Genomic DNA, 56,128 nt, shown 5'->3' on the forward strand with positions numbered 1-56,128 from the left:
CGCGGACGCCGGCGAGGGAGGAGGTCGCCGCGTTGACCAGGCGGGCGCCGGTGCCGACGACGGCCGCGCCGACGGCGGAGATCAGCGCGATGCGGAAGAAGCCGCGGCGCTCGAGGGCGCCCGGACGGGCCTCGGAGGATGTTCCCCTGGCCTCCGAGGCCCGGGCCGCACGCCAGCCGCGCAGGCGCGTGAAGAGGAGGTGCATGACGACGACGGCGACGACGAGTCCGACCAGCGTGGGCACCGCGGCGAGCGGCGACGCTCCGGTGCGGGTCACGATGGCGGCGATCGAGAGGCCGCCGGCGATCACGAGCAGCACCTGGCCGAGCGGCGGGCGGACCAGCTGGAGCACTCCGGCGATCGCGGCGGCGACGACGACCGCGGCGCCCACGCTGCCGAGCAGGAAGGTCTTGTCGTTCTCGCCGAACGTCTCGATCGCGAACTCCTTGAGCGGGCGCGGGACGATGTCGACGATGAAGGCGCCGAGCGCGAGCACGGGGCTCGCGGTGCGGGCGACCGCGAGGGCGATGAGCTCGGCGACGGCGAGGAGGACTCCGCCCGTGACGATGCCCGCGAGGGCGGCGAGCAGGAAGTAGAGAGCTCGATGCTCGCGCACGGGTGCCGCTGTCTGGTTCATGGAGGAGAGTTTTCTCCCGCGACCTGCCGTTTCCCAGGGTGTCCCTGGTTTGGTCGTGTAGGCGCCTTTTTCATAACGAACAGGTAACGCACAGCGGCGGCATCTCGACGGGATCACCTCTCGCTCGGCCCGCTGCCGGGCCTCACCGCGCGCGACGCCCCCGCCGGAGGACCGCCGCGTTCGCGGTGACGATGAGGGCGATGCCGATCCATCCGGCCGCGCCGACGTCCTGCCCGAGCACGACCGCGCCGATGAGGGCGGCCAGGACGGGGTTGGCGCTCATGAGCGTCCCGAACACGCTCGCCGGGAGCCTCCGGAGCGCGATCACGTCGGCCACGAACGGGACGGCCGTCGCCAGGACGCCGGCGCCGACCGCCAGGAGCACGGTGCCCGCGTCGGGGCGCGTCGAGACGAGCGTCCAGACGGCGACGGGCAGGAAGACGGCGGCGGAGATCCCGGTCGCCGTGGCGGTCCCCTGCGCTCCGGGCAGACGGAGTCCGATGATCCGGTTGAGCAGGATGTACGCGGCCCAGCAGCACGCGGCCGCGAGACCGAGCGCGATCCCCACCTGGTCGGACGATGGCCTCGGCCCGGCGATCGCGACGACGCCTGCTCCGGCGACGAGGGCGCAGAGCGCGCTGGTCCTGCTCCGGGAGCCGAGGAGCGCGACCGCCAGCGGCCCGCAGAACTCCAGGGTCACCGCCAGCCCCAGCCCGATGCGGTCGATGGCCGCGTAGAGCGTGAGGTTCATCGCTCCGAACACCACGGCGAGGAGCAGGACGGGCCACCACTGCGCGCGGGTCAGGTCGCGGATCCGCGGCCGGACGACCGGGAGGAGGATCAGCGCGGCGACGATCTGCCGGACGGCGACCACTCCGACGGATCCCAGGACCGGGAAGGCCAGAGTACCGGAGGCCGCCCCGAGCTGATTCGAGAGGGCGCTCGCGAGGGCGGTCGCGACGCCGACGGTCCGGCCGTCGCCGGGGAGCTGCTTCGTCATGCCGGAAGTCTGCGAGCCGTCCGGCCCCGGCTCACAATGCGTCATCGGCCCGATCGATGCGGGAACCGCATGAATAGGATTCGGTCATGGAACTGGAACTGCGCCACCTCCGGTCGTTCGTCGGCGTCGTGGATGCCGGGACCTTCACCGACGCGGGGATCGACCTCGGCATCTCCCAGACGGCGGTCTCTCGCAACGTCGCGGCGCTCGAGTCCGTCCTCGGACGAAGGCTCCTCCACCGGACGACCCGCAGCGTCGAGCTCGCGCCGGCGGGCGAGCGGGTGCTGCGGCACGCCCGCCGCGTCCTGGCCGTCGTCGACGACCTTCGCGAGGAGGCGGCGGCCGGGACGGACACGATCCGGATCGGGTACGCCTGGTCGGCTCTCGGCGAGCACACCCAGGAGTTCCAGCGCCGCTGGGCCGCGGCGCTCCCCCGCCACGAGCTGCAGCTGATCCGCTCCAACACCCCCACCGCGGGGCTCGCCGAGGGCTTCAGCGATCTGGCGATCCTCCGGCGCGGATCCCCGGCTGCGGACGTCGAGTCGGCTCTGATCGGCACCGAGAAGCGCTACTGCGCGCTGTCCGTCGACGACCCGCTCGCCGCGAAGCGTACGGTCACCCTCGCCCAGGTGGCGACCGCTCCGCTGGCGCTCGACGACCGGACCGGGAGCACCCGGCTCGACCTCTGGCCCGAGCACGACCGGCCGCGGATCACCGTCCCGACGACCGACGTCGACGACTGGCTCACGGTGATCAGCAGCGGCTCCGCCCGCGGAGTGACCGCGGAATCGACGGTGAGCCAGTACCGACGGCAGGGCCTCGCCTACCGGGTCGTCCGCGACGCCCCGCCGGTCCCCGTGCACGCCGCGTGGATCCGGAGCGACCCGCCGCCCGTCCTGGGCGACGTCATCGGGCTGCTCCAGGGCCTCTACCGCACCTCCGACTGACGACGACGGCCGCCGGGGGCGATCCCCGGCGGCCGTCGTCGTCACGTCACTTGCAGGTGAGAGCGGAGTACGCGGCCTGCTTCGTGGTGGTCACCGATGCTCCGTCCACGGTCGCCGTCGCGGTCACCGTCGCCGAGCCCGCGGCCACCGAGGCGGCGCGGGTGGTGAAGGCGTGCGAGGCGCTCGACCCGGGAGCGATCCCGGTGAACGCCTTCGAGCCCCAGGCGGAGCCGAGGGTGATCGCCGCCGGGACCTTCGCGTCGTTCCGAGCGGAGACCGTCACCACGACCTTGCCCGCCACGCAGCGGCTGGTGGCCGTCACGGTGGTCGGCACCGTCGCCGCGGAGGCGCGGACGATGGAGAGGCGGTAGGTCGCTGTCGTCGTGTGGTCCTGCGCCGACGACTCGACGACCACGCTCGTCGTCCCCGAGGCCGCGAGCGGCACGGTGCGGCGGACGGTGTCGTCGATCAGCACGCCGTCGACCTTCACCAGGCCGCTGGGCACGGCCGGGTCCAGGTCGAGCGAGACGCTCGTCGTACCGGCCGGCACCGTGAGCGTGTGGTCCCTGACCCCGGCGGCGAGAGCCGGCGAGAGCGTCCCGACGTCGGAGGAGAGCTTCGTCAGCTCCGGGTCCGCAGCGTAGGTGGTCGACTCGGTCGTGTAGACCCCGAAGACACCGCCGACGTAGCTGGATCCGGTGCCCTGGAAGCGCACCGTGACGACGGGGATCTTCTGCCCCTTCGCGTCGAGCACGTACTTCCCGCTCTGGTCGCGCTTGTAGCTGTCCTTCGCGGCGAGACCGCTGAGGATCGACGCCGGGATCCGGTCGTACTGGACGTACCAGCTCGTCGCTCCGGCCGCTCCCGAGACCACCTCGGTCTTGAGCTTCACGTCGTTGAGGTAGACGTCGAAGGTGCGTCCCGCGTCGCCGCCGTAGTAGCGGACCCCGAGGTAGTTCGCCGGCAGAGCCGGGTCGACGATCATGTCGTACTGGAAGTACGCCTCCGCCGAGCGCTCGCCGTCGCGGTACCCCTCGCCGCGCCAGGTCCCCACCGAGGACCGCGCGGTCTTGTAGTTCTTGTCGGCCTCGCTGTTGTTGTTGTCGAAGGAGGTGAGGGAGTCGATCGTCGTCTCGTCGACGCGCAGCTGCTCCTTCTGCGTCCGGATCAGCTCCTGGGCCGCGGCCGAGTCGGGCTCGATCAGGGTCATGTAGGTCGCGTAGCGGGCGTTGTAGAGGCTGTAGTACGGAGTGAACACCCGGGCGGCGGACGCGGCGTCGACGTTCTTCATGCCGAAGCGCATCGTCGTGCGGCCGTTGCCGTCCGCGCCGTCGGGCAGGCGGACCAGGTTGCCGCGGACCGCGGACTTCCAGGCCGCGGAGTCCGCGACGACGACGTTCGAGTTCACGGACTTGTCGGCCGTGCCCATGCGCACCAGGACGCCGGCGACGTAGGACGCCTCGACGTTCGAGCGGTTGAGCTCGGTCGCCAGCAGCACCGGTCCGTAGCGGAACGCGGTCCAGTCGGGGTTCTCCGTGTCCGCGACCGCGCTGACCGCGGCGGGCAGCTTCCAGGTCAGCACGTCACCGGCGGCGACGGCGACCGAGACGTATCCGGCCTGGGCCGTGACGGCACGGACGGCACCGTTCACGGTGAGCGTCGGCGCTCCGTCGATCCAGGACGGCACGCGCAGCTTGAGGGTCGTGTCCGCGGCCACGGCTCCTCCGGCCAGCGCTTCGACCCTCAGGGTCGCCGTGTCCGTGCTCGGGATGTCCGCCGTCTGGGTCAGCCGGAGGTTGTTCGCGGAGGAGCGGAGGACCGAGGAGCGGAACTGGTTCACGAAGACGGTCTTCGGCTTCTCGAAGTAGATCGAGTCGCCGAGCTTGGTGAAGCTCTCGATACCCGAGCCGTGGTCGCACCAGAACTCGTCGAGCTCGTGCCCGAAGACCTTGGCGTAGCCCGCGGTCTGCGGCTGGAAGTAGGTCACCATGCCGGTGTCCGGGTTCTGCACCGAGAGGACGCCGTTGATGAACGTCTCCTCGTAGAAGTCGGCGTACTTCACGTCCTCGGTCACCTGGAACAGCGCCCGGGTGAGCTTGAGCATGTTGTAGATGTTGCAGCCCTCGGAGGTCGAGTTCTCGCCGTAGCCGGTGGTCTGGCCGTTCGTGGCGTACTCGTACAGGGTGCCGGGGGCGTGGAAGTGCTCGGACTGGCTGTTGCCGCCGTTGGCGTAGGTGTGGGTCTCGTCGACCATGCGCCAGAAGTTCTCGGCGGCACGGCGGTACATGTCGAGATCCGACTTCTCCGCGGCGGTGAGCGTGGCGTAGAGCGCCGGGTCGTCGGTGAAGACGCGGTAGCGCTTCAGCGCGCCGATCAGCTTCGGGACGGTCGTGTTCGCGTGCAGCCCGTTGAGGACGTCCTCGTTGTTCGCGAGCTTCTGGAACAGCGCGGTCTCGTCGAAGTACTCGGCCGCGCGCTTGTGGGCCGGGTCGTGCGTGGTCTCGTACAGGCGGTAGAGCGCCTCGTTCATTCCGCCGTACTCCGTGTTCAGGAGCTGCCCGGGGTTGGCCTGGCGGCCCGCCCAGGCGGTGATCCAGCTGCCGAAGCCGCCGGCGACGGTGAGCGCCTTCTGCGAGACGGCGTCGGGCGCCTGGTCGTGGGCGTCGAGGAGGCCTGCGAGCACCTTGTGCAGGTTGTAGAAGGGGACGAGCAGGCCGTCGCCGCCCGAGGGGAGGTAGCGGGTCGGGAACGGCGAGACGTAGCCGGCGTTCGCGGGGTCCTTCAGCGCGTAGGCGTCCTGGACCTTCTTCAGACCGTCGACGGAAGCGGTGAGCTTCGCGAGCAGAGCCGCCTTGGTGGCCGCGTCCTCCTCGGTCGCGTAGGCCTGCGAGAGCGCCGAGAGGTAATGGCCGAAGAAGTGGCCCTGGAACCGGGTGCCGTTCTCGCGCTCCCAACCCCCGTATCCGCCGCTGGTGGTCGGCGTGAGCCCGGCCTCGCGGTAGAAGGAGTAGAGGAACATCTCGGGGTCGAGGCTCAGCAGGTACTCGACGGTCTGCTGCTCCCCGTTCTCGAGGTAGGGGTCCTGCACGGAGACGTCGGAAAGGCCGGCCTCCAGAAGGTAGTTCGACGTCTTCACTCCCCGGGGCTGCACCTGGAGAGTGTAGGTCTTCGTGACCGCGGTGCTGCCCCCGTAGGTGGCGGAGCCGGTGAGGACGACCTGCGTCGCGGAGCCGGTGGGCGGCGTGACCGCGGCCGTGCCTCCGCTGATCGCGACGGTCGCCGGGTCGGAGGAGGTCCAGCTGAGGGCGGACCCCTTCGCGCCGACGGTGGGCAGGGTGAAGCCGGTGCTGGTGCTCGCGGGCGGGGCGACCAGCTCGAGGTCGGCCCGGGCGATGCTCGCGGGGTCGAAGGAGGGGTTGCCGGCCTTCGTCAGGGCGACGACGTCGGTGGTGGTCGCGACGCCGTTGTAGAGCGCGTAGTCGTCGAGCAGGCCGCGCAGGTGCGCGCCGTTGTACTGGGGGCCGTTGAAGCCGAGGGTCTTCGTCGAGGTGCTCTCGGAGCCGAGGACGCCGGATGCGGAGGAGGACGGCGCGGTCTTGACGACGGCGGTCTGCTTCACCCCGTTGCGGTAGAAGGCGGCGGCCTTGGTGCTCTTGTCGTACGTGGCGACCACGTGCGTCCACTCCCCCGCGGGGAAGAAGCCGGAGCGGGCGGTCTCGACGGCGACCTTGTACGGCTGACCGCCGGACGGGCCGATCGAGAGGGCGAGCGGAGTGCCGTCGCCCTCGGAGGTGAGGTACCAGCCGTCGGAGTTGTAGGCGGTCTTGTTCCAGGTGAAGACCTGCTCACCGGTCATCGCGCTGGTCGGCTTGTACCAGAACGAGACGGTGAGGTCGGCGGGCTGCAGCGCCGCCGCAGTGCCGAGCGAGATCGCGTTCGATCCGGTGAACTCGAACGCCCGGCCGTTCAGGCCGGTGCTGTAGGAGGCGGTGCCCTTCTGCATCCCGAGGGCGGTACCACGACCGCTGGTGTCGGCGAGCGACCCGTCGAACGGGAGCTCGAGCACCTTCGCGGCGTCGAGCGAGGTGGTGGGGGCGGCCTGAGCCGTGGGGCCGACCGACAGGAGACCCGCCGTCAGCGCCATCACCGCCACGGTGGCCAGGGGGAGTCGTCGTCGCATTCGTGAGGCCTCTCGTCGTTGAGAAATCCGGCCCAGGGGGGCGGGCCGCCTCGAATGTTACCGTTAACAACTGTTTTCGGTGAGGTTTCGGTGAGAGGACTGACAGGGTCCTCGGGTGCTCAGCGGCGCCGGTCCAGAGCCGCCCGGAGGTACGGAGCGGTGCGGCTGCCTGCGGCCTCGGCGACCTCCTCCGGAGTGCCCGTCGCGACCACCGAGCCGCCGGCCCGGCCCGCTCCCGGGCCGAGGTCCACGACCCAGTCCGCGTCGGCGACGACGCGCATGTCGTGCTCGACGACGATCACCGTGTTGCCCGCGTCGACCAGGTGCTGCAGGTGCTCGAGCAGGCGGTCGGCGTCGGCGGGGTGCAGGCCCGACGTCGGCTCGTCGAGCAGGTAGAGCGTGTCCCCGCGCTGGGCGCGACGCAGCTCCGAGGCGAGCTTCACCCGCTGCGCCTCTCCCCCGGACAGCTCGGGCGCCGGCTGGCCGAGCGAGACGTAGCCGAGCCCCACGTCCACCAGCGCGTCGAGGTGGCGGGCGACCTCGCGGTCCTCGGCGAAGGCCTCGCGCGCATCGGCGACGCTCAGCGCGAGGACGTCGGCGATCGTCCGGCCGCCCAGGGTGACCTCGAGGGTCTCGTCGTTGTACCGGGTGCCGCCGCACGCCGTGCAGGGCGCCTCGACGGTCGGGAGGAACAGCAGCTCCACCTCCACGGAGCCCTCGCCCTTGCAGACGGGGCAGCGCCCGCTGGGCAGGTTGAAGGAGAAGCGGCTCGCCGAGAAGCGGCGGCGCTTCGCCTCCGGTGTGGCCGCGAAGAGCGTCCGCACCCGGTCGAACAGGCCCGTGTAGGTCGCGACGTTCGAGCGCGAGGTCCGGCCGATCGGGGTCTGGGTCACCTGCACCACCCGGCGCAGGCGGTCCGCGGGCCCGGAGGCGGTGCCGCGGGTCGCCGCCGCAGCCGCGTCGAGCAGCGGGTCCGCCTCCCCGCCCTCCTCGGCCGGCGCGTCCTCGGCGACGTCGGCGCGGAGCGAGGCGCCCAGCAGATCGGGCAGCGCCTGGTTCACGAGCGTCGACTTGCCCGATCCGGAGACGCCGGTGACCGCGGTGAGCACCCCGACCGGGAACGCGACGGAGAGGTCGTCGAGGGTGTGCCGCGAGACGCCGGCGAGCTCGATCCACTGCTCCGCGGTGCGGCGGGAGCGCAGCGGCGCCGGGTCGCCCTCGGGGAAGAGGTAGCGGCGGGTGACGGAGTCGCGGGCGCCCGGCAGGCCGTCGAGCGGGCCGGAGTAGACGACGGTGCCGCCCCCCGACCCCGCGCCCGGGCCGATGTCGACGATCCAGTCGGCCTCGCGGATGACGTCGAGGGAGTGCTCGACGAAGAAGACGGTGTTGCCGGTCGCCCGCAGGGTCCGCAGGATGCCGAGCAGCGCCTCCGTGTCGGCGGGGTGCAGGCCCGTGGACGGCTCGTCGAGCACGAAGACGACGCCGAAGAGGCGCGAGAGCACCTGCGTCGCGAGGCGCATCCGCTGGAGCTCCCCCGAGGAGAGTGTCGGCGTGGAGCGGTCGAGCGAGAGGTGGCCGAGGCCCAGGTCGACGATCGGCGCGAGGCGGGCGACGAGGTCCTCGACCAGCCGCTGCGCGGCCAGGCGGGTCTGCGGAGCGTCGTCGGCCGGGGTCCAGCCGGGCTCCAGCACGCGCCGCGCGACGACGACCAGCTCCTCGAGCGGGAGCGCCGACAGCTCGGTGATGTCGAGCCCCTCGAAGGTGACGGCGAGCGCGTCGGGCTTCAGCCTCAGGCCGCCGCACACCGGGCAGGCGACGCTGACGACGAACGAGGCCGCGCGCTCGCGCATCCGGGCGCTCTTCGAGCCGGCGAAGGTGTCGAGCACGTAGCGGCGCACCCCGAGGAACGTGCTCATGTAGCGCGGCTCGTCCCCGGCGGCCACGGAGGCGCGCACCTCCGCGGGCGAGCGGTCGGTCCACACGGGAACCTGCGGGGAGTCAGGAGTGTGCAGGATCCAGTCGCGGTCCTCCGCGGGCAGGTCGCGCCACGGAGCGTCGATGTCGTGTCCGAGCGAGATCAGGCTGTCGCGCAGCTGCTTGCCGTGCCAGGCGGTCGGCCAGGCGGCGAGCGCCCCGTCGCGGATCGAGAGGGAGTCGTCCGGCACCATCAGCTCGTCGGGGACGTCGTAGACCCGGCCGATGCCGTGGCAGCTGGGGCACGCGCCCTGCACGGTGTTGGCCGAGAAGTCCTCTGCGAGCAGCATCGGCGCGCCCTCGGGGTAGGCGCCGATGCGCGAGAACACCATCCGCACCACGCTCGAGAGCGTCGTCGCACTGCCGACCGTGGAGCGGGCCGAGCCTCCGGAGCGCCGCTGCGGGAGGGCGACGGCCGGCGGCAGGCCCTCGATCGAGTCGACGTCCGGCACGCCGACCTGGTCGATCAGCCGCCGCGCGTAGGGGGCGACCGACTCGAAGTAGCGGCGCTGCGCCTCCGCGTAGAGCGTGCCGAAGGCGAGCGAGCTCTTGCCCGATCCCGAGACCCCCGTGAAGGCGACGAGGGCGTCGCGCGGCACGTCGACGTCGATGCTCCGGAGGTTGTTCTCGCGGGCGCCGCGCACGCGGACGTGGTCGAGGGGGTCGGTGGTTCCAGGCGCGCTCATCCGTACAGCCTGCCGTGCCGGGATGTGGGGCGGCCGCCGCGGAGCTCCGAGGCGCTCGACGCCGAGACGGCCCGCTCCCGGCCGAGGCACCGCGGTGGGGCGGTGTCTCGGCGGGGGCGGGCCGTCTCGGCGTCAGCGGCGCGCGTGCGTCAGCAGGTGCGCGCCGGGTAGGCCGCGGTCAGGGCGCCCGCGGTGAGCGAGGCGGCCGGGACCGAGGCCTGACGGGTGGTGAAGGCGGCCGAGGCGCTGGCGCCGGGGGCGGCGGTCAGCGTCTGCGAGGCGCCGAACGGCGAGCGGATGACGACCGAGAGGGGCGTCGTGCCCGTGTTCTTCACCACTCCGGTGAGGACGACCTTGCCCGCGACGCAGCGGGTGGACGCGGTGAGCGTCGAGGTCGGTGCCGTCACCACCACGGTCGCGGTGACCGTGATGGCCGTGGAGCTCGAGAGCCGACGGTCGGCGGCGTCGTAGGCCGTCGATCCGTTCGCGCCCACCCACTGGTTGTCGTTCGCACCGATCGTGCGGACGACTCCGGTGACGGAGTAGCGGCCGGGCGCCGTCGCCACCGCGGAGGTGTTCCAGGTGACCGGCTGCGAGGCGGTGCCCCGGTTGTAGGCGAGCACGACGTCGGCGCGGGCGGGCAGAGCCGCCGCGGCGTCGGTGCCGGAGGCGACCGTCACCTCGCCGAGGTCCGAGCGGACCGCGGAGGCGGCGTCGGCCGAGCGGACCTCGGCGTACTGCCCCGCGGTCAGCGAGACGATGCCGCCGTGCTTGGTCGACGAGGCGAGCGAGAAGCCCGGGTCGGTGAGCTGGGTCCAGCCCGTGTCGAGGTCGTTCGTCACCATCGGCTTGTAGCCGGTCGCGGGGATCACGTCGACGTACAGGTACCAGGTGTCCTCGCCGTGGTCCTTGAACACCGCGGGGCCCTCGACCCCACCGGGGTTGCCGCCGGACCACACCGCGCCGATGCGCGACTGGATCTGCGTCCACGAGGTCGTCGGCAGCCACCAGGTCGCCGAGGTGGTCGACTCCATGTAGATGCCCTTGCCGGTGCCGTTGTCCTTCGAGATCCGGTAGGTCGTGCCGGAGTCCTGGATCAGCGTGGTGTCGATCGTGTCGGCCCCGGTGTCGATGAAGGTGCCGCCGTACGAGTAGGTGGCCTGCGTGAAGTCCGTGGTCGCTCCCCAGAGCACGCGGGAGGATCCGGTGCCCGGCGTGTGCGCCGCGGTCGGGTAGACCGTCGAGGACCAGTAGACGACGAACGCGCCCTTGCCGGGTCCCGCGTAGTCCGGCACCCACGTGGCCTCGGGAGCCCACATCATGCCGGCCTCGAGCTTCTTCGTCCCCGCGGCGTCGAGCGCCACGTCGAACTGGCGGACGTCGCTCCACGACACGAGGTCGCTCGACTCCCAGACGTTCATCTTCGTGCTGCCCTTGGTGGTCCAGTAGCACCAGGTGTCGCAGGTGCTGGGGCCCCGGTCGCCGCCGAAGACGCGGAGGTCCGTGGCGATGATGTAGTACTTCTTCGTGTCGGGGTTGTATGTCAGGTACGGGTCGCGGACACCGGTGGTGCCGAGGTCGGAGGCCAGGATCGGCTTCGCGCCGTTGAGCGGGTCCCACTTCTCCGGGTCGTCGCCGCGGGAGACGTCGAGGTAGATCTTCTCGGCGTAGCCCTGGGAGTCCTCGACGAAGTGGACCATCAGGTAGCCGTAGGGGGTGTCGACGCCGACCTGCGGCTCGACCGTCACGGCGATCGAGCGGGTCTGCACGATTCCGCGGATCGACGCCGTCGCGGTGAGCGACGAGGTGCGCGCGGCCTGGCCCACGGCGGGGCGGTCGGCGCTGAGGGTGCGGCCGTCGGCCGAGACGCGCAGGGTCGGGTCGCTGGAGGACCAGGTCACCGCTCCCCCGTAGTCGGGCAGGTTCGTGGTCGAGTCGTCGACGGTGAGCGGGGCGACCCCGGCCAGCACGGCGGCGGCGATCGGGGAGAACGTGGAGGCGTGAGGCTTCGCGTCGACGCTCGACACGGCCACCACCTCCGCCCCGGTGAGCGCGCGGTCGTAGACGCGGAACGCCGAGACCTCGCCCGTGTAGAACGGGTCTGGGTACGGTGCTCGGCCGATCGTGTTCAGCGACTGGTCCGCCACCGACGAGGGGCGCAGAGCGGTGGGCGCCGAGGCGACCTGGACGCCGTCGACGAAGAACGAGATCGTGCCGGCGCTGCCGTCGATCACCGAGGTGAGGCTGTACCAGCGGTCGGCGGTCAGGGCGGAGGCGCTGCGGGCGTTGTTCTCGCCGTTCCCTCCGCTGGTCGTGATCGCGGTGCGCACCCGGTCGCGGACGGACGCGAACCAGTACTGGTTCGTGCTGTCGCTGCCGATGTTCCACAGGAAGTGGAAGTTCGAGAGCATCGACGCGTCGGCGCGGGTCTCGATCGTGACGGTGGCCGACGAGCGACCGGTCAGCAGGTTCGCGGGCAGCTGCACCCAGGGGGCGGTGGTGCTGCTCTTGGGGCCGCCGGTGAGGCGGAGCGACGTGCCGGTCCAGAGCGCGTCGGTCGCATTGCGGACGGTGGCGGCTCCCACGCCTCCGCTCACGGTGTTCGGGACCGTGCTGCCGGTGGTCTGCGTGAACCGGTAGTCGGCGAGGAGGCCCTGCTGCGGGATCACGGCATCGGCCGCCTGCGCGGCCGGAGCCGGGGCGACGAGGCCCGCGAGCAGCACTGCTCCGAGGCCGAGCGCGGCGAGCGCTGCGCGCAGCGGCGCTCGCCGCGCGGGTGTGGTGGTGGGGGGCATGGTGCTCCTTCAGTGGAGTGGTGCGGTTCAGGGAGGGGGAGAGGATCTCGGGGTGCCGAGCCCTGCTGGGTCGAGCAGCGCCGTCAGGGGCGTGTCGGAGCCTGTGTGCGGAGCACGAAGGGCTCGATACGCCGCCGGGCGGCTGCTCGACCGGCAGGGAGGGGCAGCTGCTCGACCGGCACGAGGGATCAGCCGCCGGGGTTCGTGTCGGTGTACCCGGTGGTCGGGGCGGTGGTGCCGAGTGCCGCGAGGGTGGGCGCCTTCCGCATCACGACGGGGTTGCCCGGGCTGTCGCGACCATGGAGCAGTCGCCGTCGTGGAACTCGATCGCGGGGTCGGCGGTGTCCGGCGCGATCGGGTCGGTGGAGGTCGGCTTGTCGAGGGCGACGGCCGGGGAGGCGGCGGTGAAGGGCAGCGGAGCCACCGCGGCGAGGAGGATCAGCAGCCCGGCCGTGTGGCGGCGCCGGAGCCCCGCGGATCGGGGGAGCTCGGCGTCGACGGGCGTCGATGCGGTCGTCATCGTGACTCCATCGTCAGGGGCGGCGTGGGGCCCGGAGGCGCACCGTGAGCGGCGCGCCCCCGGGGGCGGGGGGGGCTGCGGAGAGGCGCCGGAGGGCGCCAACAGGAGAGGCCCGGTGGACCTCGGAGAAGAACTCGCCGTGACTCGCAGGATCCGGCGCGACCTCCACCTCGAGGCCTCCGACGCCGCCAGCTGCACGGTTTGTTCACGGTAACAGGGCGTCTGCGCAAACTCAACGGCCCCCGTGAGCGGGGGTGGCATCACTTCACGGCGCCTGCGGTCCGCGCGGTCGCTCTCGTCACGGAGGAAGGATCCGCGGCGCCCCGTGGAACGGCGCAGGCGACGTGGGCCGGATCGGACGTTCGTCGTGAGTCGTGATCAGCACCGCCGTCCCGAGCCGCCGTCCTCTTTCTTCCACCGCCGCTCGCGCCTCCGCCGCCGCTGTCAAGAGGGGAGAGACGGTCCGCGCCCCTCGCCTAGGGTGCCGGGATGCCCCGCACCCGGACGTCCCGCGCCGCCCTCGCCTGGCGGGAGGCGGTCACCGGCTCGCGCCTCATGCTCGCTCTCAAGACGGCGCTGGCGGTCGGCATCGCCTGGGCCGTCGCGCCGCTCGCTCCCGGAGTCGCGGAGCAGTACCCGTACTACGCGCCGCTCGGCGCCCTCGTCAGCATGTACCCGACCTTGATGGGCTCGGTCCGCACCGGACTGCAGACCCTGCTCGGGCTCGCGGCGGGGATCGGCCTCGCCGCCCTCGTGGTCGTCACCGTCGGACCGACCTGGTGGACGATCCCGCTCGTCGTCGGGATCGGCGTGGTCCTCTCGGGGACGGGGTGGTTCGGCGCGGGCCGCGAGTACGTGCCGATGGCGGCCCTCTTCGTGCTCATCATCGGCGGGGCCGACGCCGAGGACTACTCCCTCGGCTACCTCGTGCAGATGGCGGTGGGCGTGGTGGTGGGGCTGCTGGTGAACGTGGTCGTCGCCCCCGGGCTCACCGTCGAGGCGGCGTCCGCCCGGGTCGACGCGTTCCAGCGCGAGCTCGCGGAGCACCTGCGCCAGCTGGCCGCCGCGCTCGAGGAGACGTGGCCGCCCGAGCACGAGGCGTGGGCGCGCAACGGCGAGGAGCTGGCCCGGACGGCGGAGGAGGTCCGCGCGGCCCTCGCGGACGCGGACGAGAGCCGCAAGGGCAACCCGCGCGCACTGCTGCACCGGCGCGACTCCCGACCCGACCACCTCCGCCTCGAGACGCTCGACGCGATCCTCTTCCACGTCCGCGATCTGAGCGGCGCCCTCGCGGACACCATCTGGGAGCGGCCGGGCGCGCTCCCGTTCGATCCGGCGCTCGGCCCGCCGCTGAGCGAGGCCTGCCGGGCGGTCGCTGACGCGATCGACCGCGACGACCGGGGCTCTCCCGCGACCCACCGGGCGATCGGAGGCGCGGCCCGTGCGATCCGGCACCTCGTGCAGGTCGTCGACGAGCGGACCGCCGCGACCTCCCGGACCCTCGGTCCCGGTGTCCTCGCGGCCATGCACCTCCGCCGCGTCCTGGTGCGCCTGCAGCACGACGGCGCGGAGCCGCAGGAGGAGTGAGGTCTGGCGCCTCCCGCCCCATACTGATATGGTGATGGGACATCAGGAGGACGGGGACGACGTGGAGCGGACGGTGACGACGACGAGCCTCCGTGGTCGCACGCCTGAGCGGGTGACCACGGAGGCTCGTCTGGCCTTCGGGCAGGCGCTACTCGCAGACGAAGAAGGCGACCTCCACGTAGCCCATCGTCTGCGAACGGGTGTCGACGTCGGAGTTCTCGACGGTCACGCCGGACGCGGCGAAGCTGCTGCCTCCTGCGCCCGTCGACGCGTTGGCCGCGTAGGAGCCGCCACCCCGCACCCACAGGGAGGTGCCGCCGCCGGCACCGCCGAAGTAGCCGCCGCCGCCACCACCGGACGCATAGGTCACCTGGCGGCTCGCGTTCGTCCTCGCTGCGCCGGCACCGCCGTCGCGCCCGGAGCCCGGGCTGCCGAGAACCGTCTCGGTCACGTTGACCGTCGTCACACCGGGCTGCCCCGGCCCGGTCTGGCTTCCGCCGGTGCTCGGGGCCTGCTCCGTGGAGCCGGTGCTGCTGTCCGCGCGCGAGACGGCGCTGTCGTAGCCGGAGCCGCCGACGGGACCGCCGGACCCCGCGTTCGGCCCGACGCGGGCGGACCGGGTGAAGTCGTTCGAGGTGAAGCCGGCTGCGCTACCGCCGCCGCCGCCCGCGATGACGAGCAGGGAGCCCGCGGCGGTGATCCCGCTGGCCCCGCCCCCTCCTCCGGAGCCGATGTAGCCCGGAGTGCCCGGAGCCCCGCCGTTGCCGAGCCCCCGGCCGCCGGCCTGGTTGCTGCCGCCCGAGCCCGCGGTGATGACGATCTCGGACGCTCCGCCGAGCGCGTCGACGGGGATGGTGCCCGTCACCCGCGCACCGGCGCTGGTGACGTCCGACCCGGTGCGGACGCCGCCGCCGTCTCCGCCGACCGCCGTGAAGCGGACCCACTGGGTTCCCGCGGGCACGGGGATCGTCCGGGCCGCGAGCGCGGTGGTCGAGGTGGCGTCGATGCGCTGCGCGTCCTGCAGGGCGCACTGGGGGGCGGTCGAGGCCGACGCCATCGGAGCGGCGATCGAGGCGGCCACAACAGGAATCGCCCATGCGGCGCCCTTCACCACGGTTCGGCGCTGGGTCAGACGATCGGGGGCGCCGCTCGGCGTGCTGGTGTCTTCGTTCTGCATCGGAGTCCTTCTGTCATCGTGCACCCCTGGGTATCGGGGGCAGAGTCGGGTGAGAGGCGCGGGAGGATGCCCGTGCCGCTCCGACAGAGTCGCCTGCTCCGCGACGGGGCACGCCGCTCGAGGCCGCTCTGGCGCGAACCTGCCCTGAGGCGGCGCGCCGCGCCTCCCGCGCCTCATCCTCAGCAGCTTCTCCGCACCGCCGACCAGTCGTGCACGACGTCGCAGATGCCCCGTCGGACTCGCCGATACGGACCCTCCGAGCGGGCGGCCCGACTCGCGAGCACCCTGGACCGAGCGGCCCGGAGAGCCCGCGACGGGCGAGCGCAGCACCCGACGTCAGTCCGGCGCCGGCCCGCGACGGCCGAACGGGCAGCCCGGCGTCAACCCGGCGTCACGCCCCGACGGCCGAACGGCCAGCCCGGCATCAGCCCGGCGTCAGCCCGGCGTCAGCCCGCGTCGGCGAGCAGCGCCTCGCGGTCGAGCCGCTTCGCGTAGCAGCGCTCGGCTCGTCGCCCCAGTAGCCGTAGCCCGCGATCGGGTCGTAGCCGGCGCTCGCGTAGAGCGCCATCGCCTCCGGCTGCTCCGTGCCGGTGACCAGTCGGAGCAGCTCCACGCCCTCGCGGGCCGCCAGCCGCTCGACGCCGGCGAGCAGCACGCGGCTGAGCCCGCGGCCCCGCGCGGCGCTCACCACGAACATCCGCTTGATCTCGCCGATGCCGTCCTCGACCGCGAGCGCCACGCAGCCGACGAGCCCGCCGTCGACCTCGAGCAGCAGGGTCGGAGCGTCGGCGGGCGGACGCGGACCGGTGTCGTCGCCGCCGTAGCGGGCGAGGAGGTCGGCCTCCTGCAGGGCGAAGAGGTCCGTGGCTGCCGGGTCTCCGGCCGTGGTCTCGATCAGGCGGTGCACGGCACGATGCTACGGCGCGGCGGCGAGCCCCGCGGCGATCCCGGTCAGCTGCTCGAGCACGACCCGCACGGCCGAGCGCTCCAGCGTCTCGGGCCGGGCGAGGCAGTCGATGTGGCGGCCGAGCCCCGGGATCCCGAGCGGCCGCAGCACCACCTCCGGCGTGCGCCGCAGGTCGGTCGTGTACCGCGGCAGCAGCGCCACGCCGTCGCCCGCCGACACGACCGCCGCCGCGACCAGGAAGTCGTTGATCCGGTGCGGGATGCGCGCGTCGCCGCCCGCGAGGACCGCGATGGCGTCGATCGCCCGCTCCAGGGGGAAGCCCTCGTGCACCGCGACCCACTCCTCGTCGCGGAGGTCGGCGGGACGGACGACGTCCTTCGCGGCGAGCGGATGGTCGCGCCGCAGCGCGAGGTCGAGCGGCTCGAAGAGGAGGGGCGTGGAGCGCACGGTCCCGGGCCACTCGGCGCTGCCGGCGAGCCGGTGCGCGACGACCAGGTCGTGATCCGCGGTCAGCCCGGCGAAGGCGCTCTGCGCCACGTCGAAGTCGGCGAGCGCGACGCCCGGCCGACCCGGTGCGCGCAGCGCCTCCAGCAGCGGGCCGAACATCGCCAGCCCCGCGCTGTGGAACGCGGCGACCGAGACGGTGCCGCTCGGCTCACCCTCGAAGTCCGCGACCGCCCGGGCCGCGCGCTCGAGCGCCACCTCCACCTCGACCACGGCGGCCGCGAGAGCGCGGCCGGCGGGGGTCAGCGCGGTCCGGCGCCCGTCGCGGAAGGTCAGCGCCGTCGGCGTGCGGCGCTGCAGCGCGCTGATCTGCTGCGAGACGGAGGAGGGGGACACCCGCATCGCGGCGGCGACGGCGGCGATGCTCCCGCGCTCGCCGAGCTCCCGCAGAGCCCTGAGCTGTCCGAGTTCCATGAGTTCCAACTTACGCGTCGGCGAAGAAGATGCAGTCTTGTCCTTCGGGTCTCCGTGCCGCCACGATGAGCCGTGCGCGCTCTCCTCTCCCGCTTCCGGGTCGACCTCCTCCTGCTCGTGGTCGCCGCCTCCTGGGGCTCCACCTACTTCGCGGCGAAGGAGCTCGTCACCGACTCGAGCGTGATGGCGCTGCTCGGCTCGCGGATGACCCTCGCCGCCCTGTGCCTGGCCGTGATCGTCGCGGCGCGGCGGCACCGGATCACCGCGGCGGAGTGGCGGGTCGGCGTGACCATCGGGGCGCTGCTCGCAACGATCTTCGCGCTCGAGACCTACGGCATCGCCGGCACCTCCGCCACCAACGCGGGCCTCATCATCAGCCTGACGATCGTGATCACGCCGATCCTCGACTCCGCCGTCTCGAAGCGCCGGCTCCCGGGCCGCTTCCTGCTCGCATGCCTCGTCGCGGTCGTCGGGGTCGCGCTGCTCGCGGGCAACGGCTCCCTCCGCCCGCTCTCCCCCGGCGACCTGCTGATCCTCGGCGCGGCCGTCGTGCGGGCCGTGCACGTCACGTCGATGCACCGCCTCTCGGCGCGGGCGCCGATGGACTCCCTCCGCCTGACCACGGTGCAGCTCGGCACCTGCGCCGTCGTGTTCAGCGCCGCGTCGCTCGTCGTCGGCGTGCCGATCCCCGAGTACGTCGCGGGACTCGACTCCGTGGGCGCCGGCCTGTTCCTCTACCTCGTCCTGGTCTGCACCGTCTTCGGCTTCCTCGTGCAGACGTGGGCGGTCCGCCGCACCTCCCCCTCCCGCGTCAGCCTCCTGCTGGGCACCGAGCCGGTGTGGGCCGCGGTCGTCGGAGTCGCGCTCGCCCGCGACCCGATCGCGCCGGTCGGCTTCCTCGGCATCGCGCTGATCCTCGCGGGCACGGCCTGGGGCCGCTCCCTCGAGCAGCGGACGGCGCCCGACGCGCCGACCGCGGTGGCCGCTCCGGAGGCGCTGCTCGCCCCCGAGCCGGAGGACGAGCACCGGCGTCCCGTCGAGCGGTAGCCGGGTCAAGGGACTCGCGTGCGGCGCCCCGATGTGGGGGGATCGGATCGGGAGGCGTCCGCCGCGGGCGCCGCCGGAGGAGGATCCATGTCGCTCAGCGTGCTGTTCATCGGCGGGACGGGCATCATCAGCGCCGCCTGCGTCCGCGAGGCGCTGCGGCTCGGCCACGACGTGACCGTGCTGAACCGGGGGCGGACGTCGCTCCGCCCGCTGCCCGAGGGCGTCCGCGAGGTGCAGGCCGACGGCCGCGACCGCGACTCCGTCACCGCCGCCCTCGGCGACAAGACCTTCGACGCCGTGATCGACTTCGTCGCCTTCACGCCCGAGCACGTGCAGCAGGACATCGACCTGTTCGCCGGCCGCACGGGCCAGTACGTCTTCATCAGCTCGGCCTCGGCCTACCAGAAGCCGCCGCGCAGCCTCCCGGTCACCGAGTCGACTCCGCTCCGGAACCCCTACTGGCAGTACTCCCGCGACAAGATCGCGTGCGAGGACCTGCTCGTGGCCGAGTACCGCGCGAGCGGCTTCCCGGTCACGATCGTCCGCCCCTCGCACACCTACGACCGCACCGCGCTGCCCGTCGACGGAGGCTGGACCGTCGTCGACCGGATGCGCCGCGGCCAGGAGGTGGTCGTCCTCGGCGACGGCACCTCGCTCTGGACGCTCACGCACGCCGACGACGTGGCCGTCGGCCTGGTCGGCCTCCTCGGCGCCTCCGCCGCGATCGGCGAGGCCTTCCACATCACCGGCGACGAGACGCCGACCTGGGACGAGATCCACCACGACCTCGCCGCGGCGGCCGGAGTCGAGCCGCGCCTCGTGCACGTCGCCTCCGACGCGATCGCCGCCGCCGACCCCGAGCTCGGTGCCGGGATCGTCGGCGACAAGGCGCACTCGATGGTGTTCGACAACGCGAAGATCCGCCGCCTCGTCCCGGCCTACTCCCCCTCGGTGCGCTTCCGCGACGGCGCCCGCGAGATCGTGGAGTGGTACGACGCCGACGAGTCGCGCCGCGTGGTCGACGAGCGGATGAACGGCCTGTTCGACGCGCTGATCGAGCGGTACCGGCCGCGCCCGCTGTGAGGGTCGGGCGGAGGGGGTGCGCGAGTCCGCCGGCTCCGCCCCTCCCGGCCGCTGCACCCCGCTCGGCTCCTCCACCTGCGCCGGCGCCCCCGCTCAGCCGATCGGCTCGAGCCGCACCAGGAACCCGCCCGGCACTCCCGGCTGCAGCTCCTGGTACTCGGACGGCACGCGGTAGGCGCCCTCGCCGACCGCGGTCACGGTGAAGGCGTCGTCCGTGCGCGTGCCCGCGAGGAAGACGGTGTAGACGTCGGTGCCGTCCTCGGCGGTGCGCTTCCCGGCCGCCGCGCCGACCCAGCGGTGCCCGCCCGGATCGGCCGTCGCCGTCTCCCCGAGGGTCGCGTCGATCGCGGCCGGGTCGACGCCCGCAGTGCGGATCCCGTCCTGGCACTCGCGCCAGACGCCCGTGAATCCCGGGTCGGGGTCGGAGTAGCAGAACATCATCGACCCGTCGGGCGCGACGTGCAGGTCGCCGTAGCCGCCGACCACCGGCCCGGAGACGGGGGCGGTCGTGGGCCCGGTCGTCGGCTCGGGGTCGGCCGGCGCGGTGCACCCGGCGAGCGCGAGGACGAGCACCGCCACCGCTCCCGCTCGCCACCTCATGTGCGCAACCTACTGGAGCCGCGCCCCCGCCCGTCCGTGTGCCGAGCCGGGAGTCCGCCGGGAGCCGGACCGCCCTCAGACCAGCCGGCGGCCGCTGAAGCGGTCGACGGGGGCGTCGTGCCGCATCGCCCGCTCGTACATCCGCCGGAACGGCTCGGTGAGCACGCCGTTCGTCCGGTCCAGCGAGTCCTGCCAGGCCACGATCTCCCCCAGCTGCGCGGCGAGATCCGCACGGAGGGCCGCCTCGTCGACGGTGGTCGAGACGCCCTTCGAGACGACGACCCGGCCCGCGACGATCACGGTGTCGATCGACGAGCCGTTCTCGGAGTAGACGAGCTGGTTCTCGAGCCGCTGGCGCGGGGTGAAGTTCAGCGTCTCGAGGTCGTAGACGACGAGGTCGGCCTGCTTGCCGACCTCGATGCTGCCGGTGACGTCGTCGAGCACGGCGCTGCGCGCGCCTCCGATCGTGCCGGCCGTGAGCACCTCGGACACGGTCGGCCAGGTGGCGATGTCCGGATCCGTGACCTTGTGCAGGAGCGCCGCGGCCTTCACGACGTCGAGCATGCGCGGAGAGTCGCTGCTCGAGCAGCCGTCGGTGCCGAGGCCGAGGTTCACGCCCGCGTCGTGCAGCGCGCGCCACGGGGCGATGCCCGAGCCGAGCTTGAGGTTCGAGATCGGGTTGTGCGAGACGGACGTGCCGGCGGCGGCGATCCGCTCCATGTCGGAGTCGGTGAGCCAGATCCCGTGGGCGAAGGTCGTGTTCGGGGAGAGCGCGCCGATCCGCTCCATGTACTCGACCAGGGTCGAGCCGTAGGACAGCTCGCCGGTCACCAGCTGCGTCTTCGTCTCGAGGACGTGGATGTGGCACTCCGCCCCGTGCTCGAGCGCCAGCTCGGTCGCCCCCACGAGCAGCTCGGGCCCGCAGCGCTGAGGAGCGGACGGGGCGACCATGTAGCGCAGCCGCCCGCCTCCCCTCCCGTGCTGGGTCGCGAACGCCTCGCGACTGAAGGCGAGGTAGCCCTCCGTCGTCGGGCGCGACGCCGACCGCGCCTGGTCGAGGATCTCCGCGGGCACGTACTCCTCGAGGAACGGCATCGTCTCGTGGAAGGGCCTGCTGATCACGTGGCCCGAGATGTTGGCGCGGACTCCGATCTCGTCGTACGCGTCGAAGACCGCGGCGAGCTGCTCAGCGTCCTGGTCAGGGTTCTCGAGCACGTCGTCGACCAGGGTCGTGACCCCGGCCTTCAGCGATTCGAGGGCGAAGAGCGACGAGCGCAGCCGCACCAGATCCGGAGCGACGCGGCTGTTCCCGAGGATCGGGTACGACAGCAGCATCCACAGCTCGAGCGGCAGGTTGTCGTAGCGGCCCTTGTAGAGGTACTCCCACGAGTGGGTGTGGGCGTTGACGAAGCCGGGGACGACCAGGCGGTCGCGCCCGTCGATCACCTCGTCGCCCGGCTCGGGGACGAGGCCCGGGCCGATCGCGACGATCAGCTCGTCGACGATGCGGATGCTCGCCGTGATCGGGACGGCGCCCGAGACCGGGTCCATGGTGATCACGGCGGCGTCGGAGAGGAAGAGGGGCATGGCGGTTCCGTTCGTGGTGCGGGGTGGGACGGGGCGGGCCGGCTCGCGAGGGGGCCGGCCCGCGGAGGGGCTCGGGCTCAGCCGCGGACGGGCTCGGGCTCCGCGGCGACCGGCGCGGCCGACTCCCGGCGCTCGACCCAGGCGGGAGCGTCCCGGCCGAGCAGGAGGTAGGCGATGCCGGCCGAGACTCCGCCCGCGAGCCACGAGACGTCGACGCCGCCGAGGGCGGTCGCGGCCGGACCCTGCAGGGCGGGCACCGAGCCGTTCATGAACAGCCAGGTCAGGGTCGCGCCGATCGCGAAGGAGAGCAGCGCCCGCCAGCGGACGTCCGGCAGCAGCGGCGAGCCGACCGGGGCGAACAGGTGCCCGAAGGAGCGGACGCGCGGCTCGAACACCGTGTAGTGCACCAGCACGATCGCACCCCACGGGGCGACCCAGCCGACGAGGCCGACCAGCCACGCGTCGAGCGTGGTGGCGAGGTCGTCCTGGAAGACGAAGAACACCGCGGCCGCGAAGGCCAGCACGCCGACGATGAGGCTGAGCGCGCGGCGCCCGAGCCGGATGTCGAGGGCCTGGGTCGCCATGCCGAACGAGTAGATGTTCAGGACGTTGGTCGCGATCGGGCCGTGCACCACCAGGAGCAGCACGGGGATCGCGAGGGCGCCGAAGTTCTCGACGATCAGCTCCCCGGGATCCACGGATCCGTTCTTCGTCGCGAGGGTCGCGCCGAGGACGCCGAGCCAGACCACCGGGATGAACTGGCCGAGGACGCTGGCGAGGTAGAGCCCCCGCTTCGAGGAGCGGGGCCCGACGAAGCGGGAGTAGTCGCCGGCGTAGGCGAGCCAGGTGAGGCCCCAGCCGATGCCGATGGCGGTCATCACGATGGACATGGCCGCGATGCGGTCGCCTCCGGTGAGCGCGCCCTCCGCGGGGCCGGCGTAGGACCAGTCGATGTCGAGGAAGAACCAGGCGACGACCGACATGATCGCCAGCACCAGGAGGGTCGGCGGGACGGTCCAGCGCTCGAAGGCGGCGATCGCGCGGTAGCCGAGGAAGGAGATCGCGACCTGCACCGCCATGATCACCGCCGCCACCGCGATCTTCCAGCCGACGTTCGCCTGCTCCGGGTCGACGACGCCGACGGAGCCGAGGAGCGCGATGACGAGGTCGAGGACGATCCAGGTGTTGATGGCGCACCAGCCGATCACGACCACGGCCTGGATGGCGGCCGGGACGTAGTTGCCGCGCCGGCCGAAGATCGCCCGTCCCACGAGCATCCCGGTCGCCCCCGTCCGCTGGCCGAGGAGGACGAAGAAGCCGAACACCGCCATCCCGACCACGTTGCCGAGCACGAGGACGGTGACGGTGTCCGCCAGGCCGAGGCCCATGTTCACGCCGAGGGCGCCGAGCACCCAGTTGATGGGGGCGATGTTGGCGCCGGCCCAGATCCAGAACTGCCCGTCGAGCCGGGCGGTGCGCCGGGAGTCGGGCAGGGGACTCAGCGCGTCCTCGGCGTCGGCGGTGCCGTGCAGGGTGTCGGTGCTCATGGCGGATCCTCTCGGGGAGGGGGATGAAGGGGAGGGCGGGGCGCCCGGTGAGGCTCCACTCTCGTGCGGACCCGTTTCGGGCGGCGCGTCCGCGTGTAAATTCGCCGTGACGCGAGAGGACGTTCTGTATGGCCTACCTGCTGTCGGACGCGATGCGGGATCCGCGCCTCGCCGCCATGCTCCCGGTGGTGGCCGCCGGGCACGCGGCCGCCGAGCGCGCCGTGATCCGCTGGGCCCACACGAGCGAGCAGCTCGACATCGCGCCCCTCCTCCTCGGAGGCGAGCTGCTCCTGATGGAGGGCGCGCTCCTCTCGACCGACCAGGACCCGGCGGAGTGCCGCGAGTACGTGCGGTCTCTGGTCGACGCGGGAGTCGGCGCCCTCGCTCTCGAGCTCTCGCCGCGCCTGCCCGCGGTGCCGCCGCCGATCGTCGCGGCGGCCGACGAGCTCGGCCTCCCCGTGCTCGCCCTGCCCCGGCGCGTCCCCTTCGTGCAGGTCTGCGAGAGCATCAACACCCACCTCACCGAGCAGAAGTTCCGGAGCATCCGACTGGCGGACAGAGTGTCCGGTCTGCTGGCCGACGCGGCCTCCGGGGACGCCGGCGTCGACGAGCTCCTGCAGGTCGTCGCCTCCGCGACGGGCGCCTCCGCCTCGCTCGTCTCGCTCACGGGCGACGAGATCGCCCGCGCCTCGCCCGGGCCGGGCGTCGACACGGAGCCGACGGCCGGGACGTTCTCGAACGTGCTGCACGCGGGCGACTCCCTCCTGGGCACCCTGCATCTGCGGGCCCACGCCGACGCCGACCTCCACGCCGTCGCCGTCGCGCTCGACCGGGCGCCGGACGTCCTCGCGATCGCCGTGCTCCGGCACCGCCCGCCGTCGGTCACCGAGCGGCTGACCGCCCAGCTCTTCGCGATCGCATCTGTCGAGCGCGCGGACCCGGCGGCCGACCTCCAGATCGACGCCTTCCTCGGCCGCCTCGGCGCCGGCTCCCGGGAGCGCTACCTCGGCGTCCGGGCCGACACCGGTCACGACGACCGGCGGCTCCGCGCTCTGCTCCGCCTCCTGACGGGCGCAGGAGCGGATCCCGGCCCGGTGCTCTGCGTGGTCGGCTCCGAGCTGCTGGCGCTGCTGCCGTTCGCCACCGCCGCCGCGATGGAGGAGGGCCGCGCGGAGCTGCTGCGCCTCGGCGCCGCCCTCGACTCGGACGCTCTGCTCTGCGTCGGCAGCGGGCTCGGCGGGCAGGAGCGGGTGCCGCGGGAGCTGGCGGAGGTGCGCGGCGCGCGCGAGTGGGCGCCCGCAGGCGGAGTCGTCGACTCGCGCCAGTACCGCCTGGAGCGGTTCGCGAGCTCCCTGCAGGACGATCCGGAGGCGGACGACCTCGTCGAGGAGGTGCTCGGGCCCCTGCGCGCCCAGCGCGGCGAGCTGCTCGCCACCCTCGAGGCCTTCGCGTCGCTGTGGGGGAGCAAGACGGCGACGGCGGCCGCGCTCGGCATCGGCCGGCAGACCCTCTACGACCGGCTCGCGCGGATCGAGGAGCTGATCGGCCCGCTCGACTCGTCGCCGGCCCGCGCCCGGGTCGTCATGACCGCCGTCTTCCTGCACCGGGCGCGCGCGGCGCTCCCGGCGGGCTCGCCTCCGGTCGGGCGGACGTTCCCGCCTCCCGCCGAACGCTGACGCGGCCGGACGGGATCGAACGGCTCAGGCGGGCAGCAGCTCCGCGACGAGCGCCTGCACGCGGGCCCTGATGTCGTCGCGGATCGAGCGGACCTCCTCGAGCGGTCGGCCCTTCGGGTCGGCGAGGTCCCAGTCCTCGTAGCGCTTGCCCGGGAAGACGGGGCAGACGTCGCCGCAGCCCATCGTGATCACGACGTCGGAGGCCTGGACCTGCTCGGTGGTCATCAGCTGCGGGACGGCCTGCGAGATGTCGATGCCCTCCTCCGCCATCGCCTCGATCGCGATCGGGTTGATGCTGTCGCCGGGCTCGGAGCCGCCGGAGCGGACCTCGACGGCGCCGCCGGAGAGGGCGCGGAGGTAGCCGGCGGCCATCTGCGAGCGGCCGGCGTTGTGGATGCAGACGAAGAGGACGGTGGGGGCGGCCATCGGGGCTCCTGGTGTCGAGGGGCGGTGCTCGGAGGAGCACCCGGCGAGGGTAGCGCGCCCGGGCGAACGGCTCGCAGGCCTGCGGAGCCGCAGGAGACTCTGACGGCCGGGTCGGGAATATACCCCCCGGGGGTATGTTGCACTCCCCTGGACCGAACCGGAGGAGACACCATGACCGACCACGCCCACCACCACCCGACCACCTGGCGCGCCGCCGCCCTCGCGACCCTGCACTGCCTGACCGGCTGCGCGATCGGCGAGGTCCTCGGCATGGTGATCGGCTCCGCCCTGGGGCTGCCCGCCCTGGCGACGGTCGCCCTCTCGATCGTCCTCGCGTTCGTGTTCGGCTACGCGCTCACGCTGCGGGGCGTGCTCCGCTCCGGAGTGACGTGGCGCGCCGCCGTCGGCATCGCGCTGGCGGCCGACACCGTCTCGATCGCCGTGATGGAGGTCGTCGACAACACGGTGGTGCTCGCGATCCCCGGAGCGATGGACGCGGGCCTCTCGTCCGGCCTCTTCTGGGGCTCGCTCGCCGGCGCCCTGGCCCTGGCCTTCGTCGTCACGACCCCGGTGAACCGCCTGCTCATCTCCCGCGGCCGCGGCCACGCGGTCGTCCACGGCCTGCACGGCTGAGCCGCGCGGGTCTCGACAGGGCGCCTGCGGCGGCTGCTCGACCAGCAGGAGGCGCGTGCCGATCGAGTCGCCCGGGCCGCGGGCGCCGCGAGATCCCGCCGGGAGTCAGCCCTGCAGGCGGCGGTAGTGGCGGTTGCGGACCGAGAGGATCGCGCCTCCGATCACCGCCGCGAGGAACGAGCCGGCCAGGACGCCGACCTTCACATGGTCGTCGGACTCGCTGCCCGCGCCGAACGACAGCTCGCCGACCAGCAGCGACACCGTGAATCCGATGCCGGCCACGAACGCCATGCCGATCACGTCCACCCAGCGCAGCGACGGATCCAGGCCGATGCCGCGGAACCGGGTCAGGAGGAAGGTGCTCCCGGCGATGCCGAGCGGCTTGCCGAGCACGAGGCCCGCGATGATGCCCACGGCGATCGAGTCCTGGAACGAGTCGACCAGGCCCGCGACTCCGCCGACCGTCACTCCGGCCGAGAAGAACGCGAAGACCGGCACCGCGACCGCGGTCGAGAGGACGCTCCAGCGGTCGGCGAAGTGCGCGGCGAGGCCGTCGTAGACCGGGCGCCCCTCCGCATCCGACCCCACCTGCACCCGGGCGCGCTTCGTCGCGACGACCGGCACGGTGAAGCCGAGCAGCACGCCCGCGACCGTGGCGTGGATGCCCGAGGCGTGCACGAGCGCCCATGTCGCCACTCCGAGCGGGATCAGCACCCACCAGGCGCGCACGCCGCGCTGCACGCAGACCGCGAAGACCGCCAGCGGCACCAGCGCGAGCAGGAGCATCAGCACGTCGATGCCGGCGGTGTAGAAGACGGCGATGATCGTGATCGCGATGAGGTCGTCCACCACGGCGAGCGTGAGGAGGAACGTCCGCAGCGCCGGCGGGAGGAAGCGGCCGACCACGGCGATCACCGCGACGGCGAAGGCGATGTCGGTGGCGGCGGGGATCGCCCAGCCGTCCAGCGCGGCTCCTCCGCGGGGCAGGTTCACCGCGGTGAAGATCAGGGCGGGGACGGCCACGCCGCCGACGGCCGCGACGATCGGCACGAGCGCCGTCTTCGGGTCGCGGAGCTTGCCGGCGACGAACTCCTCCTTGAGCTCGAGCCCGACGACGAAGAAGAAGATCGCGAGCAGGCCGTCGGCCGCCCACGACCCGACGCTCAGCTCGAGGTGCAGGGCCTCGGGGCCGAAGCGGAAGTCGCGGACCGCGCTGTAGAGCGCGGACGCGGGGCTGTTGGCGACGATCAGGGCGAGGAGGGTCGCGGTGAGCAGGAACGCTCCGCCGACCGTGTCCTTCTGGAGGGTCTGGCGGAGTCCCCGCCAGATCGAGTGGGGGGCCTGATCGGCGGGCAGGGGCTGGTGCGGCATGAGGGGTTCCGTCCGGAGGGGTGGGTGAGCGCGGGGACGCGGCCGCGGGCTCCGGAGGAGGGGCGGTCGCGGGTCAGCCGCGCGGCGGCGGGCAGCCGGCGATCTCGCCGTGCGCGTTCGTCCCCCACGAGCTGAGCCATCCGTTCGTGCCCGAGGCGCGCTTGGTCAGCAGCTGCCGGGTCGGGTACGCCGCGGCGGCGCGCGCGCGGGCGCGGCTCAGCGGAGGGAGGGTCAGGGGCACCGCACCAGGGTACCGGTGGCACCCGCGAGGGGGCCGGGTGTGCACGAGCGCTCGGAGATGGGGAGCCGCTCTCCGCATGCTGAGAGAGCCGCGCATGCCGACGCCCGCGCCGATCCCGCCGCCGTCCGGCACCGCGGGCGCCCGGAGCTCGCCTTCGCGGCCGGCGCGGAGGCGCCCGTCGCAGCTCCCTGCTCCTCGGGCGGGAGTAGCCGCGACCCCTGCACGCTCCACTCGGCACCGGTACCCCTACCCGCGGATCCGCCGCAGGCGCATCGTGGAGCCATGAAGCAGATCCAGTACGCCGGCGCGACCTTCCAGGTGGGGGACGCGGTCGCCGACGCACTCGTCTCCTACGCCTCCGGGCTCGCCGCCCACGGCCGCACCGACAGTGTCGAGCTCCCCGTGCTCGGCGGCGACGGCCACGCGACGGTCGTGACGCTGCTGCTCAACTCCGCGACGAGCCTCTTCGTCTCCGGCGCCGCAGGCCTCCTGCCCGGGCTCGACGAGAAGGCCGTCGCCGCCGACCTCCGCCAGCGGACGCAGTGGCTGGACGCGGTCCCGGCGGTCACCGCCGTGGAGCCGAGCGCTCCGGAGGACCTGATCTGGCTCGAGTTCCCGGAGGTCGCGGCCCTGATGGATCCCGAGACCGGCGCCCACTCCCCCGCGACGCTCCACCTCGTCGAGCACTCGCCGCGGCGCGACTCCCTCGTCTTCACCGTCGTCTACGTCAGCACCCTCGACCGCGACCTGGGCTCGGGGGAGATCCGCCGGCTGCTCGAGACGAGCCGCCGCAACAACGTCGAGCACGGAGTCTCGGGGATGCTCGTCTTCCGCGGCCGCCGCGTGATGCAGCTGCTCGAGGGCGAGGAGTCGGACGTGCGCTCGCTCTACGCGCGGATCCTCGCCGACCCGCGGCACGAGGGAGTGGTCACCGTCTGGACCAGCGTGCACGAGCAGCGGCGCTTCCCGGACTGGTCGATGGGCTTCGACGAGCTCGACCTGCCCGTCGAGAGGCCCGCCTCCTGGCCCGAGCCGGACCTTCCCGAGCAGTCGATCGACGCGGTGGCGGACGACTACCTCCGCCGCCGGTCGGAGGCGCTGCGGAGCGCGCTGGTGAGCAGCGACCCCCTCGTCGCGAGCCTCGCCGTCATCCTGCACGGGCACCGCCCCGAGCGCGTCCTCGAGGGCGGCGCCGGAGTGCGGCTGCGCTGCGCCGAGTGCCGCGCCTTCGACGCCCACGACGGGTACGACTCCTACCCCTGCGCGACCGCGAGGACCGCGATCCAGGCGCTCGAGGCGGCCTGACGCGAGCCGGGCGGCCGTGCGGGATCACCGTCCCGGGCGCTCCGGGCGCACCCCCCTTCCGCGGGTCTGCGCAAGCCCGTCCGCTCACCCCGGCGCGCCCCTAGGGTGAGGCCATGACCGATCCCGGCGCGGCCCGCCACGACGTCCTCATCATCGGCGGCGGCAACGCCGGACTCTCGACCGCGGGACGGCTGCGGCGCTCCGGAGTGGACGACGTCGCGGTGATCGAGCCCCGGTCGACCCACGTCTACCAGCCGATGCTCTCCCACGTCGCGGGCGGCACCGCACCCGCCTCCGCGGCGACCCGGCCCCAGGGCTCGGTGACGCCGAAGGGGGTCGTCTGGATCCAGGACCGCGTCGAGACGATCGACCCGGTCGCGCACACGGTCACTCTCCTCTCCGGCCGCACCGTCGGCTACGGGCAGCTCGTCGTCTGCCCCGGGATCCAGAAGGACTGGGCCGCGGTCCCCGGGCTCCAGGAGGCGATGGACTCGCCGTTCGGAGTGTCCAACTACGAGTACGAGTACGCCCGCAAGGCGTCGCAGGTGCTCCGCGAGGTCCGCTCCGGCACCGTCGTCTTCACGCAGCCCGGCGGCCCCGGCACCTGCTCCGGCGCCTCCCAGAAGCCGATGTACCTCGCCTGCGACTACTGGCGCGCGACCGGCGTCCTCGACCGCATCCGCGTCGTGCTCGTCGTGCCGACCCCCACTCTGTTCGGGATGCCGCTGATCGACTCCGAGCTCGAGCGGAAGGTGGCGGAGTACGGGATCGAGGTCCGCTACGGCCGCGAGCTGGTCGAGGTCGACGCGGCCGAGCGGCGGGTCGTCCTCGCCGTCGACGAGCGCGCGACCGCCCTCCCCGGCCCCGACCGCGCGCGGCGCTCGACCGACGGCCCGCGCGAGACGCTGTCGTACGACGTGCTGCACGCCGTGCCCCCGCAGTCGGCCCCCGACTGGCTGGCCGGCACCGGACTGGCCGCCGAGGGCGACGAGGGCGGCTTCGTCGAGGTCGACCCGCTGACCCTGCGGCACCCGCGGTTCCCCGACGTGTGGGCGCTCGGCGACGCGGCGGCCACGGTCAACTCGAAGTCCGGAGGAGCACTGCGCCAGCAGACCACCACGCTCGCGAAGAACCTCGTCGCCGCGCAGAAGGGCCGCCCGCTCCCCCGCGTGTACAACGGCTACTCCGTCTGCCCCTTCGTGGTCTCGCGGTCGAGCGTGGTGTTCGCCGAGTTCGACGACCGCTACCGCCCGAAGCCGACCGTCCCCTTCTGGACGGGCCTGGCGAAGGAGCGGCGCCTCACCTACCTCGCCGACCGCCGCGTCCTGCCGTGGGTGTACTGGAATCTGATCCTGCAGGGACGGGCCTGAGCGTCCTCTTCCGGACATGTCCGGAAGAGGCGCTTGCCGCTGCCGGAGGCGCTCCCGAGACTGAGGGGTCGGCACCACCGTCCGACGTGCCCCCTCGTCTCCTGGAGGACCCGATGCGGCCCAGCCCGACTCCCGACCGCTCCGGCACCGCGCGATGACGACCGCGCAGGACTGGGGGCCCTCGACCGACGCGGACTCCGCCGGCGGTCCGCCCGCGTCGCGGAGGCAGCGCGTGCGCGCCTGGATGCGCGGCGGCTCCTTCGGGCCGACCGGCCTCACCCGGCGCGGCTGCCTCCTGGTGCTGGCGTCGGTGCTCGTGGTGGCGGTGCCGGTCGTCGCGCTGACGCTCGCGCATGTCGATCCGCACGCGTCGCTCAAGGTCTGGATCCTGGCGATCACGCTGATCGCGCTGGTCGGAGCGCTGCTCCGGGTCGTCGCCGACGCCGGTCCGGACCCGCAGGCCGACCTCGACCGCGCGGGCAAGGCGGTCGGAGCAGTGGCCGCGGCCTACACGGCGCTGGCCGTGATCATCGACTGGGGGATGCTGCACCTCTGAGGCGCGGTCAGCGGGCCTCGTCGCGCGGGTCGTCCGTGCCGTCGGGAGCGCTGCCGATCACGTCCGGTGTGCCGCCGGTGCCGCCCTGCGCGCTCCCGGTCCCGCCCTGCGCCGCTCGCTCGTCCTCGCGCCGGCTGAGCCAGCCCGGGCCCTCGCGCCGCAGCCGCTCCGCCTCCGGACTCGGGACGGGCGGCGCCGCCGGCCGCCGCAGGAGCCGCACCTGCCGGACCGCGCCGAGCACCACTCCGGCGCCGAACAGCGGCAGGCCGAGCAGGAGCACCAGCCACAGCGGCGCGTGCCGGCGTCCGCCGCCGACGACCGCGCCGAGATCCCAGCCCGCGTCCGCCGCCAGCCAGAGCATCCCCGCCACGAAGACGGCGCTCACCAGCGAGAGCGCCCAGGGCTGCGCGAGGAGGAGCGCCTGCGCGCGCTCCGTGCGGAAACCCTTCGCCATGCGCCGATCCTAGGCGGGCGTCAGCCGGCGAGGATCCGGTCGACCAGCCCCTGCGCGTCGCCCTCCGCGGGAACGATCTGCACGGTGTCGCCCTCGATCGGCTGCATGACGGAGAGCGCAGACTCGACCCGGTCGCCCACGCGGAGGAGGAGCCGGGCGTCGGCCCCCTCGTCGATGGCCGCCTGGGAGCCGCGGCGCAGGAGGGCGGCGCCCGCCTCGTCGAACCGGACGTCGACGGCCCCCGTGCTCGGATCGGCCTCGACCGCGGCGACGCCCGCGCGGGTGAAGTCCTCGGGATCGACGAGGACGTCCTGCCCGCCGACCGGGACGCACTGCGGATCGGAGCCGGGCTCGCAGAGCGCCGAGACGGCGACCCCGAGGCCGCCGACGGGCTCCGGAGTGGCGGACGGGGACGCCGCGGGCGACGACCCGGCGGAGCAGCCGGTCAGGGCGAGCAGGAGGAGCGCGGCGGCTCCGGGGGCGGTGCGGCGGATCACGGGATCTCCTCGGGTCGCGTCGGAGCGCGCCACGATACCGAGGCTCCGGCGCTGCGGCCACTCGGCGGCACGGCTCGGGCGGAGCGGCTGCGGGCGGAGCGGCCGGTCCGCGGCACGGCCTGGGCGGGCGGCGGCGGCCCGCCCTCAGAGCCGGACGACCAGCTTCACCGCCGACACACCCTCGTGCAGCCGGTCGAGGGCGGGCTGCAGCGCGGCGAGCCCCTCACCCACCACCTCGGGCGCCGGGGCGCAGACGTGACGGCCCTCGGCGAGCGCCGCCGGCAGGTGGTCGCGCCACAGCATCGGCCCCACCTCGTTCGTCGTCAGCGAGCCGCCCCAGACGAAGCGGGCGCGGATGCCGCGGCGACGGGCCGCGATCTGCAGCGCCGCGGTGCCGCCGACCAGGCGCAGCATCGTCCGCACGAAGGCGGCGCTGACACCGCGCCGGCGCGGGAGCGAGCCGAACGAGACGGAGGGGCTGGCCAGGGCGACGCGTCGCGCTCCGGTGCCCGCGGCCACCGCCACCGACGGGGCACCGGAGCCCGTCCCGATCGCGAGCACCCCCGCGACCTCGTGGCCCGCGAGCGCCGCCACCAGGTCGGCGACGACGGTGGGGCTGCGGTAGTCGAGCACGATCTCGGCGCCCAGCTCGCGCATCCGATCGTGGTTGCGGGGCGACGCGGTCGTCGCCACGCGGTGCCCGGAGGCGACGGCGAGCTGGATCGCGTTGCTCCCCACGCTCGTCGTCCCGCCCCAGACCACGACCGTCCTGCCCGTCGGCCGGACCGGGACGCTCGGGTGCGGCAGGGCGAGGTGGTCCCGCTGGAACAGCGCCGTCGCCGCCGTCGAGACCACGAGCGGCAGCACCGCCGCCTCCTCGAAGCCCAGCCGGTCGGGGATCGGCGCCGCCAGGTCCTCGCGCACGACCGTGTACTCCTGGAAGGCGCCCTCGTCGCGGTTCCGCCGCCCGCGCTCCATCCCGACCGCGTACGCGACGACCCGGTCGCCGACGGCGAAGCGCGTCACTCCAGGGCCGACCGCCTCGACCACTCCGGCCACGTCCTCCCCGAGCACCGCCGGGTACGGCACCCACCGGAACATCAGATCGCCCGTCCACTGCTTCATCTCGTCGACCGGATTCACGGCCAGGGCGCGGTTGCGCAGCAGGACCTCCCCCGGACCGGGGACGGGCATCGGAGCGGGGCGGACGACGAGGTCGGCCCGCGGGGCGGTCAGCAGGGCGGCGGCGTTCTCGGGCACGGGCGGCTCCAGTCGGAAGTGATGGCAGGACGTGTCGTCACACTACTCCCGATGACACGTCGTGTCGTCAGCTATCCTGGGCGGATGTCACGCTGGGCCCCCGACGCCGCCCTCCGCCTCGAGCAGGCGGCGATGGAGCTCTTCGCCGAGCACGGCTACGCGGGCACCACCGTCCCCGCGATCGCGGAGCGCGCCGGGCTCACCACCCGCACCTTCTTCCGCCACTTCGCCGACAAGCGCGACGTCCTCTTCCTCCGCGAGCGCGAGTTCCCCGAGATCGTCGGCCGCCTGCTCGCCGGCGCCCCCGCCGGCCTCGCGCCGATGGACCTCGTGATGCACGGCCTCGAGGCGGCCGCCTCGGGCGACCTCCAGACCTGGCGCGCTCCGATCGCCGCCCGCCGTGCCGTCGTGCGCTCCGAGTCGCAGCTGCGCGAGCGCGAGCTCCTGAAGTCGGCCGCCCTCGCCGAGAGCATGCGCTCCGCCCTCGTCGACGCCGGAGTCGCGCCGGAGGACGCGGCCCTCGCCGCCCTCGCGGCCTCCGCCCTCTTCGACCTCGCCCTGGAGCGCTGGCTCGCCGCGCCCGAGGGCTCCCTCCTGGTCGACGTCCTCCGCGCCGAGCGCGCACGCCTCGGCGCGCTGCTCGCGCGCTGACCCGCACGACGCTGTCGAGGCGTCGCGAACGGTCGTCCTCCGCGGCGGGAGGCGACCGTTCGCGACGCCTCGGACCGGCGAGCGGGGGACGATCCGCTCAGAGCGCCCAGGGGAAGGCGGGGGCGTTCGAGCGGGCGCCCTGCGCGGCCTTCGAGCGGCCGGGCTCGCCGAGCTCGGCGAGCAGCGCCTCCGACTCGCCGACGAGGACCGCGAGCGCGCCGGGCGTGAACCAGTCGGGGCGCAGGGCGAACAGGAGGTCCTCGGTCGCCGTGTTGCCGCTGGCGCCCGGTGCGAAGGGGCAGCCGCCGAGGCCGCCGAGCGCGCCGTCGACCACCGCGGCCCCGGCCTGCACGGCGGCGATCGCGTTCGCGACGCCCGAGCCCCAGGTGTCGTGGCCGTGAAACACGATCTCGCGGGGCGGGGTCTCCGCGGCCACGCGTGAGACGAGCGACGCCACCTGGCCGGCGTGCGCCTGACCGAGCGTGTCGCAGACGACCACGTCGGCCGCTCCCTCCGCTCGCGGGTCGCGCGCGATCGCGAGCACGCGCTCCGGGTCGACCGGGCCCTCGAACGGGCAGGTGAAGGAGGTGGCGATGCACAGCTGGATCCGCCCGCCGACGCTCTCGGCGAGCGCGACCGCCTCCGGCATCGCGGCCATGCTCGCCTCGGTCGGCCTGCCGACGTTGGCGAGGTTGTGCGAGTCGGACGCCGAGAAGCAGTACTGGAAGCGGCGCGCCCCCGCGGCGGCCGCGCGCTCGACGTGGCGCGGAGTCGCGACCCACACCCAGCACCGCTCCAGCTCCTCGGGAGTGAGCGCGGCGATCACGTCGAGGGTGTCGGCCATCGGAGGGACGAGGTCGCCGCGCGCGAGCGAGCCGATCTCGAGCTCGGGCACTCCCGCGGCGAGCAGCGTGCGCGCGAGGTCGACCTTGCGCTCGGTCGTCAGGAGCTTGCCGGTGAGCTGCAGGCCGTCGCGGAGGGTGACGTCTCGCAGGCGCGCGGAGGCGAGCGCGGTCACCGGCCGGCCTCCTCGGCAGCGGCGGCGGAGGGAGCAGCTGCAGCAGCAGCGGCCGGAGCTGCAGCAGCAGCCCCGCCGGCGGAGGGAGCAGCGGGACCGGTGCGCCGGAGCATCCCCAGCACCTCCTCGGTGTCCTGGCCCAGGTCGGGCGCGAGCGAGCGGATGGGGAGGGAGCGGCCGCCGAGCACCGGCACGATCCCCGGGAAGCCCACGCCGCGCAGGGTGCCGCCGGCGTCCTCGACGTCGAAGGCCTGGATCATGTCGCGCGCCGCGTACTGCTCGCTCGCGCTGATGTCGGCGGCCGTGTAGATCGGGCCGGAGGGGACGCCCTCGTCGTCGAGGACCGCGAGCGCCTCGGCGGCGGTGCGGCCCGCCGTCCACGCGCCGATCGCCGCGTCCAGCTCGTCGCGCCGGGCCCAGCGCTGCTCGTTCGAGGCGAGCGCCGGGTCCCCGCCCAGGTCGGCGCGGCCGATCACCGCCATCAGCCGCTGGAAGATCGCGTCCGCGTTCCCCGCGATCACGATGCTCGCCCCGTCGGCGCAGGTGTAGGCGTTGGTCGGGGCGATGCCCTCCATCCGCCCGCCGACGCGCTCCCGGACGATGCCGTGCGCCTGGTAGTCGGGGATCAGCGACTCCGTCATCGAGAACATCGCCTCGTGCAGCGCGACGTCGACGACCCGCTCCGCCAGCGGTGCCGGATCCAGTCCGGCGGAGCGGCGGGTCTCGCGCTGGAACAGCGCCATCATCACTCCGTAGCCCGCGTACAGCCCGGCGATCGAGTCGCCGATCGAGACGCCGACGCGCACGGGCGGCCGATCCGGGTCGCCGACCAGCTCGCGGAACCCGCCCATCGCCTCCGCGACCGCCGCGAATCCGGGCCGGGCCGACAGCGGGCCGGTCTGCCCGAACGCGGAGATGCGGCCGATCACGATGCCGGGCCGGGCCTCGTCGAGCACGTCCGGCCCGATCCCCCAGCGCTCGAGCGTGCCGGGCCGGAAGTTCTCGAGCACCACGTCGCACTCGGCGACCAGGCGGCGGACGGCGTCGCGCCCCTCGTCCGTGCGCAGGTCGAGCGCGATCGAGCGCTTGTTGCGGTTGATCGTGTGGAAGAGGAGCGAGGTCTCGGACCCCTCGTGCAGCCGCCAGCGGCGCAGCTCGTCCCCCGTGCCGGGCCGCTCCACCTTGATCACCTCGGCGCCGAAGTCGGCGAGCAGCCGGCCAGCCGTGGGCGCCGCGATGAAGTTGCCGAGCTCGAGGACGCGGACGCCCGCGAGCGGGAGGGGTGCGGTCATGGCACGGCCTTTCGCTCCCGTCGAGGCTAGCGCGGAGGACGGCGCCACCCCCTGCCCTCACGCGGACGCCCGACCTACACTTGCCGGACATCATGCGCAGACACACCCTCACTCCGCGACCGGACTGGCGAGCCCGCTGCGACGAGATCGGCTTCAGCTTCTACGACCTCCCCTCCGAGGGCGGCCGCCCCTACTGGAACGAGTCCGCGGCCTACTCCTTCGAGCCCGCCGAGATCGACCTGCTCGAGCGCACGACCTCGGAGCTCTTCGACCTCTGCATGGAGGCGTGCGAGCTCGTGGTGCGGAAGGGCCGCTTCGCCGAGTTCGGCATCCCGCCCCGCTTCCACGAGCTGGTGCGCACCTCGTGGGACGAGGACGACCCCACGGTCTACGGCCGCTTCGACCTCGCCTACGACGGCGCGGGCGCAGTGAAGCTGCTCGAGTTCAACGCCGACACCCCGACCTCGCTGGTCGAGACCGCCGCGGCCCAGTGGCAGTGGCTCGTCGAGACGAAGGGGCCCGACGCCGACCAGTTCAACAGCCTGCACGAGCAGCTCGTCGAGCAGTGGCGCCACCTCCGCCTCGAGCGCTGGAGCCTCGACGAGGGCGCCCGGCTGCACCTCGCGTCGCTGCACGACTCCGGAGACGGCGAGCTGATCGTCGAGGACGCCGACACCGTCGCCTACATGGCCGAGACCGCGGCGCAGGCCGGCTTCGACCCCAAGCTGATCTTCGTCGAGGACATCCGCTACGAGCTCGACGGCGCCGGCTTCCTCGACGGCGACGGCGAGCCGATCCGCCACGTCTTCAAGCTGTACCCGTGGGAGTGGATGCTCGGCGAGCAGTTCGGCGGCCTCCTCCTCGACCGGCGCGAGCGCACCCGCTGGGTCGAGCCGGCGTGGAAGCTCCTGCTCAGCAACAAGCAGCTGCTGGTGGTGCTGTGGGAGATGTTCCGCGGCCACCCGAACCTGCTGCCCGCCTCCGTGCATCCGCTAACCGGCCCCGCGCAGGTGCGCAAGCCGCGCCTGGGCCGGGAGGGCGCGAACGTGACGGTCCTCGACGCCGACGGCTCGGTCGTCGCCGAGAACGGCGGGAGCTACGGCGCCGAGGGCTTCATCCACCAGGAGCGCGCCGAACTGGCCCGGGTCGACGGGAAGACCGTCGTCATCGGCAGCTGGATCGTCGGCGAGACCCCGGCCGGCATCGACGTGCGCGAGACGAGCGGCCTGATCACCGGCGACCTGGCGGAGTTCGTGCCCCACTACATCGAGGGCGGACGGAGCGACGGGGCCGCGGACGCCGCGTCGGCCGCCTCCCGCCCCGGGCACGCCTCCACCCCCGCCTACGGCGCTCCCGCGCCCGGCACCCCCGCGCCCGAGTACGGCGCCCCCGAGCACGACCGGCCGCAGGACACCCGCGCGGCCCGCCCGCAGGACGAGGAGACCCGATGACGGACGACGACCGCACCCCCGGCGATTCCGGGACGCCGAACTCCGGGAACGACTGGGGCAGCCGCGAGCCCGCGGCGGGCTCCGGCACGCCGAGCGGAGGCTCGAGCGGCGGCACCGGCCGCGGCGACGGCCCCACCCGCACCGCTCCCCACCGCTCCCGGAGCGTCGGCATCAGCGGCATCGCGAAGAACCGCCGCGGCCTGCTCATCGGCGGCGCGGTCGCGGTCGGCGCGGTCGGCCTCGCCGTCGCCCTCGCGAACGGCGGCCCCTCGACCGACGGCGTCGTCGCCACGGGAGCCGACGGCCAGGACTACGTCATCCCCGAGAACGCCGAGCGCCCCGTCTACGCGAGCCGTGAGGACTGCCTCGCCGACGTGCGGGAGCAGATCGCCCAGCTCCAGGCGCAGGGCGAGGAGGTCGGCGACGACCCCGAGCAGCTGTGCGAGGCGACCGACGAGTACCGCGGGCACTACGCCGGCGGCTTCTGGCTCGGCCCGCTGATCTTCGCGTCCTCGCGCTGGAACTCGACGCGGGCGACCAGTTGGGCGCCCGTCGCGTCCGGCGGCTTCGCGGCCCGCGGAGCGACCCAGCCCGACGTCGTGCAGCGTGCGCCGGCCGGCTCGACCGTCGGCTCGAAGGCGACCCTCTCGGGCGGCTTCGGCTCCTCCGGCAAGTCCGGCTTCGGCTCCACCGTCGGCGGCTGACCGCGGCGCACCTCGGCCCTCGCGCCCGAGACGCGCCGAGGCGTCCGCGCGCCGCCGGGACACCGCTCGCAGGCCGGCGTCTCGACGATCACGGGGACGGCTCGCCGCCGCTCCCTCTCTCAGGAGGAGGGCGTCGCGCTCGGGAAGAAGTGCCGCTCGACGGGATCGCCGTCGGCGTGGGTCAGCGCCGCCGCGCGGATCTCGCGGTCGCGGCCGGTGAGCCGCTGGGTCTCCTGCCGCCGGAACTCGCCCCACGAGGGCACCATGAACGTCTCCAGCTGCACGTCGGCCTCCTCCCCGCTCCGGTAGAGCGCCCACCGCGAGGCGCCGGTCCGGCGGCGGGAGCTCTCCAGCAGCCGCATGGCCGATCGGAAGTCCGCGAGGGAGTCGGGGCGGACCGTCCACGAGATCTGCACCATCACCGGCCCGTCCGTCGGCTCCGGCTCGAACACCAGCGTGGGCGTCGGCCACGACATCGAGATGCTGCGGTCGACGGTGCCCGTCCCCGGCAGCAGCGGCAGCACCCGCACGCTGGCCGCCACGAGGAGGAGCAGAGCGGCCGCCGCGGCGTACGCGGGCGCGGTGCCGAGCACCTGCGCGGCCAGGCCCCAGCCGATCGAGCCGACCGCCATGGTCCCCATGAAGACCAGGATGTAGATCGAGGCTCCGCGGGACCGCACCCACTGCGGCAGCGTGAGCTGCAGCGCCGCGTTCAGCACGGTGAGGGTGCCGATCCACGCCAGCCCCGCGAGGACCAGCAGCAGCAGGGCCGGAACGAGGGGCAGGAAGGCCGCCGCGAGAGTCCCCGCCGCGAACAGCACGGCGCTCGCCCCGATGACGACGTCGTCCGAGAGCTTCCGGCGGGCGAGCGGCAGGGCGAAGACGCCGAGCACGGCACCGGCACCGAGAGCCCCGAGGAGGAAGCCGTAGCCGCTGGAGTCGAGCTGGAGGCGCTTCGCGGTGAGCGGCAGCAGCGCCCAGAGCGCACTGGCCGGCAGGGCGAAGAGCGCGGAGCGGAGGAGGATCCGGCGGACGAGGTGCGCGGAGGCGACGTACCTGATCCCTCCCTTCAGCGCGGCGCCGAACTGCTCGCGGTCGTCGAGGCCGGTCTGCGCCGGCCGCTTCCACCAGAGCAGGGCGAGCACGGCGCCGATGAAGCTCAGGGCGTTGATGCCGAAGACCACCGGAGCGCCGAACGCCGAGAGGACGACTCCCGCCAGGGCCGGGCCGACCGCGCGGGCGCCGTTCACCGTCACCCCGCCGAGGGCCGACGACGCCGCGATCAGGTTCCGGGGCACGAGCTCCGGCTGGATCGCCTGCCAGGCGGGCGAGGTCAGGGTGGAGGTGATGCCGAGGAGGAAGGTGAAGGCCAGGATCGTCCACGGCGTCAGCGCGCCGACCGCCGCCACGACCGTCAGAGCGGCCGCCAGCAGCGCGCTGGCCGACGACCCCCAGATGAGCAGCCGCCGCCGGTCGAGCGAGTCGGCCAGCACGCCCGCGGGGAGGGCGACGAGGATCGAGGGCGCCAGGCTCGCCGTCTGCACGAGCGCGACGACCGCCGCGCCCGCGGCCGCCTCGACCAGGTACCACTGGGCTCCGACGGTCTGCATCCAGGTGCCGATGTTGCTGCCCAGCTGGGCGAACCACAGCACGCGGAAGGCGGTGATCGCCATGGGCGCCCAGGCCGACGGCTGCGCCGGCGCGGACGTCTGCGCCGGGGCGGCGGGAGCGGGAGCCGGAGCGACGTCCTCAGTCACGGGGCACGGCCTGCCGCACCGAGAAGAGGTTGCCGAACGGGTCCAGCAGCTGGCACAGCCGCTCCCCCGTGAACACCGTCTTCGGACCGCGGTGGGCGACGGCGCCGTTCGCCGTCCAGTCGGCGACGACGGCGTCGACGTCGGGGACCGTCCAGTACGGGCTCGTGCCGTCGGGTCCGGGCCGGTTCAGCTCGTCCCGCTCGTGCAGCGTCAGGCGGGTGCCGTCCAGGTCGTAGGCCACGAGCGCCTCGCCGCGGACGACGGGCTCGCGCCCGAGCCGCGCCGAGTACCAGTCGATCGCGGCGTCGAGGTCGTCGACGAAGTAGAAGACGTTTCCGACTCCGGCGAACTCCGTCGTCGTCATGCTCGGGCCGCCGGGAGGGCGTCGCGGAGGAAGGCGAGCGAGGGGCCGATGGCCGCCTCCGTGTACCCCTCGGCGTGACGGGTGCCCGGGATCAGCTGCAGCGTGCTGGCGACTCCGACCGCGGAGAGCGCCGCCTGCATGGCCTGCGCGTCGCTCACGGGGACGAACTCGCCGAGCGAGTTGGCCAGGAACACCGGCCCGCCGTCCGGGGAGGCGTGGCGCGTCGTGGAGGCGGCGGTGAGCAGCCCGCGGTCGCCCCCGACCTCGTTGAGGATCGTCCAGCGCAGGAAGGCGTCGTTCCGGCCGGTCTGGTTGATGTCGGCGCTCTTCATGGCGTCGAGGTCCTGCGTCGTCGGCGTGGCCGGGAGGTCGTCGGTCGCCTCGACGATGCCGAGGAGGTCGAACATCCCCGACCAGCTGACGGCGGGCCGGCCGGTCGCGATCGCGGCCTCCACGACCAGGTTCCCGCCCGCCGATCCGCCGAAGAACGCCAGCCTGCTCCGGTCGAACGCCCACTCGGACGCGACCGCCCACCGCTCCGCGGCGAGCACGTCGTCCCTGCTGGCCGGGAAGACCGAGTCCGGAGCCTCGCGGTAGTCCGCCGCGAACACGAGGTAGCCGGCGTCGACCAGCATCGTCGCGAGCGCCCGCTCCTTGCTCTTGTCCCCCCGGAACCACCCGCCGCCGTGGATCAGCACGACGGCCGGCCGAGCAGCGTCCTCGGCCGGGGACACCGACCTGCTGTACACGTCCAGCACCTGCGGCGACGACCCCCCTTCGACGTACGGAACCCCGATGCTCACTGACGGCTCGTCCGACACGGTGACCCCCTCCGGTCCAGATTCTCGACTGCAGTCAGACCGTAGGAGCCGGGGGCGGCGCGAGCCAGGCCCTGCCGGGGTCACCCAGGAGGGCGCCCGCAGGCCCGCCTCCCGCGGCGGCGCCGATCGCGACTAGCCTCGGAGGGTGTTCCTGACCGAGCCGTACGGCTTCCGCGACCGCTCCGCCCTCGACGAGCGCCGGGCCCTGCTCGAGGACGAGCCCTCGGTGCAGCCCCTCCGGGCGTTCCGCGAGGAGCTCCTCGCCCGGCGCATGCGCAGGCATCCGGGTGCCGTGGTGCCCGACTTCGACCCGGCCGAGGCCGGCGTCGAGGCGCGTGCGCTCATCGTGCTGGAGGCCCCGGGACCGATGTCGACCGCCCCCGACGGCTCCGGCTTCGTCTCGGTCGACAACGACGACGCGACCGCCGCCTCGACCTGGACCCTCCGCGACGAGGTCGGACTGCACGCCCGCACCCTGGTCTGGAACATCGTGCCGTGGCAGCTCGACGGCGCCCCCGACGCGGACGAGGTGCGGCAGGGCGCGATGGAGCTGCGCCGGCTCCTGCCGCTGCTCCCCGACCTGCGGGTCGTCGTCAACGCCGGGACCGCGCCGACCAGCGGCTGGAAGAAGAACATCGAGCCGTACCTGGTCGACGGCCCGACGGTCATCAACTCGTGGAGCCCCGGCCAGAGGGCGATGAGCCAGCCCCGCAAGCGCGACGAGCTGAAGCGCGCCTTCGAGCGCGCGACGCACCTGGTCGGCTGAGCCCCCGGGGCTCCGAGGCGTCACGAACGGTCGTCATCGGAGCCGGGAAGCGGCCCTTCGCGACGCCTCGACCGCCGGCGGGCGGTCCGCTCAGGCCGAGCGGGCGTCCCGCAGCGCGTCGGCCGACTGCTGCGCGGCGCGGCGGACGTCGCGGTCCGGGTCGCGGAGCATGCCCGTCAGGACGGCCTCGACGCTCGCCGCGAACTCGCCCTTCGCGTCGCGACCGGAGGAGATCCCCGCCAGAGCGGCCGCCACGAGAGCGCGGGCTCCTGCCGCGCGGACCCGGGGGTGCTCATCGGTGGTCAGGCGGGACAGCTTCTTCTGCCCGCCCAGCACGCGCTCGGCGCAGACGCGGGCGCACATCTCGCGGACGCGCCAGGAGGGGTTCGCGAGTCCGGCGGTCACCGCGTCGGCGGCGTCGTCGTCCCAGACGTAGAGGAGCGCGCGGGCGCCCCAGAGCTCGGGCCAGTAGAGGGAGGGCGCTCCCTTGAGGAGCCCGTCGGCGTGCTCGCCGCCCACGGTGAGGAGGAAGGACTCGCCCTCGTACCCGCCGGTGAGCAGGGCCGCGGATCGCAGGGCGACGTTGCGCTCCCCCTCGCGGGCGACCTGCGCGCGCAGGCGCTCCTCGAGCGGATCGGTGAGGGTGACGGTCGGTTCGTTGTCGCGTGCCATGAGGCTCCCGAGAGTACTCGCCCGCCCCGCGCCTTCGAAGACCCGCAGCGTTCGGCGCCGCAGCGGTCGGCCCTCTCCGTCCTGCGGCGATGGTCCGATCAGCACTCGTGCCACCTGCTGGTCGAGTGGCGCCGCAGGGACCACGGCTGAGGGACGCCTGGTAGATTCGATCCGATCGACCCCCTCCCAAGCCTCTCCGCGATGCTCACATGGGAGGGGCCTTTTTCGTCGGCACCGAGGTACTGCGATGGCACGGAAACCGAGCCTGTCGTGGAAGCAGCAGGTCCAGCTCCTCCGTGACCGCGGGCTCGACATCGCCGACGGGGAGGCCTGCACGAGCTACCTGGCCGCGCAGAACCACTACCGCTTCTCCGGGTACGCCCGCTACTTCCAGCGGGCTCCGCACGACGGGGACGACTCGTTCGCGGACGGAGTCTCGTTCGAGGACGTCCGAGCGGTCTGCGACGCAGATGAAGCTCTGCGGCAGAGCCTGCGTGCTCGACTGGCCCGTGCCGAGATCCTTCTCCGCAGCCGTACGGCTCATGTCATCGCTCGTGAGCACGGCCCGTACGAGTGCTCTCTCGAGAAGAGCTTCTACTCCGAGTCTCCGAACGCGGAGTCGACAGTCGATTCGTGCCTCCGCGACATCGAGCGCAGCAGGGAACGGCATGTCCTCCGCTTCACGGAGCTCCCCGGCGGCAGGGGCGCGGCCGCCTTCGGCGAGCTACCGGTGTGGTCGGCCGTCGAGGCCTGGTCCTTCGGAACTCTGTCGAGATGCATCGAGCGAGGGGCACGAGGATCGCTTGCGGGGGACGTCGCGTCCGGTCTGGGAGTCGCCCGAGCCGGTTTCGCCTACCGGGTCCGCGCACTCGTCTACCTGCGCAACCGGTGCGCTCACCACAGCCGGCTCTGGAACCACTCCGTGATCGATGCGGGCCCCACGCCCAACAACGTCCGCGCGAAGGCGAAACGTCTCGCCGGGCAGTTCACTCCGCGCTCGGTCGTGGACGTCATCGCTTCGTTGGACGACATCCTCCTACGAGGAGCGGACGCGGCCCCGATCCTTCCGGAGCTCGTCGCCGAGCATTCCCTGCACGACGTGTTCTGGCGAGGGCTCACGACGCCCCGGAGCCCCCTCGATCATCGAGGACCGCAGTGAGAGCGACGCGACCGGGACGGTCCCGCCCGCCCCGCGCCACGGCGGATCCGGCAGCGGAACGGACGATGCCCGCCCGCTCAGGAGGCGCCCACCGGGAGGTCGGCCCCGCCTGACTATGCTGGTGCCACCCCCGGCAGCCGAGCCCTCTGAGCCTCGTCCGCGTCGGGGTGGCGCGGCTCACCCGCCCGGGGAGCGGAGGAGGTCCTCTCATGGCCGATCGGCCGAACCTCCGCCATGTCGCGGCGGTCGCGGGCGTCTCGCACATGACCGTGTCGCGCGTGCTCAGCGGGCACCCCAACATCAAGGAGTCGACCCGCCAGAAGGTCCTCGAGGCGGTCGACGAGCTCAACTACCGGCCGAACATCGCCGCCCGCTCCCTCGTCACGCAGCGCACCGACCGCATCGGCGTGATGATCGAGAGCGGCGCCGAGTACGGGCCGTCGAGCACCCTCCGCGCGATCGAGCGCGCCGCCCGCGAGAAGGGGTACTCGATCACCTCCGTCGCGCTGCGGCCGGACCTCGAGATGACCCCCACCGACGCGATCGCCCACCTGATGGGCCTCGGGATCGACGCGCTCTGCGTGATCGCGCCGCGCTCCTCCTCCGTGGCGACCCTCCGCACCGTCGAGATCGGCGTGCCGACGCTCGTGGTGAAGAGCGACAAGGATCCGAGCTTCCTCACCGTCTCGGTCGACCAGCAGGCCGGCATGTTCCAGGCCGTCGACCACCTGGGCAACCTCGGCCACCGCGACGTGCTGCACCTCTCCGGCCCCCTCGACTGGCTCGACGCGCGCGCCCGCGAGCGCGCCTTCCACAGCCGCGCGAAGTCGTGGGGGATGCACGAGCGCCCCATCGTCATCGGCGACTGGACCCCGGACTCCGGGTACGACTTCGCCGCGAGCCTGCAGTCGGTGCCCGACTTCACCGCGATGGTCGTCGCGAACGACGAGATGGCGCTCGGAGTGATCCACGGCCTCGTCGAGCGCGGGATCCGCGTGCCCGAGGACATGAGCATCGTCGGCTTCGACGACCTGCCCACCGCCCGCCACTTCCTCCCGCCGCTGACGACGGTCCGCCAGGACTTCGACAAGCTCGGGACGACGGTCGCCGAGGTGATCCACGCGAGGATCCGCGGCCAGGAGATCCCGCAGCGCACCCGGATCCCCACGGAGCTGGTGATCCGCTCCTCCACGGCCGCTCCCCGATCGTGACCCTCCTGTTCCCGTCCCGCCGCATGCGCTCGCGTATCATCGGCGGCAGCCCCTGGCTCGCCGGACCCTGACGGCGCGCCGCACACGAACCGAGGACGGCACGTGGCGATCTCATCGAGGACGACCCGGAGCTCCGCGGCACCCGTCGTCGAGATGACCGGCATCCGCGTCTCCTTCGCCTCCGGACCCGCTCTGACGGACGGGAACCTGCGGCTGGTGCCGGGCGAGATCCACGGGCTGATGGGCGAGAACGGCGCGGGCAAGTCCACGCTGATCAAGACGCTCACCGGCATCCACCAGCCCGACGCGGGCGAGATCCTCGTCGACGGCGTCGCCCGGCGCTTCAGCGGCCCGGCGGAGGCGAAGGCAGCGGGCATCACGGCCGTGTTCCAGGACGAGCGCCTCACCGACAACCTCAGCATCGGCGAGAACGTGATGCTCGGACACGAGGTCCGCGGCCGCTTCGGCATCTCCTGGTCGCGCACCCACCACCGCGCGGCCGAGATGCTCGCCGAGCTGGGCCTGGAGGACCTCGACCCGCACCTGCCGCTGCGCTCGCTCTCGCCGGCGATCCGCCAGCTTGTCGCGATCAGCCGCGCGATGGTCGACCGTCCGCGCGTGCTCGTGCTCGACGAGCCCACCTCCAGCCTCGACCTCAGCGACGTGGCCCGCCTCTTCACGGTGCTGCGGAGGCTGCGCGACCAGGGCGTCGCGATCCTGTTCGTCTCGCACTTCCTCGAGCAGGTCCTCACCCTCAGCGACCGGCTGACGGTGCTCCGCGACGGCGGCACCGTCGGCGAGTACCCGGCGCACACCATGGACCGCGCCGAGCTGATCGCGAAGATGATCGGCAAGGACATCGATGCGCTGCGGCAGATCGGCTCCGACCGCCGCGAGCACCGCCGCCAGCCGGTCGGCCCGGCGATCTACCGCGCGCACGGGATCGGCCGCCGCGGCGCCGTGGGCCCGACCGATCTGGAGCTGCACCGCGGCGAGATCGTGGGCTTCGCGGGCCTGCGCGGCTCGGGGCGCACCGAGCTGGCGTCGCTCGTGAGCGGAGTCGAGAAGCCGGACACCGGCGAGGTGCTGATCGACGGCGAGCCCGCCCACATCTCCGACCCGGTGTCGGGCCTGCGCCACCGCATCGCCCACTCGAGCGAGAACCGCCGCGAGGACGGGATCATCGGCGACCTCTCCCTCCGCGAGAACCTCGTGCTGGGCCTGCAGGCTCTGCGCGGCTGGGCGCACCCGCTGTCGGCCGCCGAGACCGACACCCTGGTGCGCACCTACGTCGAGGCGCTGAACATCTCGCCGGCCGACCCGGACATCCCGGTGAAGTACCTCTCCGGAGGCAACCAGCAGAAGGTGGTCCTCGCGCGGTGGCTCGCGACCCGTCCGCGGCTGCTCGTGCTCGACGAGCCGGCGCGCGGGATCGACGTGGCGTCGAAGGTCGAGATCCAGGCGCACATCGCGCAGCTCGCGAAGGAGGGGGTGACCGTCGTCTACATCTCGTCCGAGCTGGAGGAGGTGGTGCGCCTCAGCGACCGCATCGTCGTCTTCAAGGACCGCGAGAAGATCGGCGAGGTCAGCAACGGCCCCTGGCTCACCGTCGACACGATCGTCGAGATGATCGCCGCCGACCGCGACGACGACCTCGACGACGACGACGACTGACCTCCCCCGCCGGCCGAGCGGCCGCACCGTCCACCGGGTCTCGATGAGCCGTCCGGGCTGCTCGACCGCCAGGACCTCGGCGCGCCGGCGGGTCCCGCTCGGGCGCCGGGCCTGCGAGGATCCGGGGGTGGACGATCAGCGACCGAACGAGCTCGCGGAGCTGCAGCGGCGCGCCTACGGCCGAGGCTCCGACATCGAGCGGGACCCCGGCGCGCTCGCCCGGCTCTCCGCGCTCGAGGCCCGCGTCCGTCCCGCCCTCGGCACCGCACTGCCGGGCGCGGTGGTTCCCGCGGTCTCCGGGGACGCGGCGCCGGAGGACGCGGCACCTTCCGCGGACGCCTCCGCCGACGAGGAGTCCGACCCCCTCGGCCACGTCCCGCCCCGCCGCTCCCGTCGGCGCGGCCTCCTCCTCCTCGCCGCGCTGGCCGCGACGGCCGCCGTCGCCGCGGGGGCCACCCTCCTCGCCACCGCCGAGGACGGACAGCCCGGCCGCGAGGTCGCCGTGCTGCCGCTGTCGAACGGCACCGACCTCCCCGGCTGGGAGGGACTGGGGTTCGACGGATCGGTCACCACCGAGGACTTCGGCGGGCTCACCGTCGTGCGGCAGAGCCTGCCCGCCGACACGGGGCTCACCGTCGTCCGGCAGCGCCGCTCCTCGAGCGCCGGCTCGTGCCTCTCCATCGTGCGGACCGCCGAGCCGCAGGACGGCCTGTTCTTCCAGGGCTGCACGGCCGGAGCGTTCCCCGCGGTCGCGCAGTTCACCGTGACGTCGGCGGCGCCGGAGGCCCTGCGCGAGCGGTTCCCGATCGGCACGTCCCTGCGGTTCGCCCTCGAGGGCGACGAGATCCGCGTCCGATCCGACGCACCTTGACCACTCAGATCCCCGTCCGTCCGTGCGGATCGCCCACCTTCTTCGACTCGCTCGACCCGCGCTCGCGCAGGAACACGGCGAGCGCCGCCATGCTGCCCACCGCGAGGAACTCCGACTGCCAGTTCTGGAGCGTCCGGTTCCAGAAGTCGGCGGAGGAGACGTAGCCGAGCCAGTCGACGGGCGCCTCCAGGCTCGTCAGCTGCTCCTCGTTGTAGGCCACGACGCCCGTCACCGACTGCGCCGCCCAGGACAGCAGGAACACCGCCCCCATCACCAGCAGCAGCGAGTGCGAGAACAGCGCCTGCCGCAGGCCGCCGGCGGACGCCGAGGGCGGCGAGTCGTCCTCCGCGGACGCCCCCGCCTTCTGCTGCTCGTCGGTCTCGAGGCCCTCCTCGCCCACCCGCTTCGACTCGGGCGAGCCGTGCTGCACGAGCCAGACGGTCGCGCCGATGTAGAGGAAGAACTGGAGGTACTCCGACTGCCAGTTCTCGGCGACGTCGATCGCGAAGTCGGAGGAGGTGACGAAGCGCCAGTAGCCGACCTCCCGCAGCCCCTCCGCTGTCTGGGTGTCGTTGTAGGCGGCGAGCCCGGCGAACGACTGCCCGGCGAGAGCGAGCAGGAAGATCGCGAGGAAGAACAGCGAGAGCCCGTTCTCGCGCAGGAAGCGGCGCATCCGGCTCATCTCCCCAGGATCCCGACGGCGAAGAACCCGATCAGGCCGAGCACGATCACGGCGTAGTAGAGGGCGGAGGCGGTGCGCACGTCAGCTCCCGTCCAGGACGCACTCGAAGGGCGCGTCCGCCACCGGCGTGCAGCCGGCCGCCCTCACCAGCCAGCCGTCGTCGCCCGGAGTGAGGAACACCGCGGTGCTGCCGGAGCGCACGATCGCCGCCCGGCCGTAGACCTCGGCGTCCCCGGCTCCGTCTCCCGCGATCCCGAGCTCCAGCACGTCGGCGGGGCAGTCGCCCTCCCGGTCCTGCACGGCCTCGCGGGCGGAGTCGGTGAGCAGCGCGCACGCCGCCCGGCCGTCGCCGCCGGCGACCGCGGAGAGGAAGGCGTCGGCCGCGCGGCGGGCCGCCGTGCCGTCCGCGGAGCATCCGCAGAGCGCGAGCACGAGGGCCGCCGTCGCGGCCGTCGCGGGGACGGAGCGCGATCGAGGGAGCATCATGGCCAGGAAAGCTACTCCCGGGCCCGACCACCGGGCAGAGGGTTGCCATCGGGCCCTGCGGGCCCCGCGACCGGATCGTTACCGAAGCGCACCGCCGTGCTGTTGCGTCACAAGAATTGTTCACGGTAACATTTCGACGTGGCGCTGCTTCGGCCGGCGCCCACTGCACATCCTGCACTCACCGCACCTCGGGCCGCTAGGCCCGCATTCGAGGCCCTTCGGGGTCCACCATCTCGGGCACTCTCTTCGTGCCCGCGATCTCAAGGAGGAGATCTATGTCCAAGACGAGGCGTATCGGCCAGTTCCTGGGTTTCGCAGCAGTCGGCGCACTCGCGTTCGGACTCGCGGGCTGCTCGGGCGGTTCCGGCACCGATTCGGGCTCCGGCTCGAGCGGTGACCTCACCACCGTCGGCTTCGTGGCCGTCGGCCCCGAGGGCGCGTGGCGCCAGGCGAACGAGACCAACATCGAGGACACGTTCACCAAGGACGCCGGCTTCGACCTGAAGTACGCACCCGCCACCAACGGAGACCAGAAGTCGCAGATCGACTCCTTCACCTCCTTCGTGGACGAGGGCGTCGACATCATCCTGCTCTCCGCCACGGAGGGCTCCGGCTGGGAGGACTCGCTCGAGCGCGCCCAGGAGGCCGAGATCCCGGTCATCCTGATCGACCGCGGCATCGAGCCGGACAACACCGACCTCTACGTGACCCGCATCGCGCCGGACAACATCGCGGTCAGCACCTCGGTCGCCGACTGGGCCAAGACCACCTTCCCGAGCGGCGCGAAGTACTTCACGCTCGAGGGCCCCGCGGGCGTCTCGGTCGTCAACGAGCGCAACGAGGGCTGGGACGAGGTCATCGGCGCCGACTCGAAGTTCACCAAGATCGGCGCGCAGACCGCGAACTGGTCCACCGAAGAGGCCAAGAGCGTCTTCGAGACCGTCCTGAAGTCGAACAACAACGACGTCCAGCTGGTCTTCGCACAGAACGACGAGATGGGCCTCGGCGCCGTCCAGGCCGTCCAGGAGGCCGGCCTCACCCCCGGCACCGACGTCAAGATCGCCACGATCGACGGCACCAAGAACGCCCTGCAGGCGCTGGCCGACGGCGAGCTGAGCTTCGTCGCCGAGTACAACCCGCTGTTCGGCGAGACCGCCCTCGACGCGGTCGAGAAGACCCTGGCCGGCGAGACGGTCGAGTCCTCGATCGTCGTCCCGAGCGAGACCTTCGACTCGCCCGAGGCCGCCACCACCGCGCTGCCCGACCGCAAGTTCTAGTCGCTCAGCACCACCGGTCGCCCGGCGTCGTCCTCGACGCGGCACCACTCCCCCGGAGCGACCGGGGCCGGCTCTCCGCCGGCCCCGGTCGCTCCGACCCTTCGGCGCACCTGTTCGGCTGCGCCCCGCTCGAGAACGGAACGACGCGACATGACAGGTTCGCCTCCGATCGTCGAGATGAAGAACATCTCGATCAGCTTCCCCGGCGTGAAAGCCCTCGACGGCGTCGACTTCCGCCTGTTCCCGGGCGAGGTCCACACCCTCATGGGTGAGAACGGCGCCGGCAAGTCCACGCTCATCAAGGCCCTCACCGGCGTCTACCGCATCGACAGCGGAGACATCGTGATCGACGGGGAGACCCGTCGCCTGACCGGCACCGCCGACTCGCAGGCCGCGGGCATCTCCACCGTGTACCAGGAGGTCAACCTGGTCACGAACCTCTCCATCGGAGAGAACGTGATGCTCGGCTACGAGGTCCGCGGACCCTTCGGCATCAACTGGAAGGCCACGCACCAGGCCGCGAAGGTCGCGCTCGAGAAGCTCGGCCTCGGCCACCTCAACACTCGCCAGTCGCTCGCCTCGCTCTCGATCGCGATGCAGCAGCTGGTCGCGATCAGCCGCTCGACGGTGAGCGACTCCAAGGTGCTCATCCTCGACGAGCCGACCTCGAGCCTGGACGCGAACGAGGTCGAGAACCTCTTCGTCGTCATCCGCCGCCTCCGTGCGGAGGGCGTCGCGATCCTCTTCGTCTCGCACTTCCTCGACCAGGTCTACGCGATCAGCGACCGCCTGACGGTGCTGCGCAACGGCACCTTCGTCGGCGAGTACCTGACCCACGAGCTCGACCGCACCTCGCTGATCTCGAAGATGATCGGCAAGGACATCGCGGCGCTGCGCTCCCTCGACTCCGAGCGCGAGAGCCAGGACCACCTCTACCGCGACGCCCCGCTCTACACCGCGAAGGGCATCGGCAAGAAGGGCTCCATCGAGAGCACCGACCTGACGCTGCACCGCGGCGAGGTCGTCGGCTTCGCCGGGCTCCTCGGCTCCGGCCGCACCGAGCTCGCGCGCCTGATCTACGGCGTCGACAAGCCCGACACCGGCGAGATCACGATGCACGGCAAGAAGATCGACGTCCCGACGCCGACCGCCGGTCTCGCCCACAAGATCGCGTTCTCGAGCGAGAACCGCCGCGACGAGGGCATCATCCGCGACCTCTCGGTCCGCGAGAACCTCATCCTCGGCGTGCAGGCCAAGCGCGGCTGGGCCCGCCCCCTCTCCAAGAAGGAGAAGGACGAGATCGTCGGCAAGTACCTCGTCGAGCTCAACGTGCGCCCGGCCGACCCCGACCGCCCGATCAGCAAGCTCTCCGGCGGCAACCAGCAGAAGGTCCTCCTCGGCCGCTGGCTCGCCACCGCCCCCGAGATCCTCATCCTCGACGAGCCGACTCGCGGCATCGACGTCGGAGCGAAGGCCGAGATCCAGGAGAAGGTCGTCGCCCTCGCCGGCGAGGGCGTCGCCGTGGTCTTCATCTCGTCCGAGCTCGACGAGGTCGTCCGTCTCAGCGACCGCATCATCGTCCTGAAGGACCACCGCGTGATCGCGGAGATCCTCAACGGTCCCGCTGTCACTGCGGAGTCGATCGTCACTACCATCGCCGCAGAGGGAGTCGTCGACGAGGACGTCGTCGTCCTCGAGAGCGCCACGCAGGAGGCCGCATCATGAGCAGCGACACCCGACCCGCCCGGGGATCAGTCCTCGGCGGGATCATCCGCCGCCAGTACTTCTGGGGAGTCGTGGCGATCGCCCTGCTCCTCCTCGTCAACGTCGTCAAGGACCCGGGCTACCTGGCCGTCTCGGTCAGCCCCACCACCGGCTACCTCGTCGGCAACGTCATCGACATCGCCCGCGCCGCCGCTCCGATCCTGATGATCGCCGTCGGCATGTGCCTGGTCGTCGCGACCGGGGGCATCGACCTCTCGGTCGGCTCGATCATGGTCGTCGCCGGCGCCGTCTCGATGGAGTTCCTCAACTCCGCGGGAGCGCCCGACTCGCTCGGCGCCGCAGCGGGAGCCTTCGCGGTCGCCCTCCTGGTGGCCGCCGTGCTCGGAGCCGTGAACGGCATCCTCGTCTCGGTGGTGGGCCTCCAGCCCTTCATCAGCACGCTCGTCGTGATGCTCGCGGGCCGCGGCCTGGCGAAGGTCATCACCGGCGGCCAGAACACCGCCGCCACCAACGAGCCCTTCCGCTGGCTCGCGAACGGGTACGTCTTCGGGCTCCCGGTCGTGTTCCTCCTCGCCATCGCCATCGTCGTGGTCGTCGGAGTCCTGGTGCGCCGCAGCGCGCTCGGCCTGATGATCGAGGCCATCGGCATGGACCCGAAGGCGGCCCGCCTCGCGGGCATCAACCGCCGGGGCCTGCTGATGACCGCCTACATCGGCAGCGGCATCCTCGCCGGAGTCGCGGGCGTGTTCGCCACGGCGAGCGTGATGACGGTCGACGTCTCGCGCACCGGCTACCAGCTCGAGCTCGACGCGATCCTCGCGGTCGTCATCGGCGGCACCTCGCTCGCCGGCGGCAAGTTCAACATCACCGGTGCCGCCGTGGGCGCGATCCTGATCGCCACCCTCGACAAGACCGTCGTGTTCCTCGGAGTCTCGTCCTCCGCGACGCCCGCCTTCAAGGCGATCGTCATCGTCGCGCTCTGCCTCCTGCAGTCCGAGCGCGTCCGCTCCGCCTTCAAGTCCCGTCGCGAGGCGCGCCGCAGCGTCCCGCAGAAAGAGGCGATCCCCGCATGAGTGCCGTGATGACCCGCTCCGCCCCTCCGGCGAGCACCAAGCGCACCTCCGGGGCGCGCGGCTGGCTGAGCCAGCACCTGGACAAGCTGCCCACCCTGGCCGCGCTGATCATCTTCTTCGGGATGATCGTCTACGGCGAGGCCGCCTACGGCCGGATCCTTCAGGCGAGCACGATCTCGAACCTGCTGGTCAACAACGCGCACCTGATCATCCTCGCCGTGGGCCTCACCTTCGTGATCCTCACCGGCGGCATCGACCTCTCGGTCGGCGCGGTGATCGCGTTCAGCAGCGTGAGCGGCGTGCTCCTGATCAACGCCGGCTGGAACCCCTGGCTCGTGATGGTCCTGATGGTCGTGATCGGCGCCCTGTTCGGCGTGATCTCCGGCGTCCTGATCCAGTACTTCAACGTGCAGCCGTTCATCGCGACGCTCGCGATGATGTTCCTGGCCCGCGGTCTCGCCTCCATGCTGAGCACCGTCCCGGAGCGCCTCCCCGAGGACTCGGCCGTGCTGAGCCTGGCCACGCCGATCAAGCTGATCGACGGCCCGAAGGTCAACGACTTCGTCATCAGCCCCGGCGTGATCATCGCAATCCTCGTCGTGGCCGGCGCGTTCTTCGTGCTGCACCGCACCCGCCTGGGCCGCACGGTCTACGCGATGGGCGGCTCCGAGCAGTCGGCGGCCCTGATGGGCCTCCCGGTTGTGCGGACCAAGCTGTTCATCTACATCATCAGCGGCACGCTCGCCGGTCTCGCCGGTGTGGTCTACACCGCCCGCCTCGGCAGCGCGCAGAACATCACCGGCACCGGCTGGGAGCTCGACGCCATCGCGGCGACCGTCATCGGCGGCACGCTGCTCACCGGCGGCGTCGGGTTCGTGCTCGGCTCGGTGGTCGGCGCCCTGGTGCTCGGACTGATGAACGTCCTGATCACCCGCGACGGCGGCATCCCGCCGGAGGCGACCACGATCATCACCGGAGGCATCCTCCTGGTCTTCGTCCTCCTCCAGCGCGCCGTCATGGCCCGCAGCAAGACCTGACCGGGCTCCCGCCCGATCTCCCCCGGCGCCCCCTCGTCCCTCCGCGGACGAGGGGGCGCCGTCGTGTCCGGGGCGCTCCGCCGGCCTCAGGAGGCGGAGCGGCTGAGCGTCAGCGCGGCCTGCTCGCGGGTGGCGTAGCCGCATTCCTCGGCGAGGCGGGCGAAGTCGGCAGGGCCCCGCCGCCGCAGGCCGATCCGGCGCCGGAGGGTGCCCGCCCGGCGCGTCTCGATCTCCTCCGCCGGCGTGCGGCCGAGGAACGCGAAAGCCTGCGCGAGCATGCGGGGGCAGACGAGCAGCTCCCGGGCGAGCACCGCGGCGGAGAACGCCGGGTCGCGGTGGCGCGCCTCGATCACCGGGATCGCCTCCGCGTAGACCTGGTCGGCGCTCCGGGTCCGGACCCGCGGAGCGCTGTGCTCGACGATCCCCTCCAGCAGCAGTTCGCTCGCCCGCCTCACGCCGGCGGCCCCGAGCACGGCCGGATCGCCCTCGATCAGACTGTTGGCGAGGGCACGGGCAGGCGTCCAGACCGACTCGCGCACCGGCACGACCTCGTTGATCCGCTCGCGGACCCACCGGTGCTCGAGCACGGCGGCGTCGAAGCTCCAGGTGTACGAGAGGGTGGGCCGCCGGTAGTCGATGCGCACCGGGACCCTGGCGTCGAGGAGCAGGACGCTGTTCGGCGTCGCCTCGAGCACGCCCTCGTCGAGGACGACCTCGCCCCCGCCCTCGACGATCAGGGAGATGTGAACGCCCACCGGCCTGTCCGCCCTGTCGACCGACGGCGAGAGGGCGACCCTGATCCCGTTCGGCCCCCACACCCGCGTCAGCGCGAGTCCCGGTCCGTCCGCTGCGTCCATCCGCAGACCGGGAGCGCCCGTCCCGCGCTCGTCCCCTGCGCGAGCGAACGCCTGCATCCGCTCCTCTGCGGCCCCCATCTCCCGCCTCCTCCGCGTCGAACGAACAGAATCCCTCATCTGTCGATCACCGCCGGACGTTCGCACGGATCTCCCAGGCCTCCGCGCCTCGCGCTCGGAATCCGGCCGCACGCCGTCGCCGGACCGGGAGGACGGCCACGGGGACCGTCGCGGTCAGCGGCGCTGGGAGAGCCGCCACAGCGCGCGGCGAGCGCTCCCCTCGGAGGCGAAGCCCGCCTCCTCGGCCGAGCGCGCGAAGTCGGCCGTCGCCAGGGACCGCCCGCCGATCAGGAGCAGGAGGGTGCCCGCCCGGCGCCGCTCGAGCTCGTCGTCGGCCGTCCGCCCGAGGAAGGAGAACGCGCGAGCCAGCGTCAGCTCCGACACCAGGAGCTCGCGGGCGAGCCGGGCGGCGGTGAAGGCGGGATCGCGGTGGCGCTCCTCGATCAGGGCCATGGCCTCCCCGTAGACGTCCTCGGCGCGGGGACGCCTGCGCGGTGCGGAGCCCTCGACCAGCTCCTTCAGGAAGGCCTCGCCCGCCCGGGCGACGGCGGGCTGCTCCGCCAGAGCGGGGTCGCCGTCGAGGAGACCGTTCATCAGCGCCCGCGCCGGGGCCAGGAAGCAGCCGGCGACGGGCAGGACCTCGCCGAAGCGCTCCGTGATCCAGCGCTGCTCCAGCGCCCGCTCGCCGAGCACCCAGGCGTAGATCACGGTCGAGCGGGGGAAGCGCGCCCCGGTCCGCGGCTCCGCGTCGATGACCACCAGATCACCACTGCCGCACTCGAGCATCCGTCCGTCCTGTCGGATGCGTCCTCCGCCCTCGACGACCAGCAGCAGATGCGCGCCCGGCGGGCAGCGCGACTGCGGCTTCTGCTCGAGAACGCAGCCACCGGGGATCCACAGTCTGGCGATCTCGAAGCCGAGCGAGCCCGTCGCCTCGACCCGCAGTCCAGAACGGGCCTCCACGCCGTTCCAGTGCTCGGCCATCCGCCGGTACATCTCGGCCGATCTCGACCTCATCGGGCGCCCCCTCCTCGCGGGCACGCTGACGCCTCACCACAGGAGTGATTCGCAGCCCGCGCGTGCTCCGTTTGTCACAGGACCGGTCACAGCGGACGGCGACGCTCCCGCTCACCGCGCCGGCGGCGCCCCGGCGGCAGCGTGCGACCGAGGGGATCACCGGGTCAGGAGGGCGATCGCGACTCGGGACGGCGCCGGAGCCCACCACTCCCTCCTCACGGCGGCGCCACTTCCTCCTCACCTGCCCCCGAGCGCTTGGGCCGACCGCCCGCCCGCGGGAAGACTCCCCAGCGGTACGGCGCCCGTCGTACCCGCCGAAGCGCCCGAGCGGACGACGACCGTCCTCCGAGCAGGCCGCCGGCGAGAAGACAGACCGAGGAGCTTCACTGTGACTTCCGACAACTCTCCCGCTGAGCAGGGTCCGCTGAGGCGACGCACCGTCGTCGCCGGCGCCACCTGGTCCCTGCCCGTGATCGCCGCAGCGACGGCCACCCCGGCCGCCGCCGCCTCTGCCACGCAGACCCT

General features: G+C 73.1%; 50 protein-coding genes (2 of these 50 running past the window's edge). 22 read left to right on the forward strand and 28 right to left on the reverse strand.

The annotated features are described in order from the left end of the window. Together C5C30_RS07015 and C5C30_RS07020 are read right to left on the reverse strand one after the other, a co-directional pair. Positions 1–637, reverse strand: the 5' portion of a protein-coding gene (locus C5C30_RS07015; RefSeq protein ID WP_104226578.1) for a molybdopterin-dependent oxidoreductase. 953 nt of this gene lie to the left of the window's left edge; 637 of the gene's 1,590 nt are visible here — the first part of the coding sequence; the start codon lies at positions 635–637; the stop codon falls past the left edge of the window. A 142-nt stretch (positions 638–779) separates the two neighbouring features. Next, positions 780–1,637, reverse strand: coding sequence for a DMT family transporter (locus C5C30_RS07020; RefSeq protein WP_104269307.1), 858 nt, complete (start codon positions 1,635–1,637; stop codon positions 780–782). 86 nt (positions 1,638–1,723) lie between these two features. Here C5C30_RS07020 and C5C30_RS07025 point away from each other — a divergent pair, with 86 nt between their 5' ends. Next, positions 1,724–2,584 (forward strand): LysR family transcriptional regulator, encoded by an 861-nt coding sequence (locus C5C30_RS07025; RefSeq protein ID WP_104333425.1) that lies wholly within the window; start codon positions 1,724–1,726, stop codon positions 2,582–2,584. Between the two features lie 46 nt (positions 2,585–2,630). Here the strand turns inward: C5C30_RS07025 and C5C30_RS07030 are convergent, their stop codons facing one another. From C5C30_RS07030 to C5C30_RS07045, 4 genes are all read right to left on the reverse strand, one after another. Beyond that, positions 2,631–6,764 (reverse strand): beta-L-arabinofuranosidase domain-containing protein, encoded by a 4,134-nt coding sequence (locus C5C30_RS07030; protein ID WP_104333426.1) that lies wholly within the window; start codon positions 6,762–6,764, stop codon positions 2,631–2,633. A 119-nt stretch (positions 6,765–6,883) separates the two neighbouring features. Beyond that, a complete protein-coding gene (locus tag C5C30_RS07035; protein WP_104333427.1) occupies positions 6,884–9,424 on the reverse strand; it encodes an excinuclease ABC subunit UvrA in 2,541 nt (846 codons plus the stop codon). A gap of 149 nt (positions 9,425–9,573) precedes the next feature. Next, positions 9,574–12,219, reverse strand: coding sequence for a LamG-like jellyroll fold domain-containing protein (locus C5C30_RS07040; RefSeq protein ID WP_104333428.1), 2,646 nt, complete (start codon positions 12,217–12,219; stop codon positions 9,574–9,576). Positions 12,220–12,487: 268 nt separating this feature from the next. Further along, positions 12,488–12,739 carry a hypothetical protein gene (locus C5C30_RS07045; RefSeq protein ID WP_104269303.1) on the reverse strand — a complete coding sequence of 84 codons (252 nt, stop codon included), beginning with the start codon at positions 12,737–12,739 and terminating at the stop codon, positions 12,488–12,490. A gap of 489 nt (positions 12,740–13,228) precedes the next feature. On the opposite strand from C5C30_RS07045, the gene C5C30_RS07050 reads away from it, so the two are divergent. Further along, positions 13,229–14,326: an aromatic acid exporter family protein gene (locus C5C30_RS07050; RefSeq protein WP_104222427.1), complete on the forward strand. Its 1,098-nt coding sequence runs from the start codon at positions 13,229–13,231 to the stop codon at positions 14,324–14,326. A 148-nt stretch (positions 14,327–14,474) separates the two neighbouring features. Here C5C30_RS07050 and C5C30_RS07055 read toward each other — a convergent pair whose 3' ends face one another. The 3 genes from C5C30_RS07055 to C5C30_RS07065 form a co-directional block, all read right to left on the reverse strand. Further along, positions 14,475–15,503, reverse strand: a complete 1,029-nt coding sequence (locus C5C30_RS07055; protein WP_146081493.1) for a hypothetical protein — start codon at positions 15,501–15,503, stop codon at positions 14,475–14,477. A 424-nt stretch (positions 15,504–15,927) separates the two neighbouring features. Beyond that, positions 15,928–16,410, reverse strand: a complete 483-nt coding sequence (locus C5C30_RS07060) for a GNAT family N-acetyltransferase (RefSeq protein WP_104333429.1) — start codon at positions 16,408–16,410, stop codon at positions 15,928–15,930. A gap of 9 nt (positions 16,411–16,419) precedes the next feature. Next, complete coding sequence (locus C5C30_RS07065; protein ID WP_104226987.1) at positions 16,420–17,328, reverse strand: LysR family transcriptional regulator; 909 nt, start codon at positions 17,326–17,328, stop codon at positions 16,420–16,422. 72 nt (positions 17,329–17,400) lie between these two features. Between C5C30_RS07065 and C5C30_RS07070 the strand changes: the two genes are divergently transcribed. Both C5C30_RS07070 and C5C30_RS07075 read left to right on the forward strand, forming a co-directional pair. Continuing rightward, a complete protein-coding gene (locus C5C30_RS07070) occupies positions 17,401–18,375 on the forward strand; it encodes a DMT family transporter (RefSeq protein WP_219827783.1) in 975 nt (324 codons plus the stop codon). Between the two features lie 87 nt (positions 18,376–18,462). Next, positions 18,463–19,458 carry an SDR family oxidoreductase gene (locus tag C5C30_RS07075; protein ID WP_104333430.1) on the forward strand — a complete coding sequence of 332 codons (996 nt, stop codon included), beginning with the start codon at positions 18,463–18,465 and terminating at the stop codon, positions 19,456–19,458. A gap of 93 nt (positions 19,459–19,551) precedes the next feature. On the opposite strand, the gene C5C30_RS07080 is transcribed toward C5C30_RS07075, so the two are convergent. The 3 genes from C5C30_RS07080 to C5C30_RS07090 form a co-directional block, all read right to left on the reverse strand. Further along, entirely contained in the window at positions 19,552–20,058 is a 507-nt protein-coding gene (locus tag C5C30_RS07080; protein WP_146081494.1) for a hypothetical protein, read from the reverse strand. A 75-nt stretch (positions 20,059–20,133) separates the two neighbouring features. After that, entirely contained in the window at positions 20,134–21,645 is a 1,512-nt protein-coding gene (locus tag C5C30_RS07085; RefSeq protein ID WP_104269297.1) for an amidohydrolase family protein, read from the reverse strand. Positions 21,646–21,722: 77 nt separating this feature from the next. Beyond that, positions 21,723–23,192: a cytosine permease gene (locus C5C30_RS07090; RefSeq protein ID WP_104234359.1), complete on the reverse strand. Its 1,470-nt coding sequence runs from the start codon at positions 23,190–23,192 to the stop codon at positions 21,723–21,725. Between the two features lie 128 nt (positions 23,193–23,320). On the opposite strand from C5C30_RS07090, the gene C5C30_RS07095 reads away from it, so the two are divergent. After that, the gene (locus C5C30_RS07095) at positions 23,321–24,868 is read left to right on the forward strand and encodes a PucR family transcriptional regulator (protein ID WP_104273778.1); all 1,548 of its coding nucleotides are present in this window, start codon (positions 23,321–23,323) and stop codon (positions 24,866–24,868) included. 24 nt (positions 24,869–24,892) lie between these two features. On the opposite strand, the gene C5C30_RS07100 is transcribed toward C5C30_RS07095, so the two are convergent. Continuing rightward, positions 24,893–25,294, reverse strand: a complete 402-nt coding sequence (locus tag C5C30_RS07100; RefSeq protein WP_104222419.1) for an arsenate reductase ArsC — start codon at positions 25,292–25,294, stop codon at positions 24,893–24,895. Positions 25,295–25,465: 171 nt separating this feature from the next. Here C5C30_RS07100 and C5C30_RS07105 point away from each other — a divergent pair, with 171 nt between their 5' ends. Continuing rightward, complete coding sequence (locus C5C30_RS07105; protein WP_104234357.1) at positions 25,466–25,927, forward strand: DUF4396 domain-containing protein; 462 nt, start codon at positions 25,466–25,468, stop codon at positions 25,925–25,927. A gap of 105 nt (positions 25,928–26,032) precedes the next feature. Here the strand turns inward: C5C30_RS07105 and nhaA are convergent, their stop codons facing one another. Both nhaA and C5C30_RS17625 read right to left on the reverse strand, forming a co-directional pair. Further along, on the reverse strand, positions 26,033–27,298 hold the full coding sequence (gene nhaA, locus C5C30_RS07110) for a Na+/H+ antiporter NhaA (protein ID WP_104250015.1): 1,266 nt from the start codon (positions 27,296–27,298) through the stop codon (positions 26,033–26,035). 73 nt (positions 27,299–27,371) lie between these two features. Beyond that, complete coding sequence (locus C5C30_RS17625; RefSeq protein ID WP_181027217.1) at positions 27,372–27,539, reverse strand: hypothetical protein; 168 nt, start codon at positions 27,537–27,539, stop codon at positions 27,372–27,374. A gap of 282 nt (positions 27,540–27,821) precedes the next feature. Between C5C30_RS17625 and C5C30_RS07115 the strand changes: the two genes are divergently transcribed. From C5C30_RS07115 to C5C30_RS07125, 3 genes are all read left to right on the forward strand, one after another. Continuing rightward, positions 27,822–28,844, forward strand: coding sequence for a BLUF domain-containing protein (locus C5C30_RS07115; RefSeq protein WP_104257740.1), 1,023 nt, complete (start codon positions 27,822–27,824; stop codon positions 28,842–28,844). A 113-nt stretch (positions 28,845–28,957) separates the two neighbouring features. Continuing rightward, positions 28,958–30,214, forward strand: a complete 1,257-nt coding sequence (locus C5C30_RS07120; RefSeq protein WP_104234352.1) for an NAD(P)/FAD-dependent oxidoreductase — start codon at positions 28,958–28,960, stop codon at positions 30,212–30,214. 154 nt (positions 30,215–30,368) lie between these two features. Continuing rightward, positions 30,369–30,770 (forward strand): hypothetical protein, encoded by a 402-nt coding sequence (locus tag C5C30_RS07125; RefSeq protein WP_104226999.1) that lies wholly within the window; start codon positions 30,369–30,371, stop codon positions 30,768–30,770. 7 nt (positions 30,771–30,777) lie between these two features. Here the strand turns inward: C5C30_RS07125 and C5C30_RS07130 are convergent, their stop codons facing one another. The 3 genes from C5C30_RS07130 to C5C30_RS07140 form a co-directional block, all read right to left on the reverse strand. Then, positions 30,778–31,224, reverse strand: coding sequence for a hypothetical protein (locus C5C30_RS07130; RefSeq protein WP_104255608.1), 447 nt, complete (start codon positions 31,222–31,224; stop codon positions 30,778–30,780). Between the two features lie 20 nt (positions 31,225–31,244). Beyond that, a complete protein-coding gene (locus C5C30_RS07135) occupies positions 31,245–31,721 on the reverse strand; it encodes a hypothetical protein (RefSeq protein ID WP_104261081.1) in 477 nt (158 codons plus the stop codon). Between the two features lie 144 nt (positions 31,722–31,865). After that, positions 31,866–32,981 (reverse strand): zinc-binding alcohol dehydrogenase family protein, encoded by a 1,116-nt coding sequence (locus tag C5C30_RS07140; protein ID WP_104333432.1) that lies wholly within the window; start codon positions 32,979–32,981, stop codon positions 31,866–31,868. Positions 32,982–33,065: 84 nt separating this feature from the next. Between C5C30_RS07140 and C5C30_RS07145 the strand changes: the two genes are divergently transcribed. Continuing rightward, positions 33,066–33,632, forward strand: a complete 567-nt coding sequence (locus C5C30_RS07145; RefSeq protein WP_181131487.1) for a TetR/AcrR family transcriptional regulator — start codon at positions 33,066–33,068, stop codon at positions 33,630–33,632. A 97-nt stretch (positions 33,633–33,729) separates the two neighbouring features. Here the strand turns inward: C5C30_RS07145 and C5C30_RS07150 are convergent, their stop codons facing one another. Then, positions 33,730–34,650 (reverse strand): hydroxymethylglutaryl-CoA lyase, encoded by a 921-nt coding sequence (locus C5C30_RS07150; RefSeq protein ID WP_181127430.1) that lies wholly within the window; start codon positions 34,648–34,650, stop codon positions 33,730–33,732. After that, positions 34,647–35,942, reverse strand: a complete 1,296-nt coding sequence (locus tag C5C30_RS07155) for a CaiB/BaiF CoA-transferase family protein (RefSeq protein ID WP_104333434.1) — start codon at positions 35,940–35,942, stop codon at positions 34,647–34,649. The genes C5C30_RS07150 and C5C30_RS07155 overlap by 4 nt, the downstream gene beginning before the upstream one ends. A gap of 92 nt (positions 35,943–36,034) precedes the next feature. Between C5C30_RS07155 and C5C30_RS07160 the strand changes: the two genes are divergently transcribed. Then, positions 36,035–37,393 carry a glutathionylspermidine synthase family protein gene (locus C5C30_RS07160; RefSeq protein ID WP_104333435.1) on the forward strand — a complete coding sequence of 453 codons (1,359 nt, stop codon included), beginning with the start codon at positions 36,035–36,037 and terminating at the stop codon, positions 37,391–37,393. Next, entirely contained in the window at positions 37,390–38,097 is a 708-nt protein-coding gene (locus C5C30_RS07165) for a hypothetical protein (protein WP_104273952.1), read from the forward strand. The genes C5C30_RS07160 and C5C30_RS07165 overlap by 4 nt, the downstream gene beginning before the upstream one ends. Positions 38,098–38,216: 119 nt before the next feature. On the opposite strand, the gene C5C30_RS07170 is transcribed toward C5C30_RS07165, so the two are convergent. The 3 genes from C5C30_RS07170 to C5C30_RS07180 are packed head-to-tail and all read right to left on the reverse strand — an operon-like array spanning position 38,217 to position 40,952. Beyond that, the gene (locus C5C30_RS07170) at positions 38,217–39,854 is read right to left on the reverse strand and encodes an MFS transporter (protein ID WP_244229506.1); all 1,638 of its coding nucleotides are present in this window, start codon (positions 39,852–39,854) and stop codon (positions 38,217–38,219) included. Further along, the gene (locus C5C30_RS07175) at positions 39,847–40,218 is read right to left on the reverse strand and encodes a VOC family protein (RefSeq protein ID WP_104222402.1); all 372 of its coding nucleotides are present in this window, start codon (positions 40,216–40,218) and stop codon (positions 39,847–39,849) included. The genes C5C30_RS07170 and C5C30_RS07175 overlap by 8 nt, the downstream gene beginning before the upstream one ends. Continuing rightward, positions 40,215–40,952 (reverse strand): alpha/beta hydrolase, encoded by a 738-nt coding sequence (locus tag C5C30_RS07180; protein WP_181131489.1) that lies wholly within the window; start codon positions 40,950–40,952, stop codon positions 40,215–40,217. Before C5C30_RS07180 ends, C5C30_RS07175 begins: the two co-directional genes overlap by 4 nt. Before the next feature lie 232 nt (positions 40,953–41,184). Between C5C30_RS07180 and C5C30_RS07185 the strand changes: the two genes are divergently transcribed. Beyond that, on the forward strand, positions 41,185–41,805 hold the full coding sequence (locus C5C30_RS07185) for a uracil-DNA glycosylase (RefSeq protein ID WP_258065833.1): 621 nt from the start codon (positions 41,185–41,187) through the stop codon (positions 41,803–41,805). A 90-nt stretch (positions 41,806–41,895) separates the two neighbouring features. Here the strand turns inward: C5C30_RS07185 and C5C30_RS07190 are convergent, their stop codons facing one another. Next, the gene (locus C5C30_RS07190) at positions 41,896–42,477 is read right to left on the reverse strand and encodes a HEAT repeat domain-containing protein (RefSeq protein WP_258065834.1); all 582 of its coding nucleotides are present in this window, start codon (positions 42,475–42,477) and stop codon (positions 41,896–41,898) included. 247 nt (positions 42,478–42,724) lie between these two features. On the opposite strand from C5C30_RS07190, the gene C5C30_RS07195 reads away from it, so the two are divergent. From C5C30_RS07195 to C5C30_RS07210, 4 genes are all read left to right on the forward strand, one after another. Continuing rightward, the gene (locus tag C5C30_RS07195; protein WP_104333437.1) at positions 42,725–43,636 is read left to right on the forward strand and encodes an Abi family protein; all 912 of its coding nucleotides are present in this window, start codon (positions 42,725–42,727) and stop codon (positions 43,634–43,636) included. Between the two features lie 209 nt (positions 43,637–43,845). After that, entirely contained in the window at positions 43,846–44,847 is a 1,002-nt protein-coding gene (locus C5C30_RS07200) for a LacI family DNA-binding transcriptional regulator (protein ID WP_104222399.1), read from the forward strand. A gap of 153 nt (positions 44,848–45,000) precedes the next feature. Further along, positions 45,001–46,521 (forward strand): sugar ABC transporter ATP-binding protein, encoded by a 1,521-nt coding sequence (locus tag C5C30_RS07205; protein WP_104333452.1) that lies wholly within the window; start codon positions 45,001–45,003, stop codon positions 46,519–46,521. A 127-nt stretch (positions 46,522–46,648) separates the two neighbouring features. Then, on the forward strand, positions 46,649–47,392 hold the full coding sequence (locus C5C30_RS07210; RefSeq protein WP_104333438.1) for a hypothetical protein: 744 nt from the start codon (positions 46,649–46,651) through the stop codon (positions 47,390–47,392). 4 nt (positions 47,393–47,396) lie between these two features. Here C5C30_RS07210 and C5C30_RS07215 read toward each other — a convergent pair whose 3' ends face one another. Together C5C30_RS07215 and C5C30_RS07220 are read right to left on the reverse strand one after the other, a co-directional pair. Beyond that, entirely contained in the window at positions 47,397–48,074 is a 678-nt protein-coding gene (locus tag C5C30_RS07215; RefSeq protein WP_104333439.1) for a DUF6766 family protein, read from the reverse strand. Positions 48,075–48,155: 81 nt separating this feature from the next. Then, a complete protein-coding gene (locus C5C30_RS07220) occupies positions 48,156–48,560 on the reverse strand; it encodes a hypothetical protein (protein ID WP_104333440.1) in 405 nt (134 codons plus the stop codon). A gap of 275 nt (positions 48,561–48,835) precedes the next feature. On the opposite strand from C5C30_RS07220, the gene C5C30_RS07225 reads away from it, so the two are divergent. The 4 genes from C5C30_RS07225 (at position 48,836) to C5C30_RS07240 (ending at position 53,672) form a co-directional block, all read left to right on the forward strand. Beyond that, on the forward strand, positions 48,836–49,837 hold the full coding sequence (locus tag C5C30_RS07225) for an ABC transporter substrate-binding protein (protein ID WP_104222394.1): 1,002 nt from the start codon (positions 48,836–48,838) through the stop codon (positions 49,835–49,837). Positions 49,838–49,987: 150 nt separating this feature from the next. Continuing rightward, a complete protein-coding gene (locus tag C5C30_RS07230; RefSeq protein ID WP_104222393.1) occupies positions 49,988–51,562 on the forward strand; it encodes a sugar ABC transporter ATP-binding protein in 1,575 nt (524 codons plus the stop codon). Beyond that, entirely contained in the window at positions 51,559–52,635 is a 1,077-nt protein-coding gene (locus C5C30_RS07235; protein WP_104227011.1) for an ABC transporter permease, read from the forward strand. The genes C5C30_RS07230 and C5C30_RS07235 overlap by 4 nt, the downstream gene beginning before the upstream one ends. Then, positions 52,632–53,672, forward strand: a complete 1,041-nt coding sequence (locus tag C5C30_RS07240; RefSeq protein ID WP_104222391.1) for a sugar ABC transporter permease — start codon at positions 52,632–52,634, stop codon at positions 53,670–53,672. Before C5C30_RS07235 ends, C5C30_RS07240 begins: the two co-directional genes overlap by 4 nt. 86 nt (positions 53,673–53,758) lie before the next feature. On the opposite strand, the gene C5C30_RS07245 is transcribed toward C5C30_RS07240, so the two are convergent. Then, positions 53,759–54,607, reverse strand: a complete 849-nt coding sequence (locus C5C30_RS07245; RefSeq protein ID WP_104261072.1) for a hypothetical protein — start codon at positions 54,605–54,607, stop codon at positions 53,759–53,761. Positions 54,608–54,760: 153 nt separating this feature from the next. Further along, a complete protein-coding gene (locus C5C30_RS07250) occupies positions 54,761–55,603 on the reverse strand; it encodes a hypothetical protein (protein ID WP_104269278.1) in 843 nt (280 codons plus the stop codon). Positions 55,604–55,991: 388 nt separating this feature from the next. On the opposite strand from C5C30_RS07250, the gene C5C30_RS07255 reads away from it, so the two are divergent. After that, a protein-coding gene (locus C5C30_RS07255) for a hypothetical protein (protein ID WP_104333441.1) crosses the window boundary here: on the forward strand, positions 55,992–56,128 show its 5' end (the start). It continues 1,240 nt past the right edge of the window; only the first 137 of its 1,377 coding nucleotides appear in the window; the start codon lies at positions 55,992–55,994; the stop codon falls past the right edge of the window.

Origin of the sequence: Rathayibacter sp. AY2B5, from assembly GCF_002931645.1 — a bacterium.
In the GTDB taxonomy this organism is placed as follows: domain Bacteria; phylum Actinomycetota; class Actinomycetes; order Actinomycetales; family Microbacteriaceae; genus Rathayibacter.

Bases quoted from the DNA above. Each gene is read 5' to 3' on its own strand.
- C5C30_RS07215 (WP_104333439.1), bottom strand. From the start codon at position 48,074: ATGAGCCGGATGCGCCGCTTCCTGCGCGAGAACGGGCTCTCGCTGTTC.
- C5C30_RS07175 (WP_104222402.1), bottom strand. From the start codon at position 40,218: ATGACGACGACGGAGTTCGCCGGAGTCGGAAACGTCTTCTACTTCGTC.
- C5C30_RS07100 (WP_104222419.1), bottom strand. From the start codon at position 25,294: ATGGCCGCCCCCACCGTCCTCTTCGTCTGCATCCACAACGCCGGCCGC.
- C5C30_RS07160 (WP_104333435.1), top strand. From the start codon at position 36,035: ATGCGCAGACACACCCTCACTCCGCGACCGGACTGGCGAGCCCGCTGC.
- C5C30_RS07045 (WP_104269303.1), bottom strand. From the start codon at position 12,739: ATGACGACCGCATCGACGCCCGTCGACGCCGAGCTCCCCCGATCCGCG.
- C5C30_RS07055 (WP_146081493.1), bottom strand. From the start codon at position 15,503: ATGCAGAACGAAGACACCAGCACGCCGAGCGGCGCCCCCGATCGTCTG.
- C5C30_RS07195 (WP_104333437.1), top strand. From the start codon at position 42,725: ATGGCACGGAAACCGAGCCTGTCGTGGAAGCAGCAGGTCCAGCTCCTC.
- C5C30_RS07205 (WP_104333452.1), top strand. From the start codon at position 45,001: ATGACCGGCATCCGCGTCTCCTTCGCCTCCGGACCCGCTCTGACGGAC.
- nhaA (WP_104250015.1), bottom strand. From the start codon at position 27,298: ATGCCGCACCAGCCCCTGCCCGCCGATCAGGCCCCCCACTCGATCTGG.
- C5C30_RS07230 (WP_104222393.1), top strand. From the start codon at position 49,988: ATGACAGGTTCGCCTCCGATCGTCGAGATGAAGAACATCTCGATCAGC.
- C5C30_RS07065 (WP_104226987.1), bottom strand. From the start codon at position 17,328: ATGGAACTCGGACAGCTCAGGGCTCTGCGGGAGCTCGGCGAGCGCGGG.
- C5C30_RS07120 (WP_104234352.1), top strand. From the start codon at position 28,958: ATGACCGATCCCGGCGCGGCCCGCCACGACGTCCTCATCATCGGCGGC.
- C5C30_RS07080 (WP_146081494.1), bottom strand. From the start codon at position 20,058: ATGAGGTGGCGAGCGGGAGCGGTGGCGGTGCTCGTCCTCGCGCTCGCC.
- C5C30_RS07030 (WP_104333426.1), bottom strand. From the start codon at position 6,764: ATGCGACGACGACTCCCCCTGGCCACCGTGGCGGTGATGGCGCTGACG.
- C5C30_RS07115 (WP_104257740.1), top strand. From the start codon at position 27,822: ATGAAGCAGATCCAGTACGCCGGCGCGACCTTCCAGGTGGGGGACGCG.
- C5C30_RS07085 (WP_104269297.1), bottom strand. From the start codon at position 21,645: ATGCCCCTCTTCCTCTCCGACGCCGCCGTGATCACCATGGACCCGGTC.
- C5C30_RS07105 (WP_104234357.1), top strand. From the start codon at position 25,466: ATGACCGACCACGCCCACCACCACCCGACCACCTGGCGCGCCGCCGCC.
- C5C30_RS07155 (WP_104333434.1), bottom strand. From the start codon at position 35,942: ATGACCGCACCCCTCCCGCTCGCGGGCGTCCGCGTCCTCGAGCTCGGC.
- C5C30_RS07035 (WP_104333427.1), bottom strand. From the start codon at position 9,424: ATGAGCGCGCCTGGAACCACCGACCCCCTCGACCACGTCCGCGTGCGC.
- C5C30_RS07145 (WP_181131487.1), top strand. From the start codon at position 33,066: ATGTCACGCTGGGCCCCCGACGCCGCCCTCCGCCTCGAGCAGGCGGCG.
- C5C30_RS07095 (WP_104273778.1), top strand. From the start codon at position 23,321: ATGGCCTACCTGCTGTCGGACGCGATGCGGGATCCGCGCCTCGCCGCC.
- C5C30_RS07025 (WP_104333425.1), top strand. From the start codon at position 1,724: ATGGAACTGGAACTGCGCCACCTCCGGTCGTTCGTCGGCGTCGTGGAT.
- C5C30_RS07040 (WP_104333428.1), bottom strand. From the start codon at position 12,219: ATGCCCCCCACCACCACACCCGCGCGGCGAGCGCCGCTGCGCGCAGCG.
- C5C30_RS07050 (WP_104222427.1), top strand. From the start codon at position 13,229: ATGCCCCGCACCCGGACGTCCCGCGCCGCCCTCGCCTGGCGGGAGGCG.
- C5C30_RS07220 (WP_104333440.1), bottom strand. From the start codon at position 48,560: ATGATGCTCCCTCGATCGCGCTCCGTCCCCGCGACGGCCGCGACGGCG.
- C5C30_RS07225 (WP_104222394.1), top strand. From the start codon at position 48,836: ATGTCCAAGACGAGGCGTATCGGCCAGTTCCTGGGTTTCGCAGCAGTC.
- C5C30_RS07190 (WP_258065834.1), bottom strand. From the start codon at position 42,477: ATGGCACGCGACAACGAACCGACCGTCACCCTCACCGATCCGCTCGAG.
- C5C30_RS07130 (WP_104255608.1), bottom strand. From the start codon at position 31,224: ATGGCGAAGGGTTTCCGCACGGAGCGCGCGCAGGCGCTCCTCCTCGCG.
- C5C30_RS07250 (WP_104269278.1), bottom strand. From the start codon at position 55,603: ATGAGGTCGAGATCGGCCGAGATGTACCGGCGGATGGCCGAGCACTGG.
- C5C30_RS07075 (WP_104333430.1), top strand. From the start codon at position 18,463: ATGTCGCTCAGCGTGCTGTTCATCGGCGGGACGGGCATCATCAGCGCC.
- C5C30_RS07200 (WP_104222399.1), top strand. From the start codon at position 43,846: ATGGCCGATCGGCCGAACCTCCGCCATGTCGCGGCGGTCGCGGGCGTC.
- C5C30_RS07165 (WP_104273952.1), top strand. From the start codon at position 37,390: ATGACGGACGACGACCGCACCCCCGGCGATTCCGGGACGCCGAACTCC.
- C5C30_RS07020 (WP_104269307.1), bottom strand. From the start codon at position 1,637: ATGACGAAGCAGCTCCCCGGCGACGGCCGGACCGTCGGCGTCGCGACC.
- C5C30_RS07240 (WP_104222391.1), top strand. From the start codon at position 52,632: ATGAGTGCCGTGATGACCCGCTCCGCCCCTCCGGCGAGCACCAAGCGC.
- C5C30_RS07235 (WP_104227011.1), top strand. From the start codon at position 51,559: ATGAGCAGCGACACCCGACCCGCCCGGGGATCAGTCCTCGGCGGGATC.
- C5C30_RS07125 (WP_104226999.1), top strand. From the start codon at position 30,369: ATGACGACCGCGCAGGACTGGGGGCCCTCGACCGACGCGGACTCCGCC.
- C5C30_RS07245 (WP_104261072.1), bottom strand. From the start codon at position 54,607: ATGGGGGCCGCAGAGGAGCGGATGCAGGCGTTCGCTCGCGCAGGGGAC.
- C5C30_RS07090 (WP_104234359.1), bottom strand. From the start codon at position 23,192: ATGAGCACCGACACCCTGCACGGCACCGCCGACGCCGAGGACGCGCTG.